Origin of the sequence: Actinomadura sediminis, from assembly GCF_042675525.1 — a bacterium.
Taxonomy (GTDB): domain Bacteria; phylum Actinomycetota; class Actinomycetes; order Streptosporangiales; family Streptosporangiaceae; genus Spirillospora; species Spirillospora sediminis.
In genome coordinates this window covers 1-56,066 of record NZ_JBHTJA010000027.1, presented here as the reverse complement: position 1 = coordinate 56,066, position 56,066 = coordinate 1, and the positions used below count along the sequence as shown (strand labels likewise).

Here is a 56,066-nt window from a genome sequence, read left to right as displayed (position 1 = left end):
TGGCCCGGTTCCTCGCCGACCGGATCGGCGCGGAGCACCTGGACCTGCGCGACCCCGCGCTGCGGCCGGGCAAGCCCGCGATCACCCTGCTGGGGGCGGCGCGCACGCCGTACTTCTGCTCGGGCTGCCCGCACAACCGGTCGACGGTCGTGCCGGACGGGTCGATCGCCGCGAGCGGCATCGGCTGCCACGTGATGACGGTGTTCACCGACCGCAGCATCGGGACGACGCAGATGGGCGGCGAGGGCGCGATGTGGGTCGGCGCCGCGCCGTTCAGCGACACCGAGCACATGTTCCAGAATCTCGGCGACGGGACGTTCTTCCACTCGGGCGGCCTCGCGATCCGGCAGGCGGTCGCGGCGGGCACCAACATCACCTACAAGATCCTCTACAACGCGGCCGTGGCGATGACCGGCGGGCAGGACGCCGACGGCGGCTCCGACCCGGCGGCGATCACCCGGATGCTGCACGCCGAGGGCGTCGCGAAGATCGTCGTGGTGGCGGACGACCCGTCCCGCTACCCGCGCGGGACGGACTGGGCCCCGGGCGTCCGCGTCCGGCACCGGGACGATCTGGACGCCGTCCAGCGGGAGCTGCGCGCGACGCCCGGCGTGACCGTGCTGCTGTACGACCAGGCGTGCGCGGCGGAGACGCGGCGCAAGCGCAAGCGGGGCCTCGCGCCCGACCCGCAGACCCGCGTGCTGATCAACGAGGCGGTCTGCGAGGGCTGCGGCGACTGCGGCGTGAAGTCGAACTGCCTGAGCGTGGCGCCCGTCGAGACGGAGTTCGGGCGCAAGACGCAGATCGACCAGACGTCCTGCAACAAGGACTACTCGTGCGTGGACGGCGACTGCCCGTCGTTCCTGACGGTCGTCCCGGGCGAGGCGAAGGCCGCGCCGCGCCGCCTGCCGGAGATCGGGGCGCTCGCCGAACCGGAGTCGCGTCCCGCGGCGGCGGACGTCCTGCTCGTCGGCATCGGCGGGACCGGTGTGGTGACCGTCAACCAGGTCCTCGCGATGGCCGCGCTGCTCGACGGGCGGCACGCCCGCGCGCTCGACCAGACCGGGCTCAGCCAGAAGGCCGGCGCGGTCGTGTCGCACCTGCGGATCGGGGACGCCGGCCGCGACCGTCCCGGCATGGTCGGCGCGGGCGGCGCGGACGCCTACCTGGTGTTCGACGCGCTGGCCGGGACGTCCGACGCGAACCTGCGCCGCTGCGCGCCGGGGCGCACCGCCGCGGTCGTGTCGACCAGCGAGGTCCCGACCGGGCGCATGGTCACCGACCCGTCGGCGGCGCTGCCGCCGAGCGCCGGGCTCGTCCGGCGGATCGCGGACCGCACGGACGCCGCCCGCCTGGTCGCGTTCGACGCCCTCGCGCTCGCCGAACGCTGGTTCGGGAGCACGACCACCGCGAACTTCGTCGTGGTCGGCGCCGCGTACCAGGCGGGACTGCTGCCGGTGTCGGCGGACGCGATCGAGCGGGCGCTCGCGCTCAACGGGGTCCAGGTGGACGCGAACGTGCAGGCGTTCCGGGCGGGACGGCGGCTCGTCCTCGAACCGGACCGGGCGGACGAGCCCGCGGCGCCGTCCCCCGCGCCGGTGCGGCGCCCGCTGGACGGCACCGCGCCCGCCGCGGCACGCCTGGTCGACGCGTCCGGGGCGGACGGCGAGTTGGCCCGCGCCCTGCGGATCCGCGTGCCGGACCTCGCCGCCTACCAGGACCTCGCGCTCGCCGAGCGGTACCTGGCCGTCGTGCTGCGCGTCGCCGCCGCCGAGCGGGCCTGCGGCGCGGACGGGCAGCGCCTCGCGGTCGCCGTCGCGCGGAACCTGCACAAGCTGATGGCCTACAAGGACGAGTACGAGGTGGCGCGCCTGCACCTGGACCCCGAGCTGGCCCGGCGGGTCGAGGAGCGGTTCGGCGAGGGCGCGGAGGTCCGGTACCTGCTGCACCCGCCGCTGCTCCGGACGATGGGGCTGGACCGGAAGATCGCGCTCGGCCGGACGGCGCGCCCGGCGTTCCGCGCGCTGCGCGCGATGCGGCGGCTGCGCGGCACCCCGCTCGACCCGTTCGGCGCCGCCGCGCAGCGCCGCGAGGAGCGCCGCCTCGTCACCGGCTACGTGGCCGTCGTCAACGAGCTGGTCGCGGGGCTCCGCGACGGCGCGTCCCCGGAACGGCACGACCTCGCGGTACAGATCGCGGAGCTGCCGGACATGGTCCGCGGCTACGAGGACGTCAAGACGGCGAACATCGCCCGCTACGAGGAGCGCCTCCGCGAGCTGCTGGCCGCGTGGCGCACCGAACGCGCACCGGTGACCCGCTGACCGGCGGCCGGACGCCCCCGCACGCACGTGCGTGCGGGGGCGTCCGGTGTCGGGCGTGCTCCCGGCTCAGCGGCCGGTGGTGCGGCCCATCTCGCGGGCCGCGTCCTTGGCCTTCTCGCCGGCCTGCTTGGCGCCGCCCGAGACGCGGTCCTTGCGGCCCTCCGCCTCCAGGTACGGATCGCGCGACGCGCGTCCCGCGCTCTCCTTCGCGCGGCCCTTGGCGCGCTGCGCCCGGTTCTTGAGCTTGCCGAGCATGCCCATGGGCCCTCCTTTCCAGGAGTCCGCCTTTCACGGCCCGTACGGGTGGACGGGGCGCGGCCGTCCTAGGCGCGGCGCCCGCCACGGCGGAACAGCTCCGCCTCATGGTGGATTCTGGCCTCGGTCTCCATGAGCCGGGCCTCCGCGCGCTCGGTCCGCATCCTCGCGTGCATCTCCCGGAAGGTCGGCACCCGGCGCTCCGCGCGGGGCCCCCGGGACCGTTTCGCCTTCCTTCGCCGTAGACCGTCCAGCAGTGCCACGTTCGTCTCCCTCCACGCCGTACGGCCGACAATGTCCCCCATGTCGGACGTTCCATGCGTGGCGGCGCTCACGTCCGGGCGGGCCCGAGGCCGGGACGGCTGCGGCGCTCAGCGCAGGATCGGGACGAGGTAGCGGCGGGCGAAGGCGCGCGCGCCCTCGTCGTCCAGGGGGATGAGCCCGGCCGTGGAGCAGCTCCGCGCAGCGGCGGACGCGTTGCATGCCGTCGCAAAACGGCTGGCGCCGTCCATGACCTCAGCCCATCCCACACAGCCGGACCAGGACCGGGAGTCGAGAGGGAAGAACGGCCCCAGCCCCCTGCGGTGACTGCACTCTTCGAGAACACAAGCGGTCGGCAGGTGACGTCGGCGACCACACCCGCACCAACCCGGACCTGCAACAACCCGAGGAAGTGACGATGCACGACTCGCTGCAGGAGTCCTCGGCGGCCGCCACCACCGCCAGGCCCCGCTACACGCAGGCCGGGCTCCCCGATCTCGACCGGGCGTTCTCCCCCGCGGGACTGGACGTCGCCTGGCGCGTCTACCACGCCGCTGCGCTCGCCTCACGCCAGGACGACCGCGGCCTGATCATCGGACGGCCGGCCACCGGAGAGGAACTCCTCGACGTGGGGTGACCGGTTGCGCTGACCACGGCGGCGCCGGCTCTTCTTACCCCTGGCGATGACGAGGCCGGCGGTGTCATCGCGCAGGCTAGAAGGCGCACCGTGCGGCCCGGTGGCAGGCTACGCCTGCTGAGTGTCCAGGAGCGGCAGGGTCAGGCGGAAGCGGGCGCCCTCGCCCAGGGTCGTCTCCAGTTCGACATCGCCGCCGTGGGCTCGGGCCAGGGAGCGGGCGATGGGCAGGCCGAGTCCGGCGTTGGCGCCGTCCGCGTGGGTTCGGGAGCGGTCGGTACGGTAGAAGCGGTCGAAGACCCGGTCGGCTTGCTCAGACGTCATTCCCGGGCCCTCGTCGGCGACCTCCAGCACGGCCCGGCCGTTCGCCGTGCCGACGCCGATACGGACGGGGGTGCCCGGCGGGGTGTGGGCGGCGGCGTTGCCGACGAGGTTGGTGACGACCTGCCGTAGCCGGGACTCGTCGGCGTGGACGGGGGCGGGGCCGGGGGTCCCGGTGCCGCCCGGCCCGGTGAGTTCGACCGGACGGGACGGGTCCAGGGCGCGAAGGTCGTGCCGGGCGTCGTTGGCCAGGGTGCGCAGGTCCATCGGGGCACGGTCGAGCTGCCCTTCCGGCGCCTCGTCCAGCCTGGCCAGGAGCAGCAGGTCCTCGGTGAGGGCGGTGAGCCTCGTGGCCTCGCGGTCGATGCGCCGCATCGCCTCGTCGACGTCGGCGCGGCCGGGCAGCCCGCCCATCCGGTAGAGGTCCGTCGAGCCCTTGATGACGAAGAGCGGGGTGCGCAGCTCGTGACTGACGTCCGAGACGAAGGCGCGCGTCCGGGCCTCGGACGCCGCCCGGTCGGCGAAGGCCTGTTCGAGCTGGCCGAGCATGGTGTTGAGGGACGCCGCGAGGTGCCCGATCTCCGTGCTCGGCGGGGCGATCACGGGCACGCGCCGGGTGAGGTCGCCACCGGCGATCGCGGCGGCCGTGTGCTCGATCCGGCGCAGCGGGCGCAGGCCCCGGCCGAGGGCGAACCAGCCGGCCGCCGTCAGCAGGACGAGCAGCGCCGCACCGCTGATCAGGCTGCTGGTCCGGAGCCTGGCGATGGTGGCGTCGGCCTCGGCGAGGGGCGCGGAGGCGATCACCGTCCCGTCCCGTCCGGTGGTCGGGCGGGCGACGGCGCGCCAGCGCACCGAGCCGTCGGCGGCCCGCAGGGTCACGGCCGTTCCGTCGGCGGGGATCGCGCGCAGCTCGCCGGGTGGCGGCAGGGCGGCGTTGCTCAGCCTGGTGGAGCGGGCGCCCCACACCACCGCGCCGTTCGGGCCCAGGTACACCAGGTAGGGGGCGCCGACCAGGTCGAGCGCGGGGTCGAGGAGGTCGGTGCGATCGCGGAGGTCTCCGGCCGGGGGCGGACCGGTGGACGGCATGCGGGCGATGATCGCGGTCAGCGAGCGCAGCCGGCCGTCGGTCCGGCCGAGCTGGTAGCGCTCCAGGTGGTCGGAGACGACCGCGCTGACGAGGGTCAGCCCGGCCAGCAGCAGGCACGCGGTGAGCAGCAGCAGCCTGGCCCGCAGCGAGAACCGGCCGAGCACATCCCTCACCTCCGGGACTCGCGGAGCACGTAGCCCACGCCGTGGACGGTATGGATGAGCTTGGGTTCCCCGGTGTCGACCTTGCGCCGCAGATACGAGATGTAGGTGTCGACGATGCTGGCGTCGCCGCCGAAGTCGTAGCGCCACACCCGATCGAGGATCTGCGCCTTGGACACCACGCGCCCGGCGTTCTCCATCAGGAAGCGCAGCAGCCGCAACTCGGTGGGAGAGACGCGGACGGGCCGCCCCGCCCGCGTCACCTGGTGCCCCTCCACGTCGAGCACGAGCTCGCCCACCCGCAACACGTCCGCCTGGTGACCGGTGGTGCGGCGGAGGATCGCGCGGATCCTCGCGATCAGTTCCTCCAGGTCGAACGGCTTGGTCACGTAGTCGTCGGCCCCCAGGGACAGCCCGGTGACCTTGTCGGCCTGCTGATCGCGTGCGGTGAGGAACAGGACCGGGACCGGCCCGCCCCGGCCCGGCAGGCTCAGCTCGCGCAGGCGCCGCACCACCTCGAAACCGTCCATGTCCGGCAGCATGACGTCGAGCAGGACCAGATCGGGAGGCTCCGCGGTGGCCGCGGCGACCGCCTCGGCGGCGTCAGCCGCGGAGGTCACCTGGAAACCCGCGAAACGCAGCGTCGCCGAGAGCAGCTCACGGACGGTGTCCTCGTCGTCCACCACCAGCAGCCGCTCGTCACCACCCCTGGATTTCATCGCCCCCCGCCCGTTCCCTTCCATGTCGGCCAGGATATGGACGCCCGGCACCCGAACCCTCGTGGGCCGTCACACGTCGCGGCGCCGGAAAACGGCGAACGCGACGGCCAGCACGGCGCCCACCCCGAGGCACATCCCGAACAGGTTCAGCCAGGGGTGCGGGTACTCGGGATCCGGGACGCCGGCGAGCACCGCGGCCCCGCCCAGGGTCGGCCAGAAGTCGAATAGTCCCTGGAGCCGGGAGGGGAAGAGCTCCGCGAGGGCCGGCACCAGCAGCACGACCCCCACCAGGGTGGCCAGCGCTCCCGCCGTGGCCCGCATGATCGTGCCGAGGCCGACCGCGAGCAGCGCGATCGCCGCGAGATAGAGCCCGCCGCCCGCCACCGCCGACAGCACGCCCGGATCGCCGAGCCTCGCGTACGGCACGTCCTGCGCCGCCAGAAGGAACTGGCCGAGGAAGAACGAGGCGAACATCAGCAACTGGCCCGCCACCCCGGCCAGCGCGGCGGCCACCACCGTCTTGGCGGCCAGCAGCCGGTGCCTGCGGGGCGTGGCGGCCAGCGACGTCCACATCAGGCCGGTCGCGAACTCGGAGGTGACGACCAGGATGCCCAGCACGCCGACGATCAGCTGGGCGACGATGAACGACCTCAGGCTGAGGCCGACCGGGTCCCACGACCGCTTTTCCGCGGCCGTCAGTGCCGGGTACTCCTCACCCGCGGAGCTCAGGGCGAGGAAGGTGATGCCGAGCCCGACCAGGAAGAGGACGGCCAGCGTGTACCAGGTGGAGCGGAGGCTGCGGAGCTTGATCCACTCCGCGCGCAGCGAGTGGACGAGGCCTGCCCTGTGCCCGGTGGCGGGCGTGCCGACGGTCGTCGTCGCGGGCGAGCTCATGCCGATGCCCCCTGGTACTCGACGCTGTCCTTGGTCAGTTCCATGAAGGCGTCCTCCAGCGAGGGCCGCTGCGGCGTGAGCTCGCTGAGCACGACGCCGTGGTAGGCGGCGAGCCTGCCGATCTCTTCACCGGTCATGCCGGAGACGACCAGCGAGGCTTCCGGCCCTTCCCGCACGGTGGCGCCGGCCGCGGTCAGCCGGACCGCGAAGGAACCCGGATCGGGCGTGCGGACGAGCACGGTGCCCTCCCCGTTGGCACGCAGGAACGCGCTCATGCCGGTGTCGGCGATGAGCCGGCCGCGGCCGATGACGACCAGGTGGTCGGCGGTCTGCGCCATCTCGGCCATGAGGTGGCTGGACACCAGCACCGCCCTTCCCTCGCGGGCGAGCGAACGCATGAAGTCCCGCACCCAGCGGATCCCCTCGGGGTCGAGCCCGTTCACCGGCTCGTCGAAGATCAGCACCCGCGGGTCGCCGAGCAGCGCCGCCGCGATGCCGAGCCGCTGCCGCATGCCGAGCGAGAAGCCCCTGGCCCGCTTCCCGGCCACACCCTCGATCCCGGCACGGGCCAGCACCTCGTCCACCCGGCGGCTGGGAAGGCCGTTGCCGGCGGCCAGCGCCAGCAGGTGGTCGTACGCCTTCCGGCCACCGTGGACGGCCCCCGCGTCCAGCAGCGCCCCCACCTCGGTCAGCGGCACGGGCAGGTCGCGGTAGCGGCGCCCGCCGATGGTGACCGAACCCCGGGTGGGAGCGGCCAGACCGATGATCATCCTCATCGTCGTCGACTTGCCGGCGCCGTTCGGCCCGAGGAATCCGGTCACCTGTCCGGGCTCGACGGTGAACGACACGTCGTCCACCACGGTGTCGGCCCCGTAGCGCTTGGTCAGCCCCCGTATCTCGATTCGTGTCATGGGCCAGATCATGGCCGGGCGAGATGACCGGTTTCTGAGTACTCCTGGGAGAACCATGTGAGCCCGGCCCCGCGACACCCGACCACCGGGAGGCACACCGCCCATCCACCCACACCGCACCGGCCCTTTTCACAGCGAACACCCAGAGACCGCGCACCACCACATCGCCAATTGCCGAGACGCTAGCGATTCGCACTCCCACCGCCACCCGAAAACGATCTCGCCACCGAGAATGTCGGCATGGAACTCCCGTCTTGACGACCAGAGGGAGGGCGGCCGGCCCATTGGCCGCAAGTCCCAGCACCGCTGCGGCAAGAGAACCCCGGGCCAAGTGCGGTGAGGACCTCTGGGATTCGTAGCGTCTCTACCTCTACATCAGCGGGGGCGTTCGCCTACCTGCCCAACTTCCACAAGGCGGACGCCTTGCACCAGTCAGCGCTCGCCTTGTCCCGCTCCGCGAACCCGAGCATCGACCCGTCCTTGGTGAAGCCGGACCAGGCGACGAGCCTGGGCCACGACGCCCGTCCCGCCGAAGCCTGTGAGCCGGCCGCCCAGACCTTCCGTCGGTCTCGCGTCGCCGGCCGCCGACTGGCACGACGGCCACCTACCGCTCGTCCAGACCACCGGACTGCGCTCGGACGGTTCGCGCCGCTGGCCGCCCGTGCACTGCGGGGGCGTCGCAGCCGGAGGCACGCCCTGCTGTGGCGCGCCGACGGCTGGGGCCGCGTCTACGCTCCGCGGAACCGGATGGGACGCGACCGGCTGCTGCGGCACGCCTGCGACGGCACCTTCCTGAACGGCTACTACGCCGGCGAAGTCACCGCCGTCGCTCACCTGCATGAGACGATCGCCACCGAAGCCATGCGGGTGTTCCTTGACGTTGCTCAGTGCTGAGAGCGCGACTATCCGGGGACGGGATATCCGGTCGCGGCGAGAGTCGGGCGCCGGGGCTCTGTCGGAGCGGAAAACGGGTCGCCGGGGTGGGAGGTCGGTGGTCTAATCGGCGCGGTGTTCATGATGGCCTTCCTCCGGGAGTTCGGCTCCTGGTACTGGAACTGCGAATTCGACGACGCCGAGCTGCAGGCCGCGTTCGACGCCACCGGAACGGCGGAGAGCGCGGACGATTTCCGGCGGGCGTTCCTGGTCCTGCTGCGCAGCGACGATGTGGCGGCTCGCGGGGTCGCGCTCGACTTCTACGACCGCGCCGGCGCCACCAGCCGGTTCGGTGAGGAGAACCCCTTCGAGCGCTTCCATGACGAGGTCATGGCGGTCGCCCGGGAGATGCTGGCGGGCCCGCCCCGACCGGAGGACGACATCGCCTTCGCGGGCGCCGACCACGCCAGCGCACTGCTCGCGATCAAGAACGATGTACGGCCCGAGGACGGGACGGCCGTCCTGGCCGTCCTGCGCCGGCGTCCCGACGGGTCGCTGCTCTCCAACGCGCTGAGCGTCGCGGGGGCGGTGCTGTCGATCTCGGACGAGCCGGGGCTGGCCGCGCTTATCGAAGAGATGGCGTTCGACTCCTCGCGCGATGTCCGAGAACGGCGGGAGGCGGTCCAGGCGCTGAGCAAGGCGCGCGGGGACGAGGTGACGGCGCTGCTGGTACGCACTGTGACCGAGGAAGAGGACCCGGGGCCAAGGCGGGACGCGGCGGCCGGGCTGGCGACCGGGCGGCGCTTCTACGCCCATCGGGAGCTGCTCGAGGACCTCGCCGCCGAGGACGACGGCGCCGGTTTCCTCCGGCACGCGCTGGATCCCGGGCCGCACAGCACGTACTGGGACGGGGTGGACCCGGGAAGCCCGAGGTTGGCGCGGGCGCTCGACGAGATGCGCAGCCCGACGAGTGAGCAGGCCCACCGGGCGGCGTTCCGGGCTCTGCTGCACAGCGGACGAGTGGCGGCGGTGGGCATCGCACTCGACCACTTCTGTAGCGGCGAGGGTCTCACCCGGTTCGGCCTGAGTACCGAGCCCTACCACGCGGACGTGCGGGTTCTCGCCCGGCATGTACTGTCGCAGCCGCTTACGTCGATCCCCGGCACCGAGGAAGGGGCCTGCCAGGCGAGCGCGCTGGACGCGCTCGCCTGCATCGCCGATCCCGGGGACGCGCGGCTGCTGGCCGACCTGCTCGCGCGGCCGGACCTCCCGCCGCTCGTCCGGTCGCGCTTGTTCCGGGCAGTGGACACCTGCCTCGGGAAGTGGGAGGAGCCGGACGAGCGGGTCGTCGCCGCGATCGAGCGGGTCTTCCTCGACCCCGCGGTGCCGATGGACGACCGGGTGGAGGCGGTCGAGGCGCTGTTCGACGCGTCCGGGCGCCGGATGGTCGAGGCGCTGCTCCGGGCGGTCGGCTGCGAGGCCGTGCCGGTCCAGATCGCGGGAGCGGAGCGGCTCTCCGAGGAGGATCTGATCGGTGAGCATCGCGAGCTGCTGCGGGACCTGGCCGCCTCGTGGCCTGAGGAGGCTCCCCACGAGGCACGGCTGGTGCGTCGGCGGCTCGCCGCGTGATCTGGCCTGGTAGCGGACGGCGAGCTTGCCGAACCTGGCGGCCAGTGCATGTGGCGTTCGAGCCGGTTGATGCCGCACTCCACCGCGTGGCCCTCGCGGTGGTCGGCCGGATCGAAGCCGGGCGGCCGCCCGACGCGGGCGCCCCGGCTCCCGGCCATCCCGGCCATGCTCCGCATGACCCCGTGCACGCGTTCGTACAGGTCGGGGGGTGACGGCCGTCCCGTCCGGCCCTGCCGCCCGGGTGCGGTTCGCCGAACGTGGCGGTGCCGAGGGCTGGGTCCCGCGCCGCCAGGGCTCCGGACGGGACGGTGGAGTCACTTCTTCGAGGTGAGCACGATCATCCGTGGTACGTCCCCGCCATTGGCCTCGACCGGGCCCAAGGCGCCTCGGTCGATGAAGACGCCTCCGCCCTTGACGATGGCGTCGGGGAGCACGGTCTGGGCGGGGAGGGTGGTGACGGCGCCGGTGGCGGCGTTCACGGAGATCGGCACGGCGGGCTCGTCCAGCGGTTCGGGGCCCGCGGTTCCGTAGGCGATGCCGTCGTCGCCGACCGCGAACAGGGTGATGTCCTTGGCGCCTTCCTCTTGGCCGAGGCAGTGGCCCTTACCCGCCTTGAGGTCGAACAGGGTGGCGGCCGAGGAGAGATATGCGCCGCTGGGCGAGAGGGCGGGCAGCCGGGTCAGCCGCCGATCGGGGTTGGGGATGTCCGCTTCGTAGTCGTGGGGCTCGGTGGCACAGGGTGCGGTGGCCCGTACTTTGCCGTTCGCCGCCTCGTGCACGGAGGTCAGCAGTTCCCGGCCGCCGAAGTGGGCGGCTTTGTCGCCCTTGGTCCAGGTCGCGATGAGGTTCGTGCCGGCAGCGCCGACGAGGAGCCCGTTCGGCTTGCGTTTCGAGCCGCTGCTGACGCTGGTCCACGTCAGGACGGGCGCGGCGCCGGGCGGGGCGACCTGCGTGCTGTGCCATCCACCGGCGGCGCCGAACCCGCCGCCCTCGTAGGGGTCGTTCTGTTCCTCGGCGTTGGTGATCAGGCCGCTGTGCCCCGCGTACGCGAAGGCCGGGTCAGGGTCGACCGCATTGTTCCCGATCCGCACTTTGGCCTGCTCGCCGAAGACGGACACCTTCCCGTCCGGCGAGACCAGGTGGGTGTCGCCGATCTCGTGCGAGACGACGATCCCGGCGCTCCCGGGGAAGACGTACCGGCGGTCGTCTTCGACATCGACGTCGGCGCTGCCGGACGGAGCGATGTTCCCGCCGGACGCGGCGACCGGATAGAAGACGACGGAAATGACGGGCCGTGCTTCGTGCAGCTCGTCCTTCGCCTTCCTGCCCGCCATCCACACCGCGAAGTACTCGCGGGCACCGCCGCTCACGAGGGTGATGACGGGAACGGCGGGAAAGGAGCCGGGCTTGCTCGCCATCTGATCCTCTGTGACCTGCGGCGACTTCCAGGGCTGGGAGGTCGCCAGCAGCTTGCCCGCGGCGTCGCGCACCTTCAGCGTGAAGTCGTCCCGTCCCTTCTCCAGGTAGGCGATCCTGCCGCTCGTCACCGACACCGCGTACGGGAAGGGCTGCTCGGGTGCCAGCCAGCGGGCCTGGATCTCCCACCCGGCGGTGGCGTCGAACGCCGCGGGCGGCTGGATCCTGCTCTTCAGCGCCGGCTTGTCGATGACGGCGCCGCCACCGTCACCGCCCCCGCTCGCGCCCGCCGCCTCTTCTCCACCGCTCGGCGAACACCCCGCCGATCCCATGGCGAGCACCCCCACGAGCGCGAGGGCGGCGACGGTCTTGCTGGCTGCCATTCTCCTTCGGTGAGAGGGACGATCCGAAACCCGCCCCCGGGACAGCGGACGAGTCGCCGCAGGCACACGGCGGCGCGACCACGGACAAGTCAGATGACCGGAAGATCGTAACGTTCGCGCTTTTCGTCACCGATCGCGACGGCGTCGCGTGGGTGGGCCACGCCGCCACGGAGACGTGACGCGCTCGTCTGCGGCGATCAGTCGGCTTTGGCGGTTTCGCCGGAGGCGGCGGCCGGGGGCTCCGCTCGCTCGGCGGCCAGTTCGGCCCGCAGCGACCGCACCTCCGCCGCGAGCTCGGCGACCTGCTGCCGCGTGGCCGCGGCGCTCTCCTGGCCCTCGTTGAACTTCTCCACGAACCACGAGGCCAGCGTCGCGGTCACCACACCCAGCAGCGCGATCCCGGCGGTGAACAGCACGCTCGCGACGAGCCGGCCGCCCATCGTGACCGGATACAGGTCCCCGTAGCCGACCGTCGTCACCGTGGTGGCCGCCCACCACAACGCGTCCGGGAAGGTCGTGATGACGGCGTCGGGCGCCCCGCGTTCGGCGTCGAGCACCGCCAGCGCCGCGCAGAACACGATCAGCACCGCGGCCACGGCCGCGTACCGGGACACGCTGGCGCGCAGGGTCGTCGACGCGTGCTTGTTGACCAGGCCCAGCACCATGATGACCTGCACCAGCCGCAGTGACCGCAGCATCGGCGCGAGCAGCACCACCAGGTCGAACCAGTTGCGGGGACGAACTCCCAGCGGCGCGGCGCCAGCCACAGCCGCACCAGGTAGTCCGCGGCGAACAGCACCCACACCACCGTCACCACGGCGCCGCAGACGCCCCGCCACAGGCCGGGCAGCCCGGGGTCGATGATCGGCCAGGCGTAGGCCGCCAGGAAGGCCACCCCGGCCACCACCATGGGCACGACCGTCCGGCTGCGCCACTCGTCCAGCCGCGCCTCGCCGCGGCGGACGATTCCCACCGGGTCTCCTCCGTTCCGCGGCGCCACGTGCTCTCCCTCCCGGTGGGAACTGCTGGACATGTCTCCTCCATGCTCGTTTGAACCGCCGGCCGTCGGTGCGGAGATCCCCGACCATGCGCACGGGCGGGCGAAGAACCGGCGACTCTACTCGCCGCGACGTCAGGTGAAACCTTCCCAGGGTGCTGGGACGGGGGCCGTGACCACGGCGGTCGCACCGAGGAGGCAGAGCATAGCCGGGCGTCCGGGCAGGGCGTCGGTGCGCGGGCGGGCCGCCCGGGCGAGGGTTTCACCAAGGGGTCGCCGGTCCTGCCGTGCGAGACTGAGCGTCGAGAAAGCCGCGAACGGGGATGGACTGGATGTTGCACGGTGTCTCGCCGCATCTCACGCGGATGTTGCTCGAGGCGGGTCGGCGGTCGGGCGTGCACCGGTCCCAGCTCGACCGTGTCCCCGGCCTGAGCGTGGTGGGCGAGGAGCACGTCCGGATCCCGACGGTGACGCTCCTGCGCGTGTGGGACACGATCTCCGGGGCGATGACGGAGGTGGGCGGCGGGGCGCGGGCGATGGAGCTGTGGCGGCCCGGCCGGCTCGGAGTGTGGGACTACCTGTTCACCGCCGCCGACACGCTCCACGACGCGCTGCACGCCGGTGCCCGCCACTTCGCGACCATCGCCGATCCCGTCGACACGCTCGGCGTCACCCGCGACGGCGAGGGCGTCACGGTCACCTGGCACGGGCCGTACCAGGAGCATCCGTCGTTCCCGCTGATCGCGGAGTTCGTTCCGGCCATGCTGCTCGGCGTGGCGGGCTCGGGCGCCGGACGCCGGTTCGCGCCCGTGCGGGTACGGCTGCCCCACCGCGCGCCGCCCCGGCACGGCCTGCTGGCCGAGGTGTACGGCACCCGGCGGATCGAGTTCGAGGCGGGTCCACCGGCGGTGACGTTCTCGGAGGCGGACGCCGAGGCGCCGTTCCCGAGGGCCGACCCGGCCCTGGCGGCGATCCTGGACGAGCACGCGCGGGCCACGGTCGTCACCGCCCGTCCGGTCCTGGACTGGCTCGGCCGGTTCCACCTCGCGCTGGAGGCGGCGGTCGGGACGGGGCCGCCCGAACTGGCCGACGTGGCGCGGCGGCTGGCGATGGGGCCGCGGACGCTGCAACGCCGCCTGAGGGACGAGGGCACGAGCTGGCGCGACGAGCTGGAACGGTTCAGGCGGCAGCGGGTGGAGCGCCTGTTGCGGGAGACGTCGATGACCCTGGAGACGATCGCTGCGCGGACCGGATACTCCGATCCGCGCGCGCTGCGCCGGGCCGTCCACCGCTGGTACGGCTGCGGTCCGGCCGCGCTCCGGGCGTCGTCGCGGGCGGCCCGAACCTGACGCGTTCGGTCCTCCGGGGGACGTCCGTGGTCCTCCCGGCGGCCTTGCCGCGCTCGTACCGTCCCGGGCATGGACGAACGACGTGACGGGCCTCCGGCCAGGGCCGGGACGCGGCAGTGGCTGGGGCTCGCGGTGCTGCTGCTGCCGACCATGCTGCTCACCGCCGACCTCGGGGTGCTGTGGCTGGCGACGCCGGACCTCACCGCCGAGCTGCGGCCGAGCGGCACCGAACTCCTCTGGATCACCGACGTGTACGGGTTCATGACCGCCGGATTCCTGGTGGTCATGGGAACCCTCGGGGACCGGGTCGGGCGCCGCCGGCTGCTGCTGGCGGGAGCCGCGCTCTACCTGCTGGTGGAGTTTCTGATGCTGACGGCCGCGGCGGTGCGCAGCCCCGCGCTGCTCATCGGATCCCGCGCCCTGCTCGGCGTCGCCGGAGCGGCGATCCTGCCCTCCACACTGTCGCTGATCAGCGCCATGTTCACCGACCCGGGGCAGCGGACCCGGGCGATCTCGTTGTGGGCCACCGCGCTGGCGCTCGGCGTCGGGCTGGGGCCGGTCTTCGGCGGGCTGCTGCTGTCGGGGCTGTGGTGGGGGTGGGTGTTCCTGCTGGGTGCACCGGTCATGGTCGTGGTGCTCGCCGCGGGACGGGCGCTGCTGCCCGAGTTCCGGGACGGCTCGGCCGGACGGCTGGACGTGCCGAGCGTGCTGCTGTTCCTGCTGGGGATCCTCCCGGTCGTCTACGCGGTCAAGCGGACCGCCGAACACGGCTGGCAGGCGCCCGTGGCCGCCGCGGGCGTCGCCGGGATCGTGTTCGGGTGGCTGTTCGTCCGGCGGCAGCGGCGGCTCGCGGCGCCGCTGCTGGATCTGCGGCTGTTCGCCGACCGCACCTTCTCCGCCGCGCTGGCGGTCCTGTTCCTGGGCATGATGGCGCTCAACAGCGTCGAATACCTGGTCCCGCCCTTCCTGCAGTTGGTCGGGGGGCTGTCGCCGATGGCGGGCGGTCTCTGGCTGCTGCCCTCGGCCGCCGCGTTCCTGCTCGGCTCCCAGCTCACCCCGCCGCTGGCCCGGCGCGCCGGCCCCGCCCGCGTCCTGGTGGCCGGGACGCTGGTCTCCCTGGTCGGCTACGTCCTGGCGGCGCAGGCGGCGGGCCCGGTCTCCGCCGCCGTCGCGATCACGGTCATCATGTTCGGCGTCGGCCCGATCAGCGTGCTCGGCACCGACCTGGCCGTCGCCGCCGCGCCCGCCGAGAAGGCGGGCTCGGCCGCGGCGGCGGGGCAGACGGCGTACGACCTGGGCCTGGCCATGGGCATCGCGATCACCGGCAGCGCCGCCACGGCCGTCTACCGGGACCGGGTCGCGTCCGGCATCCCGGACGGAACACCGGCCGGGGCGGAGGCGGCCGCCCACGACACCGTCGGCGGCGCGGTCGCGGCGGCCGAGGACCTTCCCGAACCGCTCGCCCGCCGGCTGACCGATGCGGCCCAGGACGCGTTCGTCTCCGGCTTCCACGTCGCGGCGGTGATCGCCGCCGTGCTTGCGGTCGTCGTCATCGCCGTCGCCCTGACGGCGCTGCGGCGGCCGAGCACGGTCGCCGTCGACGGTCCCCGCCGCGAAGCCCCGGACCGCGCCGATACGGCTCCGGCCGTCCGATGACGCGTTCCGTCCCCCTCACCCCCCTTGGACGAAGGAGAACAATGATGGAGAACGAACTCTTCGGCTACAGCCCGATCGTCGGACGGGAGCCGATCCGGTGGCCCGGCGACGCCCGCGTCGCGTTCTACGTGGGATTGAACGTCGAGCATTTCCTCATCGACCGGCCGTCCACGAGCCTCAACGAGGCGACGGCGGGACTGACGCCCGATCCGTTGAACTACGGCTGGCGCGACTATGGGGCCCGCGTGGGCGTCTGGCGGCTCACGGAGATCTTCGACCGGCACGGGATCAGGCCCAGTGTCCTGCTCAACTCCGACGTCGCCGACCGCTACCCGCAGATCATCGAGGCGGGACGGGAACGGGACTGGGCCTGGCTCGCGCACGGCAAGAACAACTCGATCCTGCAGACCGGCATGTCCGCCGACGAGGAACGCGCCTTCCTGACCGACGTCGTCGACACCATCGAGAACGCCACCGGCCACCGTCCCCGGGGCTGGCTCGGCCCGGCGCTCACCGAGACGTTCCAGACCCCGGCGCTCCTGGCCGAACTCGGCATGAACCACGTGCTGGACTGGACCAACGACGACCAGCCGTACCGGCTGAACGTTCCCGGCATGCTGAGCGTGCCGTACGCCCTCGAACTGAACGACCTGTGCCTGTTCACCATGAACGGCTTCACCGGGCCCGAGTTCGTCCAGGCCGTCACCGACCAGTTCGACCAGCTCTACGCCGACTCCGCCGACAGCGGACGGGTCATGGCCCTGGCCCTCCACCCGTTCGTCACCGGCCAGCCGTTCCGGGCCCGCTACCTGGACCGTGCCCTGGAGTACATCGCCGGGCACCCCGGCGTCTGGCTGACCACCAGCAACGAGATCGCCGACCACTACGCCGCGCCGGCGTGACGCTGCGGACAAGGGGGCGTCAAGACGGCGCCGCGGCGTAGCCGCCCCGGGGCGGGCCGCCCCGGGGACGGCCGCACGGTTCCGGCACGTACTTGTGCGGTGTGGCGGCCGCTGCTTGAGTTGGCCGATGCCCTCCCTCGCGCCTGAAGACCGCGCCGGGGAAAGGGCGTCGGCGTGGTCGAGGTGGCAGCCCCTCCCGATCGTCTTCGGGGTGTTCTGCCTGATCGGCCTCGGCGCCCTGATCTACGCGGTGGACGGCCTGAGGGGCGCTTCGGCGCTCGAGGAGCGCGGTCGGCACGCCACGGGGACCGTCGTGGCCGCGGAGATCGAACGGCAGGGGCGGGAGGACGTCCGCAAGATCGAGGTCGAGTTCTCCGCCGCCGACGGCGCCGGCCACCGGTTCCGCACCTCCGGTGACACCGAAGTCGGCGGGACCGTCCGCGTCCTCTACGATCCCAAGGCGCCGGAGACGACCGCCACCACCGGTTCCCTCACCGAGTACCGGTGGCGCCATTTCGCCATGCTCGCTTTCGGGGTGAGCTTCCTCCTCGTTCCTTTTCTCGTCATCGGTTTCTTCGTATGGGTGGGCCGCCTGCCCGAATCCGACGCGCCCCAGTCGTGAGGACGCCGTCAGGACGGTGCGGGGGTTCATGGGCGCGACCACTCGGCACAGGGCGTCCATGCACAGGGGCCGACCGGTGTCACAGCGGCACCCGGCCGGCGAGCACGGCATCGGCCGCCGGAAGGTCGAGGAGATCATCGCCGCCGCCCAGGCCGCTCCCCCGCCGCAGAGGGTCTCGAAGCCCGGCGTCGGTGCTCGTGACGTGCCCGAAGACTCTGGCCGGTTCCGCCGCTCCTTCGCCCCTGTGGCAAGATCGCCGGATGCTGCGGCTCACCGATTTCATCATCGACTGTCCGGACACCATGAAGCTGGCGGCCTTCTACGCCGAGGTCACGGGACGCCCGATCAAGGAAGGCAGCACCGCGGACTGGGCCGGGATCCAGTTCGGTGACATCGAGCTGGCCTTCATCCGCGTGGACGACTATCGAGCGCCGCGGTGGCCCGACAGCGAGCACCCCAAGCAGTTCCACCTCGACTTCGAAGTGGACGACATCGAGTCCGAGCAGCGCCGCGTCCTCGACCTCGGCGCGACGCTGGAGCAGGACTTCATCGGCCCCGAGGGGTACGGCTGGCGGGTCTACACGGACCCGATCGGCCACCCCTTCTGCCTGTGCCGCAACAAGGGCGTCACCTGGACCGACCAGGGCCCTGTCTTCCCCACGCGCGGCTAGTCGCTGATCCAGCGCTTCCTCACGAGAGGTCATCGGCCGGCCCGCCGGCTACGGGTGGTCCGCAGAGCGAGCGTGACGCGGAGGGCGATCGTTGCGAGTCCGGCGGCCACCGCGACGCAGAGGGCGGCGAAGGCGTCCGGCACCCAGTTCATCATCTGTCCTGGGCTCGTCCGGCTCATTGCCGGGACGGCGATGAGCAGGGGCAGTGCGCCGATGAGGGTCCATGCGGCCGTCCGGCGTCGCGAGGAGGAGGCGGCGGGGCGGCGGCGCAGGAGCAAGGCCGAGCGTCCGGCCGCCAGGACGAGTCCCAAGGCCAGGGCCGTGATGCCCCAGACGGTCAGGTAGTAGGTGGACGCGGAGGGGGTCTCGGAGGGCGTGCCGCCTGCGAGCAGCCTGGCTGCGCCGAGTCCGGCGTGCATGACCGCGTCGTTGTGGAGGAAGCCGTACAGGTTCTGCTCCAGGACGAGCGCGATGTTCTTCTCGGGCAGGAGGATCAGGAAGCTCGCGTAGCCGAACGTCGCTCCCGTATGCCAGACGGCGCGGTCGAGGGGCGCGTCCAGGGCGTTGATGCTCCAGCCCAGCCCGTAGCCGCTGCCCTCGCCTGAGCTGAGCGTGCCCTCTTCCCGCATGAGCCGTACGGACTCCGGCGTGAGGATCGCCTTGCCGTCGGCGGTCTTGCCCGACCGGAGCTGGAACGAGGCGAACGCCGCCAGGTCGTTCAGGTCGCCGCCCAGGTAGCCGTATCCGGCGCCGTGCTCGTCGTATCCGTCGGCGATGGCGGACGGAACTCCCCACAGGAGCTGGTGTCCGGGCGGCAGGTTCCGCTTCTCGGCGGACCCGATGTCGGCGATCGCTCCCTTCATCCCCGCCGGTTCGAGAACGGCCCGTCGCAGGTACTCGGCGTACGGACGTCCGGTGACGGCCTCCACGACGGCCGTGAGCAGCAGATAGTTGGCGCTGGTGTAGGCGTACTCGGTGCCGGGCGGGCCGAGGGGCTCGCCGCCGTTCAGCGCGCCGACGCGTTCGGCCGGAGTCGGGCAGCCGGACTCGAGGCAGTCGGCGACCTTGAACGTGGCGGTTTCGGGGAGGCCCGCGGTCTGGCCGAGCAGGTGCCGGATCGTGACCCGCCGCGCGTGCGCGGCGCCGCCGAACCGGAAGTCCGGCAGGTAGTCGACGACCCGGTCGGTCAGGCGGAGCCGTCCGGCCTGGACAAGGGTCATGACGGCCGTGGCGGCGACCGGCTTGGCGACCGACCCCCACAGGAACGGGGTCTGTGGCGTGACGGGCTCGCCGTTGCCGTCGCTCCCCCAGGTGCGCTGGTGGATCGGGCCGTCGGGGCCGACCACGGCGTAGGCGAGCCCGGGGGTGTCGGTGGCCTTCATCCTGTCCCGCACGAAGGCGTCGATCGCCTCGTACGGACCGGGCTGCGCGGACGCCGGTGCGACCGGCGCCAGGACGAGCAGGCAGAGCAGGAGGGCGAGGAGGCGCATCAAGGTCCTCGGAGGTCGATAACAATATGGACATACGGTTTTTACCATATGCCGATACGGTCACCAAGCGCCGAGGACGACCGACCACGACGCCGCCAGATCACCGAACTCCGATGGCCGGCGTTCACCCGACGGTCAGCACCACGTCGCAAGCGCTCGTGCCGCCGCCCGCTGCCGGACCTGGTAGGTGGCCGTGCGGCCGCCGGCCGTGGCCGGATCACCCCAGCCGGGCATGACCTGGTGCATCCCCGCAAGGATCATGGGGACGTGGCCGGGGTCGATCGGCAGGCGTTCGCCGACGGTGCGGGCGATGTCGTGTCCGTGCACGACGAACTCTCCGATGAGCGCCCAGGGGACCGGTCACTGCCAGTGGAACGTCACTGGGTGGCGGTGATCGGCCGAGCAGCCGAAGAAGCCGCCGTGGCTGTAGCGGCCGATCTCCATGCCGGTCGGTTCCCTGGCGGCCCGGTGGTCGCCGCCGTCGAGGTCGGCGTCTTCCACGGGCCGCCAGCGGGGCGGACCGCCCTCGTGGTCCGAGGCGCCGCTCCACTCGCTGCTGTCGAGCTGCAGGATCAGGTGGGCGGGGGCGCCGCACTGCGCGCACACCGGTGGCTCCCCCATGTCGGTGACGTTCCAGGACATACCGCCGCCCAGCTTGCAGCCGGACGCGACCGACAGGCCGTACTGGTAGGCCGGGTAGCCGGTCTCCCAACGCTTGATCGCCTCCCGGATCCGCTGAGGCAGCTCCTCGCTGTAGGGGTACTCGGTGACCGGTTCGGGGTCGAGCACGCAGGGGGTCGGCACCAGCCCCTCCGCCTCGACCATGTGCGGTGCCGGCGGGTCCGCGAGGATCGCCGTGACGTCGGCCGAGCGCCGCCACCGGACGCCGATCGTGGCGTCCGGCCAGTCCCCGTCGTGGTTGGGGCACCAGAGAATCTGCAGGAGGTCGCTGCCGTCCGGAAACGGGTACGCGGGGACGTCGGCCGCGTAGATCTGCGCGATCGGCACCATCGCGACCGGCGTTCCGGGCGACCGGCCGTGGTCGTGCGGACGGTCACAGAACGGCCAGGGCTCGGCGGCGGGCCACCGCAGCGGACCGCCGATGCTGCTGTCGTCCGGGCCCGGGGCGCCGCGCCGTGGGTGCAGGCGGACGGCGGTGCGGGCGTGGGCGGCGAGTCCGGGGACGGCCTCGGTGATGTCCACGATCGGGGGCCGTGTCGTGTGGGGCATGCGGGTCATCTTCGCCTTCGGCACCGACAGGATCGAGCGCGGGGACGGTCGCCCGCAGCGCGCATCGTTCTCGAACGTCCGAGCCGAGCGCTATGGTGCGTCCTCATGAACACACTGCACGTCGGCGACGAGACGATTCGGGCGTGAGCCGCTACCGCGGCTCCGCCGTCCTGATCAGCCACGACGGAGCCGAGGTCGAGGTTTACGTCGACCTGCGCGCCAAGCAGCGGGAGTGGTCCGGGACCGCGACCGTCGGCGACTTCGATGCCGACGGCCCGCACGACCGGACGCTGAGGCTTCCGGACGGACGCGAGGCGCAGGTCACGCTCGGCGGTTCGGCGGCCTGGTCCGACGTCGTCACGCTGGTCGGAACAGGGCCGCCGCCCTTCGCCTGAGCGGCTCCGCCGGCCCGCGCCGGAGAGCCGGGCGCCGGTCCGGTGCTCAGCCGCGGTACGTCTCCAGAAGCCGGAGCCAGACCTCGCCGAGGGTGGGGTACGCGGGGACGGCGTGCCACAGGCGGGAGATGGGGACCTCGGCGGTGACGGCGATCGTGGCCGAGTGGAGCAGTTCGGCGACGCCCGCTCCGACGAAGGTGACGCCGAGGAGCGTCTCGCTGTCCAGGTCCACCACCGCCCGGGCGCGGCCCCGGTAGCCGTCGGCGTAGAGGACGGCGCCGGCCACGCCGCCGAGGTCGTAGTCGACGGCCCGGACCCGGCGTCCGTCGCGGGTCGCCTCCTGCAGGGTGAGGCCGACGGACACGGCTTCGGGGTCGGTGAAGACGACCTGCGGCACGGCCCGCTCGTCCGCGGTGGCCACGCTGCGCCCCCAGTCGGCGGTGTCCAGCGGACGTCCGGCGGCGCGGTCGGCGATCACCGCGCCGAAGACGCGGCCCTGGTACTTGCCCTGGTGGGTGAGCAGCGCGCGCCCGTTGACGTCACCGGCCGCGTACAGCCACCCGTCCGGGACGCCGACCGCCAGGCCGGTGGAGTCGACCTCGATCGGCCGGCCCGGCGTCAGGCCGACCGTCTCGAGCCCGAGGTCGGTGGTGGCCGGGGCCCGGCCGGTGGCGAACAGCGCCTCGTCCGCGGTCACCGTCCCGCCGTCCTCCAACGTGAGCGTCAGCGGCCCGTCGCGGTGCACCGCGGTGACGGACGCGCCGAACCGCACGTCCACTCCCGACGCCCGCAACCGCTCGGCCACCAGTTCCCCGGCGAACGGCTCCATCCGCGGGAGCAGCCGCCACCCGCGCACCAGCAGCACCACTTCGCTGCCGAGCGCCCGCCATGCCGTGGCCATCTCGCACGCCACCACGCCGCCGCCGACGACGGCGAGCCGCGGCGGCACCTGTGCGGATGCGGTCGCCTCACGGCTGGTCCAGGGACGGGCCTCGGCCAGTCCCGGCAGCTCGGGCAGCGCCGCGCGGGTTCCCGTGCACACCGCGACGGCGTGCCGGGCGGTCAGCACCCGCCGCCCGCCCTCGGGGGTCCGCACCGCGACGCGCTTGGGCCCGTCCAGCCGGCCGTGGCCGCGCACCAGGACCAGCCCGGCGCTCTCCAGCCATGCGACCTGGCCGTCGTCCTTCCAGTGGGCGGCGAATCCGTCCCGGCGCTCGAGGACCGCCGCCGCGTCCAGCGGCCCGTCGACCGCCTCGCGGACGCCCGCGAGGCGCCGCGCGTCCGCCAGCGCGGCGGCCGGGCGCAGCAGCGCCTTGCTGGGCATGCACGCCCAGTACGAGCACTCCCCGCCGACCAGTTCGCCCTCCACGATCGCCACGCTCAGCCCACCGGCGTGCGCCCGTTCCGCGAGGTTCTCCCCCGTCGACCCGGCCCCCAGCACCACGACATCGAACTCGTCCACCATGCCTGCCTCTCCGTCGCCGTTCGTCATGCGTCTTCTCCGGGTCCCACGGCGTTCGGCCGTCCGGCGGCGCGAACCGGGCTTCTCGGCCGCCGGCTCATCGGTCGCCGCCGGGGCGGGGGCCGAAGATGGTGCGGTCGTCTTCGCTGATGGGGACGTCGTTGATGCTGGCCTCGCGGCGGGACATCAGGCCGTCGGCGTCGAACTCCCACAGTTCGTTGCCGTGGCTGCGCCACCACTGGCCGCCCGCGTCGTGCCATTCGTACTGGAAGCGGACGGCGATCCTGTTCTCGGTGAAGGCCCACAGTTGCTTGCGCAGGGCGTACTGGTTCTCCTTGGCCCACTTGCGGGTCAGGAACTCCACGATCTGGTCGCGTCCCGTGAGGAACTCGTGCCGGTTGCGCCAGACGGAGTCGGGTGTGTAGGCGAGCGAGACCCGCTGGGGATCGCGGGTGTTCCACCCGTCCTCGGCCATCCGCACCTTCTGCGCGGCGGTCTCGGCGGTGAACGGGGGAAGCGGCGGGCGTGCGGCGGACACGATGGGTGCTCCTGTCGGTTCGGGTCGCGGCCTCCGGTGCGGGCCGCACCGGAGGCGGTGGGATCGGTGGTCAGGCCGGGGCGACCCTGCGTCCGAGGAAGTCGCGGATCAGGCCGGCGATCTCGTGGCCGTGGGTGGCGAGGGCGAAGTGGCCGGCGTCGAGGAGGTGGATCTCGGCGTCGGGCAGGTCGCGGGCGAACGCCGTGGCGCCGTCCGGGCCGAAGATCTCGTCGTTCTCGCCCCAGGCGACCAGGACGGGCGGCCGGTGGGTGCGGAAGTACTCCTGGAAGGCGGGGTAGCCGTCCAGGTTGAACTGGTAGTCCCAGAAGAGCTGGAGCTGGATCTCCTTGTTGCCGGGGCGGTCCAGGTACGCCTGGTCGAGGACCCAGGCGTCCGGGCTGACGCGCTCCAGCCGTTCGGCGGGGACGCCGTGGGTGTGCTGCCAGCGCGTCGCCTCGGCGGTCAGCAGTTCCCGGACGGCGGGCTCGTGGGCGGCGCGGTCCTTGGCGTGGGCGAACAGCACCTCCCAGAACGGGGTGAACCCTTCCATGTAGGCGTTGCCGCTCTGGCTGATGATCGCGGTGACCCGGCCGGGGTGGCGGCTGGCGATGCGCAGGCCGATGGGAGCGCCGTAGTCCTGGATGTAGAGGGCGAACCGGTCCACGCCCAGCTCGTCGAGCAGCGCGAGGGTGACCTCGGTGAGCTTCTCGAAGCCGTACTCGAACTCGTCCACCGGCGGCATCGCCGACTGGCCGAAGCCGATGTGGTCGGGCGCGATCAGGTGGTGGTCGTCGGCCAGGTCGGCGATGAGGTCGCGGAACATGGCCGAGCTGCTGGGGAAGCCGTGCAGCAGGACGAGCGTGGGCGCGGCCGGGTCGCCGGCCTCCCGGTAGAACACGGGCAGGCCCTGGATCTCGACGGTGGCGTGGCGGATCGGGTGGACGGTCATGTCGTCTGCTCCTGTCGGGTGGTGGGAACGGGTTCCCGGCGGCCGGGCGAGACCAGCACCACGGCGGTGGTGCTGAGCAGCAGGGCCAGGGCGAAGAAGGGGCGGTAGTCGCCGGAGACGGCGTGCAGCGCGGTGGCGACGACGAGCCCGGCGGCGGCCGACAACTGGTGGACCAGCCATGCGGGGGCCAGCGTGCGGCCCATCCGGGAACGGTCCAGGCCGCGGGAGACCACGGCCATGGTCAGCGGGATCACCGGGAAGGACGCGACGCCGAACAGGACCGCGACCGCGACGAGCGCGGGGCCTTCGCTCACCACCGCCGCGAGGCCCAGCGACACGGCGCGCACGGCGTGCATGGTCCGCAGCAGCGTCTCGGGGCGGTGCCGGCGCAGCAGCCGGGCGCTGACCGCCGAGGAGATCCCGGCGGCGACGGCGGCGACCGCGACCAGGCGGCCCGCGTCGGCGGCCGACCAGCCCAGCTCGACGGCGTGCTTGGGCAGCAGCAGCACCATCACGTACAGCGTGGCCGAGTGCAGCCCGAAGGAGATCAGGATCCGGGTGCGTCCGCGCAGGCGTTCGCGCCCGGCCGCCGACGCCTGGAACCGGTCCCTGGGCAGCACGGCCGCCAGCACGGCCGTGACGGCCAGACCGGCCGCGCCCAGCAGAGCGTAGGTGGCGCGGACGCCGGCGGGCTCGAACAGGACGGTCGCCGCCCACGGGACGAGCAGCTGCCCCAGGTTGATCCCGGTGGAGGCGCGGGCCAGCGACGGCCCGGCCCGCTCGCCGCGGATCCGGCCGATCAGGGTGGTCAGTGCCAGGCTGGACGAGGCGGCGAAGCCGATCCCGCCCAGCACCAGGTAGACCATGACGAACTGCCAGGTCTCCTGGACGACCGCCAGCGCCAGGTAGCAGGCCGCCATGAACAGCAACCCGGCGAGCAGCACCGCGCGGGCACCGATCCGGTCCAGCAGGATGCCGATGACCGGCTGCAGCAGCCCGGTCAGGGCGGTGCTCAGCGCCGCGGCCACCGCGAGCGCGGTGACGTCCATGCCGTACGCGGCGGCGGCCGGGGCGAAGAAGACGCCCGCCGAGAAGTTCAGGCCGAACGACACCGTCATCGCCGCCAGCCCCGACCACGCCGCCCGGTCGCCGGAACGGCGGGCGCGGACGGGGCCCGGGTCCGCCTTCGGCTCGTTCATGTTCAGTTCAGTGGTCACGGTCGCTCCCGGGGGTGACCGGGTACGGCGGCTGCGCGCCGCCGTACCCGGCGGGCGGTCAGTGGCGGACGACCGGCCAGTCGATCTCGGTGTCGGCGGCCTTGTTGAAGTAGTTGGTGAAGACATTGAGCGCGACGTGGCCGACGACCTCCGCGATCTCCTCGTCGGACAGGCCCGCCTGGCGGGCCGTCTTCACATCGGCGTCCTCGATGCCGCCGCGGGTGCGCAGCACGGTGGCGGCGAAGGCCAGCGCGGCCTCGGCCTTGGGCTCGCCGGCCCGGCCGGAGCGCGCCGCTTCGGCCTCGTCCCCGCTCAGCCCGGCCAGCTTGGTGCCGATGTAGGTGTGCGCGGACAGGCAGTAGTCGCAGCCGTTCTCCTGGGCGACCAGGAGCGCGATCCGCTCGCGCACCGCGGCCGGCAGGACGCCGCCCGCCAGCGCGCCGGAGAACTCCAGGTAGGACTTCAGCACGGCGGGGCTGTTGGCCATCGCCTTGGTCATGTTCGGCGTGAGGCCCAGCGCCTTCTGGACGGCGGCCAGCAGTTCGGCGGCCTGGCCGCCGGCGGTCTCCGGCTGGATCAAGGGAAGTCGGGACATGTCAGGTCCTTTCGGAGGGACTGTGGGGTACCGGTGAGCACCGGTGATCTCAAACTAGGAGCGGTGCGACCCCCGGCACAGGGACCCAATACGTCACCGACGGGCCCGAACCCGCCATCTCGTCCCGCACCCCCGCGTCCGCCCGGGACGCCCGGGCCTCGATCGGCCCGTTTCCCGGCCGGCGTTATCCGGGCCTGGACTTCCCAGGTATACAGAGCGGGGGTAGCGTTCGCCTCCTGGCCGTCCGGCTCCTGGCCGTACGACCTGGGGATCCGTGCGGGCGCCGATGCCGGCCGGGCTCATACCGGCGACCGGCGGACGACGAAGGGGTCACCACATGACCGAGTTCAGTGACGGGCGGGCCGCCCCCGGCGGCTCGGCCTCCGGCGCCCGGAGCGGCGACGGCCCGCCGGCCGGCCTCGGTTCCGCCGCCCCGCCGCGGCTGGAGGGGACGGTCTCCACCCAGATGGCGCGGTTCCTGGCTCGGGAGGTGCGCAGGACCGGCGGCAGCCCCGGCGAGGTCGCGCGCCTGCCGGACCTGCGGACCGACGTCCTCTCCGACGACCTGTCCCGGGTGCCGACCGGATCCGCGAACGCGATGTGGAGGTACCTGGTCTCCAAGAACCCCGGGATCCGCGACGGCGCGCTGGTGGTCGACATCCCGCCGCCCGGCGGCTTCGGACTGTGGGACTACATGCTCACCTCCGGGCCGACCCTCATGGAGTCGGTCCGCTGTACTGCGCGGCACATGGGCGTCCTGCTCGATCCGGCCTTGGAGACCCTGGAGGGGGTGGAGGACGGCGAGCTGTTCACGATCAGTCATTCGACCTGCCCGTACGAGCCGGACGTGAGCGCGGCGGTGGAGGTGTTCGCGCTGGTGGTGCTGCTGCGGCGCTGCCGGGAGGCGACCGGGACACCCCTGGTCCCGGTACGCGTGGAGCTGCGGCAGAAGGCCCCGCGCTCGCGCGCGGCGCTGCTGGAGCTGTTCGGCACCTCCCACGTGGACTTCTCGGCGGCGGCCACCTCGCTGACCTTCCTGGCGCGGGACGCCCGGCGGCCGCTGCCCAAGGCCCAGCCCGGGCTGCTGGAGATGCTGTGCGAGCACGCCGCCATGACACTGGGCGCGGCGCGACCGGTCGGCGACTGGTACGACCTCTTCCGCCTGGCGCTGCACTCCTGCTTCGAGCAGGACTCGCTCTCCCTGGAGACGGTCGCGCAGCACATGACCGTCAGCCCCCGCACACTCCAGCGCCGCCTGGCCGAACGAGGCAGCACCTGGCGCGGCGAAGTGGAGACCGCACGCCAGGAGAAGGCGCTGACCCTCCTGCAAGACGGCCGGCTGCCCATGTCCTCGATCGCCCGCAGGGTCGGATACAGCGACGTGCGCGCACTGCGCCGCGCCGTCCGCCGCTGGCAGAGCCGGCCGACCGGGTCCTTCGGGAACGGCGCGGAGCGGACCTAGGCCCCGGGCCGCCGCCGATGCGGTGGCGCGTTCGGACCCCGGTGGCGTCTTCGGTCCCCCCGGTGGCGTGTTCGGTCCCCTTCGCCGGGGCGGTGCGGTCCATAGGGTGAAGCCACCTTGCCGCCCACCACCGGGGTGTGGGTGCGGCGGACGCCGGAGCCGGGAGGGGGAGTCGCGATGCGCGCGGCGTGGTACGAGCGCCCGGGCCCGGCTCACCAGGTGCTGATCGTGGGGACCATGCCGGTCCCGTGGCCCGCGCCGGGCGAGGTGCGGGTCAAGATCGCCGTTTCGGGCGTCCACCGCAGGGACGCGGTGAAGCGGCACGGCCGGCGCGGGCCGGGGATGACGTTCCCCCGGGTGATCCCGCACGACGACGGCGCCGGTGTGATCGATGCCGTGGGACGGGGCGTCGACGCGCGCCGGCTCGGCCAGCGGGTCTGGATCTACCTGGCCCAGTCGTACCGCCCCTTCGGCACCGCCGCCGAATACGCCGTGGTCCCGGCGGTGCAGGCGGTGCCCCTCCCGGCGGGTGTGCCGTTCGACCAGGCCGCCGGGATGGGCGTGCCCGGGATCATCGCGCATCGCGCGGTCTTCGAGGACGGGCCCGTCGACGGGCGGCTCGTGCTGGTGACCGGCGCGCTCTGCACGGTGGGGCGGGCCGCGGTGACCATGGCGCGGCGCGGTGGCGCCGTGGTGATCGCCACGGTGCACGGCCCGTCCCGGCTGGAGGCTGCATTGGCGGCCGGCGCCCACTACGCCGTCGATGTCTCCCGGGGAGGGGCGGCGGCCCGGATCGGAGCGATCGCGCCGTACGGGGTGGACCGGGTGGTCGAAGGCGCGTTCGGCGCGGACCTCGCCGCCGATCCGGAGATCGTGGCCCACGGCGGCACCATCGCCGTACACTCCAGCGACCGGGCCGACCCGGCCGTGCCCTACCGCCGCCTCGCGGACAAGAACATCACGGTTCACTTCCTCGGCCACGACGACTTCCCCGACGAGGCCAACCGGCAGGCGACCGCCGACCTGACGGCCGCGCTGCGCGACGGCGACCTGTGGTACCCGGTCGCGGCCCGCTTCCCCCTCGAGCGGATCGCCGAGGCCCACGCCGCCGCGGAGAACGGCTCGCCCGCCGGGCACATCGTGCTGGAGCTCGACCCTGCCGGCGCGCGTCCGGATCCCGCCTGACCGTGGGCACTCTCGCGAAAGCCGACCTGACTTTCGTGTAGCGTTTCCTGCATGCCAGGATCAAAGGCCGAGCGGGCGAGCGGGTACCGCGAACGCAACTCCACTGCCGACCGCGCGTTGGACATCCTGCTGCTGTTCGGCGACTCACGGCTCGTGGTCGGGGGCCAGGAGGTGGCCGACCATCTGGGTGTGGCTCGCTCCACCGCCTATCGCTACCTGCAGAGCCTGGCCTCCTCCGGTTTCATCGAGGAGCAGCGGCCCGCCGGGTACCGGCTCGGGCCGCGGGTGTTCGAGCTGGCGCGGCTGGCCCGCAAGGGCCTCGGGCTGTCGGAGGTCTCCCGGCCGGTGATGCGGGCCCTGGCCGACCGGGTCGGTGAGGCCGCTCTGCTGACCCGCCGGACGGGCGCCACGGTGGTGTGCCTGGAACGGGAGGAGACCGACCATCCCGTCCGGCTGTCGTACGAGCGGGGCCATGTGCTGCCGATCAACGCGGGCGCGTCGGCGCTGGTGCTGCTGGCCTGGGCGCCGGAGCAGGAGATCGAAGAGGTCATCGCGCGAAGCGGGCTGCCGAGGTTCACCGGGGCGACGGTGACCGACGCGGGAGTGCTGCGCGAGCGGCTGGCGGCGATCCGGGCGCGCGGCACGGCGGTGTCCCGGGGCGAGCTGGACGAGGACGTGCTCGGTGTCGCCGCCCCGATCCGCGACGCCGGCGGTGACGTCGTCGCCGCCGTGAGCGTCGCGGCGCTGTCGCATCGGGTGCCGGAGGAGCGGGTGCCGGAAGTGGAGACGGCGGTCGAGGAGGCCGCCGCGGAGATCAGCGAACGGTTGCGGGTCATCGACGCGTGAGGCGGCGCGACGGCGCGGCGCCGGTCGCGGAAGCGGGTCGCACGGGCCCCACGACTCCCTGTTTCATTATTCGATACTCCTGTCCTGATTAGCGCACCACCTGCGGCGACGGCTGTCAAGGGGAGCCGCCGGAGCGACCGTCCGGTCATCGGCCCGAAGCGATCCACGCGCGCAGTGCCAGGTGGAACTCCAGGCGCTGGGCGGGGTCATGGAGGTCCTCACCGAACAGGGCCTCGAGCTGGCGGAGACGGTGGCGGACGGTCTGGGCGTGCACGTCCATGCGGGCGGCGACCTGGTTCGCGTTGAAGTTGCTCTCGATGCAGGCCAGGAACGTTTCGGCGAGCTTGTGACGGGCGTGCCGCCGCGGCGAGCGCAGGAGCGGGCGCAGCTTGCGCTCCACCAGCAGGGACGCCAGCTCCGGGGACTGCCCGAGCAGCGTCATCGGGATGTGGTCGACGACCGCGATCGGCCGTCGCGCCGCGATGACGCCGTCGTGCGCGAGCAGCAGGGCCTGGCGCGCCAGCCGGAGCGAGAGCGCACAGCGGGCCACCGGCACGGTCGGGCCGATCGCCGCGTCCCAGCCGGCCATCGCGGTTTCCAGGGCGCGGCGACGCCCCGGGCCGTCCGGATCCGGCACCACGAGACACGGATCGTCCAGGTGAAGGCCGACGAGGACGTCCGGTGGCAGGGCGGGCCGCGGCGCGCGCCCGCCGGGCGGCGCGGACAGCGCGACGGCCGCCACCGTCCGCGGCACCGGCCACTCGCAGTCGGCGGCGAGGAGCCGGACGTCCTCGGGCCCGGTGCCCGGCTCGAGCAGGCCTTCCAGCAACGCGCGCCGCCGCGCCCGGACCCCTCCGGTCTGCCGGGCGGCGCGTTCGGCGTGGCCCTCGGCCGCCGCGGCGGCGAGCCGGTCGATGTGGCCGAGCACCGCCTGCGTCACGCGCGCGACGGCCGTCGAGGTGACGGAGACGTCCTGGCGTTGCGCCTCCTCGGTGAGCCGGCGGATCGCGACACCGGCGCCGATCCGGAACGCGGCTTGGAGCGCCTCCAGGCCGCGCCCCTCGCCGGCCTCGCCCGCCCCGATGCGGCGGAAGTGCTCGGTGACGGCGTCCGACGGCAGGTCCGGATCACCGAGCAGGTCGACGAAATGGCCGATGGCCCGCTCGACCGAGATGGTCAGCACCTGGACGTACCGGGCGTCGTGGGGACGCACGTAGACCGGCAGCTCCCGTTCGATCGCCCGGACCGCGTCCCTCGCGGCGTCCGGGACGCCCTTGCGCAGCCCGCCGAGCAGCCTGTCCCGGCTTCCGGCGTCCACGCCCGCGGCGAGGAGGGACACGTCGGGGAGGGACACGTCGAGGACGGACGGCCGGGCCGAAGGCGGCATACGGTCTCCAATCCGGAAGATCGGTCAGCGGCGTCCGGGCTGCGTGAAGGGGAACTCGCCGACGGGTCGGGTTCCCATCGAAGCGGCGGCCGAGGAAGCCCCGGGGTGGTGAATGCACAAGTTGTCAGTTCCGAGAGCGCTTGTCTGTGCGCATCAGGGCCAATTCTGGCGTGGAACAATTGGGCAATGTCCCGAACCGAGGACCGCATGATGGCGCGGCTTTCCGAGATCACCCGCGTGGCCGTCGACCGCTGCGCCGCCGAGATCCCGTTCTACCGGGGCCTGCCCGGCGGAGTGCTCCACGGTGAGGTGCACCGTGCGTTCACCGAGGTCACCCGGATGATCGCCAAGACCCTCCGGGAGGAGCGGACCCCGAACGCGGCCGAGCTGACGGAGATCATCGACTGGTCGGCGCGGCGCGCGGCGGACGGGGTGCCGCTGGACGCGGCCATCGCCGCGTACCTCATCGCCTCGGTGACCGAATTCGAACTGCTCTCCGAGGAGGCCGACGCCCCCGAACTGCGCCGGTACGCCCTCCACACCCTGCGCTACCTGTCGAGCGTTCTCCCGGCGGTCGCGCTGGCGCATCTCCACGAGCACCAGCAGATCGAGGGCCAGCGCCGCGACCTGCGCCGCGACCTGGTCTCCGCGCTGCTGACCGGCGGGCCCGCGGACGAACTGGCCGAGCAGTCGGGGGTGGTGCTCGCGAGCGGCTACCTCGTCGTGCTGCTGCGGCTGGAACCCGGCGAGGCCGGCGCCCGCCGCACGATCCGCCGCGTCCAGTCCGCGCTCGACGCCCACCAGCAAGCCGACGTGCTGACCGCGCTCACCACCGACGGCGGGACGGTGCTGCTGCCGGACGCGCCGGACGCGTTCGCGCGGCTGCCCGCGATGCTCGACCGGATCGGCGAGGCGACCGCCAGTCCCGTCATCGCCGCGGCCGCGGCGGCGGACACCGTCGACGCCGTACCCGACGCGCACGCCGAGGCGGAGGACGTCGCCGACCTCGCCGACCGCCTCGACCTGCCGCCCGGCCTCTACCGGCTGGACGACGTCCTGCTCGAATACCAGCTCACCAGGCCGGGACGGGCGCTCCCCCGGCTCGCCGCCAAGCTCGAACCGCTCGCCGGGCATCCCGTGCTGCTGGAGACGGCCCGCTCCTTCGTCCGGCACGGCCACAACCGCAGCCGGACATCGGCCGAACTGCGGATCCACCGCAACACCCTCGACTACCGGCTCGGCAAGATCACGAAACTCACCGGCCTCGACCTGTCCGACCCCCGCGGCGTCCGCCTCCTCGACGCCGCCGTCACCGCCCGCGCCCTGCTCTAGAGAACCCGCTGCGCCGGAGGCGGGTCATCGGCGGGAGCGCCGTGCACCTGGAACGGGCGTGGAGCCCCGGTGGAAGGCGAGATGTCGGGATCTCGCGTTCACCGGGGCTCCTCCTGATCCCCCGTCGTGCCGGGCCGCCCGGACGGCTCAGCCGCCGAGGGGCCGGTAGGTGAGGAGGACGACTCCGCTCGGGAAGGTCACGGAGTCGACCAGTTCGAGGGTTCCGGCGCTGGCCGGGCGGAACAGCGGCTCGCCGGAGCCCTTGACGACGGGGCAGAGCCAGATCTTGTACTCGTCGAGCAGGCCGGTCGCGGCCAGGCCGTCGGTCAGGCGGCCGGTGCCCCAGACGAGGATGTCGCCGCCCTCCTGCTTCTTGAGGTCGGTCACCGCCCCGGCGAGGTCGTTTCCGTCGATGACCGTGGTGGGGTTCCAGGCGGACGTGTCCACCGGCTCGGACGCGACGACGTACTTCGCCATGGAGTTGACGTGGTCCGCGTAGGGGTTGCCGCCCATGTTCGGCCAGGCCTGCGCCATGCCCTCGTAGGTGACGCGGCCGAGCAGGAGGGCGTCGGCGGCCGTGGTCATGGCGAACGCGTGGCCCTGGGCCTTCTCCTCGGAGTACTGCAGCGACCATTCGTGGGGGTTGTCGATGAAGCCGTCGAGGGTGGCGTACGTCGAAGCGACGATCTTGCGCATGGTTCCTCCGCTTTTCGGGCCGTTCTCCGGTGTGGACGCGATTAGACTCGCAATCCGAAGAATCCGCCGGTAGTGGCCGGGATCAGCAGTTCCATGTGAAGGAATCACATGATCCGTGTGATGGTCGCCGAGGACGTTCGCATCCTGCGGGAGACGCTGACCACCGTCCTCGGGCTGGAGGACGACATCGAGGTGGTGGCCATGGTCGAGCGCGGCGACCAGATCGTCGCCATGGCGGAGAAGACCCGCCCCGACGTGGCGGTGCTCGACATCGACCTGCCCGGCATGGACGGCCTGGACGCCGCCGCCGAACTCCGCGCGACGCTCCCGGGCTGCCGGACGGTCGTCCTGACCGGTCTCGGCAAACCCGGATATCTGCGCCGCGGGCTGGCCGCCGGGGTCTCGGGGTTCCTGCTCAAGCACGCGCCGACCGACGACCTCATCGACGCGATCCGCAAGGCCGTCGCGGGAGAAAGGGTGGTCGACCCCCAGCTCGCGCTCGCCGAACTCGAACGGGCGGACAGTCCGCTCACCGCACGTGAGGCCGACGTGCTCCGGTTGTCGGCGACCGGCGCGGAGGCCGGCGACATCGCCCGGTCCCTCTCACTGAGCCGGGGCACCGTCCGCAACTACCTGTCGTCGGCCGTCATGAAGCTGAACGCCAGAAATCGCATCGACGCGATCCGCATCGCGACCGACCAGGGCTGGCTTTAGCGGCACCGTCACCGCCAGCCGGAAGCCGTCCCCCTCCCTGCCGGCGGTCAGCGTCCCGCCCAGCTCCCGCGCCCTTCGTTCCAGGTTCGTCAGCCCCACGCCGGGGGCGGCGGCCCGCCCGGAGACACCGTCGTTGACCAGGCGCAACCGGACGTTCCGCCCGACCGCCTCGACGGTCAGCTCGCAGCGATCGGCCCGACTGTGCCGCAGCACGTTGGTGACCCCTTCGCGCAGCACGGTGGCGAGAAGCATGTCGGTCTCCGCGGGCAGCGGCACCGGCCGGACCGACCCGGACACCTCGATGCCGGCGGCCGACAGCGCCGCGCGGGTGGACTCGACCTCCGCCGCCAGCGCGATCTCGCCCCGCGCGCTCACGACGGCCTCCATGTCCGCCAGGGCCCGGCGGGCCGCCGCCAGTCCCTCGGCCAGTTCGACGCGGGCCCGGTCGGGGTCCCGGTCGAGCAGCCGCAGGGCCAGCTCGTTCTTGAGCACGACGACCGACAGGCCCAGGCCGAGCAGATCGTGCAGATCGGTCGCGAACCGGAGCCGCTCGCGGGCGACCGCCGTCCGGGCCAGTTCCGCCCGCGCCTCCCTGACCTGCAGCGCCAGCTCCCCCATCCGGACCAGCCCGTACACCACCAGGGCCCGCTCGCCGGACCACACGACCTCGTAGACCATCCCCAGCACGGTCGGATCGCCGAGCTGCGCGTCCCAGATCACGAGCAGCGGATCCAGGCAGATCAGCGGGATCGCCAGGACCCACCGCGCCCACCCGCGCACCACGACCAGCACGACGCCCGGCAGGAAGAACACCACGTGCCACAGCGCCAGGTCGAAGAAGAGCAGCGGGACCAGGGCGGGCACGAAGACGCCCAGCGTCCACAACGGACGGCCCGAAGGGGCGCAGGCACGAAGGAACAGCAGGACGAACGCGGCGAGCGCCACGAAGAACACCGCCGTCTCCGGCGCGCCCAGATCGGCGCGCAGGAACCACCGCACCTCCGTCGGAACGATCATGAGGCAGATCGTCGCGGCCCCGAGAACCGCCACGGCCCGGGAGGTCAGATCATCGGCCACCGGCGCGGCCGCGGGGCGCTCGCGCCCGTACCCGTGCGCCACCGACCGCGTCTCGTTCAGCGCCGCCCGCGCCACGTCCAGCCGCCGACCGACCGCCGCCGGGTCCCCCGCGTCCCCGTCCCGGACGACGCGCTCGAGGCTCACGCCCACCCGTTCGTTCAGCTGCTGCGCGAACACCAGACGCTCGCGCGCCACCTCGGCCGCCGCGAGCCCGTCCCTGGTCCGCCGCATGTCGCTGACCAGGTCGGCCAGCCGGGCGACCCCGTACAGCGCGATCCCGACGAACGCCGCGTGGCCGACGGCCAGGTAGGCCGCCTCCACGGCCGTCGGCCGAACCGGCGACGCGGCGGCGAACTGCGCCGCGATCACCAGCGCGAACCCGCCCCACGCCGCCCACCGCCGGCGGACGAGCAGCAGGATCGCCGCCGCCAGGAAGCCGGAGTTCCCGTACCAGGTGCTCGCGTACCAGACCATGCCCACGGCCGTGAGGACCGCCTGCGCCCCCAGCGTCCACGGCCAGCCCCGCACCCGCCCGTCCTCCGACCAGCGGATGCAGTTGCGCAGGTGAAGGAGCAGCAGCACGGTCAGCAGGACGAACGCCGCCGGCTTGCCCCCCGGCTCCGCGTTGACGATCCCGACGTACCCGCCGAACGCGAACCCGCAGCTCACGCCCACCGCGATCACACGAGCCCAGCGAACGGCCGCCACCGGAGACGCGGTTTCCATACAGGCCTCCCAAGAAGGGGATCACGCGAAGCGTATAGAACCGGGGCCGCCTCGACCGGGCGCCCGCACAAGCGCGCTTACGTAGTTCTGCGGATGGTGCGGAGCGGCCGGCCGCGACGACTCTTGCGGGGTATCGGCGACGCGACGAGCAGGAGGCAGTGTGGAGATCACCCAGCAGGGCGCCGCGCTCGACGAGCGGCTCCGCTCCCACGTCCCGGAAGTGGCGGCCGAGGTCACCGTCAGGATCCGCCGGGACGTGCCGGCGCTCGGCCGCGCGCGGTACCTGGACTCGTTCGTGGAAAGCCTGATCGAGGACTTCCTCGGCCTGCTGGCCGGCTCCGGACCGCCGTCCGACGAGATCCTCGCCCGAGCCCGGGACGCGGGCGCCCGCGAGGCCGCGGCGGGCCGCGGCCCGGACGTCCTGCCCGCCGCGGCCCGGCTCGGCGCGGGGATCGCGATCGCCAGGCTGACCGAGCACGCCGGCAGGCTGGGCGTGCGCGTCGAGATCGGTGCGGTCGGGAGGACGGCGCAGCAGGTGTTCGCGTACGTCGACCGCATCACGGCGGCCGTCGCCGAGGGGCACGGCGGCTCCCCGGGGCGCGCCGTCGGCGAAGCCGAGGAACGCCGGCGAGAGCTGCTCGACCTCCTGCTGAGCACGGACCCCGGAACCCCGGAGATCAGGACGGCCGCGCTGAGCGCGGGTTGGCGGCTGCCGCGGACGGTCGCGGTCATCGCCCTGTCCGCGGCGGGTCCCCGGCCGATGCTCCCGCCGGACGTCCTGCTCGGCCTGCATCGGGACGAGCCGTGCCTGGTCCTGCCGGACCCCGAGGGGCTCACGCGGCGGCGGCAGGTCGCGGCGGGGCTGCGCGGCCGGACGGCGGCGGTCGGGCCCACCGTGGAGGTGCCGGACGCGGCGAGGTCCCTGCGGTGGGCGCGCCGCACGCTGTCGCTCGTGAAGGACGGCGGGATCGCGGCGGCCGGGGGCCGTCCCGTTCGCGCCGTGGACCATCTGCCCCGGCTCATGACGTCCTGGGGCGCCGAACTCGTCGATCTCGTGGCCGCCGACCGGCTCGCGCCGCTCGACTCCGTCCGGCCGTCGCTCCGGCGGGAACTCGAGGTGACGCTGCTGGCGCTGCTGGAGTGCCATTTCCGGGCGGTCGCGGCCGCCGCACGGCTGCATGTGCACCCGCAGACCGTCCGTTATCGCCTCCGCAAGCTCGAGGCCCTCTTCGGCGAAGCGCTCTACGAGCCGCGGAACCAGCTCGACATGCACCTGCTGCTGCATGCCAGGACGGCGGGCCGTCCCGACCCGGGGAAGGCGGGCTGACCTGCCCTTCTCCTCCCTGGCGGGCGGTCGTGGCTTTCGGCTAGCGTGATGGCGCCATGGACCTGCCGCGCATCGACACCAGCTACGTCGGCCGGCGACGCGAGGCCACCGAGGTGCGTGCGGCGCTGGCCGCCGGGCGGCTCGTGACGCTGACGGGTCCCGGCGGCGTGGGCAAGACCCGGCTCGCCACCGCGGTGGCGGCGCGGCTCGCCCCGGGCTTCGGCGACGGCGCCGTCTTCGTCGACCTCACCGAACTCCGCGACGGCGCGCTGCTGCCGGACCTCGTCGCCACCCGGCTGGGCCTGCACAACCGGTCGGGCCGGCCCGCGCTCCGGCTCGTACTGGACCACCTGCGCGGACGCGCGCTCCTGCTCGTCCTGGACAACTGCGAGCACGTGGTGGACGAGGCGGCCGCGTTCGCCGCCGCCGTCCTGGCCGAGTGCGACGGCGTGACCATGCTCGGGACCAGCAGGCAGTCGCTCGGGGTCGCGGGGGAACGGCTGCTGCGGGTGCCCTCCCTGGCGGTGCCCGCGGAGGACGTCGCGTCCTCGCCCGCGGAATCGGCCCGGTACGACGCCGTGCGCCTGTTCGTGGACCGTGCCGCGGCGATCGTGCCGGGCTTCGAGCTCACGGCCGGGAACGCCCCGGCCGTCGTCCGCATCTGCCGGCATCTGGACGGGCTCCCGCTCGCGATCGAGCTCGCGGCCGCCAGGCTCCGGTCGCTGTCGCCGCGGCAGGTCGCGGACCGGCTCACCCGGCACCTGCCGCTGCTCACCGCCGGCCCGCGCACCGCCCCGGAACGCCAGCGGACGTTGCGCGCCACCATCGACTGGAGCTTCTCTCTCTGCTCGCCCGCCGAGCAGGCCGTCTGGCTGCGGGCCTCGGTCTTCGCCGGCACCTTCGACCTGGCCGCGGCGGAACATGTGTGCGCGGGCCCCGGCGTCGCGCCGGAGGGCGTCCTGGACGCCGTGGACGGCCTGCTGGACAAGTCCGTCCTGGTCCGGGAGGACCACGGGGACGGCGTCCGCTACCGGATGCTGGAGACCCTCCGCGAGCGCGGCCAGGAACTCCTGGAAGGGACGGGCGAACGCCGCCTGGTCTCCGCCCGGCACCGGGACTGGATCGACCGGTTGACGGCGTCCGCCGACGCGAACTGGGTGGGGCCGGAGCAACTGTCGTGGATCGACCGGCTGAGGGTCGAGCAGGCGAACGTGCGCGCCGCGCTGGAATGGTCGCTCACCGAGCCCGGGGAGGCCGGGGCGGTGCTCAGGATCGCCTCGCGGCTGGACGAGTACTGGACGTTCTTCGGCCACAGCCTGGAGTGCCGCCAGTGGCTCGACCGGGCGCTCGCCGCGACCTCGTCCGACCATCCGGACCGGCCGCGGGCGCTCGCGATGTGCGCGCTCCACGCGGTGTGGCATCTCGACCTCGACGCGGCCATGCGCCGGCTGGCCGAAGCGGCGGAACTGGCGGAGCCCCGGGACGAGCTGCTCCACGCGCTGACGAGTTACGTGCGGGCCCTCGCCGCGCAGATCAGCACCGACGCGGGCGCCGCCGACCTCGCCGCCGAGGCGGCCGCCGTGTTCCGGGCGCACGGGGACGTGCGCCGGGAGCTGCATCCGTTGTGGATCTTCGGGGTCTCCACCGGCTACCGGAAGGGCGACATCGCGGAGGGCAGGCGGGCGCTGCGCCGGATGCTCGAACTGTGCGAGGCCCGCGGCGAGACCCGGTATCGCGCCATGGCCCAGTTCGGGCTGGCCTACCTGGAGGTCGAGCGGGGCGACGTGGAGCTCTCCGAGAGACTCGCCCGCGAGTCCCTGCGGAACCTCATGCAGATCGGCGCGGGATCCGGCACCGCCTACCTTCTCGACAGTCTCGCCTGGATCGCGGACCGGAAGGGCGAGCACGTCAGGGCCGCCACCCTGTTCGGCGCCGCCGCCACGCTCTGGCGGGCGATCGGGTCGGCTCCGGAGATCGCCGTCTCCGGCCCGCACCGGGCGCACCGGACGAGCACGCTGGCCGTCCTGGGCGAGGAGCGCTTCGGCCGCGCGTTCGCCGCGGGGCGCGCCATGTCCGGTGCGGAGGCGGCGCGGTTCGCGCTGGGCGAGGCGGCCCCCGCCGCCGGCGCCCGGCCGGGGTCGCTGACCGGGCGCCAGTGGCAGGTCGCCGGGCTGGTCGCCGAGGGGCTGTCCAACCGGGACATCGCGGACAAGCTCGTGATCTCCCAGCGCACCGTCGACACCCACGTCCAGCACATCCTGGACAAGCTCGGCTTCCGTAAGCGCGCTCAGATCGCCACCTGGTTCACCGAGCGGCGCTGAGGCCCGCCGGGACACGGGCCGTCACCGCAGCGCGGACCACAGTCAGCGCAGCGCGGCCCACAGTCAGCGCAGCGCGGCCCACAGTCAGCGCAGCGCGGCCCACAGGTCGCATTCGTGGTCGGCGGCGAAGTCCCGGACGATCCCGGGCCCGGACGGCGTGTAGGAGATCATTCGCGGGGCCGCGTCCGAGTACGCGGGCCAGACCCGGTGGCTCGCGGGCTTCCCCGTCTTGGCGAAGCGCGTCCAGTGGCCGCGCATCGTGGCGGCCAGGGCCCGCTGGTCCGGTGCGAGCGGCGCGGGATGGACGGCGTTGCGGACGTCGAAGAGGTACTGCAGCTCGGAGGCGTGCGAGGCCCCGTACGGGAAGGACACCGGCGGGAGGTAGAGCTGGGGCGCGTCGCGGTCGCTGAACTCGTAAGCGTAGGTCGGGACTCGCCGGGACAGCCAGCCGTCCAGGCGCAGGGCGGGGCAGGGGAAGTCCGCGTCGGTCGCGGCCGCCGCGAGAGCGGACGCGGGGGCGGGATACTCGTCGAGCGGGTAGCGCGCCGCGACCCGCTCGGCGGCGTCCCGCGGAACGCCGGTCATGGCCTGGATCTCCGTGAGGTAGTTGTCCGGAGTGACCCGCCGTCCGGCCAGGTCGTAGCCGGTCGCGACGAAGTAGGTGGACTCGTCGCGCGTGGTCCCGTTGACGACCGGGACGCGGTTGAACCTCCCCGTCCGGAAAGCGTCGTCCAGGGATCTGGGCAGGACGGCGCCGTCGGTCTGGAGGAACAGGACCGGCTTCTGCCGCGCCAGCAGCGCCGACGGCGGCAGGCCGCGCAGGCACGCGGCCGTCTGGCCGGGGCAGCCCGCCGCGGCGGCGAGCTCGGTGCCCTCGGCCTGGGCGTCGGCCCGGGACCGGAGGGCGAGGTTGTAGGCGCCGCTCTGGCTGATCGCGGCGGAGAACAGCCCGGCGGAACCGGGAGAGGCCAGGTGGGCCAGGACGCTGAGGCCGCCGGCCGACTCGCCGAAGACGGTCACCTTGCCGCGGTGGCCGCCGAACCCGCCGATGTTGCGCTGGACCCAGCGCAGCGCCGCCTGCTGGTCCATGAGGCCGTAGTTCCCGGACGAACCGTCGGCCGCCGCGAGCGCCGGGTGGGCGAGGAAGCCCAGGGCGCCCAGCCGGTAGTTGATCGTGACGACGACGGTGCCGCGTTCGACCAGCCGGGTGGGATCGTAGTTGCCGCCCATGCCGGATACGAACGCGCCGCCGTGGACGTACACCATCACCGGGTAGCGGCGCCCGTTCCGGGAGGCGCCCTTCGGGGTGTGGACGTTGAGGTAGAGGCAGTCCTCCGACGTGACCGCGGTGCTGTTCTGGACGCACCGGGGCGGCGTCTCCGTCGCCGCGCGGACGCCGTCCCAGCGGGCCGCGGGCCGCGGCGGTCTCCACCGCAGCTCACCGGTCGGGGGCGCGGCGTAGGGGACGCCGAGGAACCGGTCGGTCGTCCCGGCCGTCTCACCGCGCAACGTTCCGGCGTCGGTGACGACGGTCGGCGGGCCGCCCGCTCCGGCCGGCGCGCCCGGGGCGGCCGCCGCCGGGGCCTGCGCCAGAGCGGCAAGCAGGACGGCCGCGAACCCGGCCCTGATCGCGATGCGCGTCATCGGCCCGCCTTCCGGGTGTCGATGGCCTCGCCGAACAGGTTCCAGCGCTCGCCCTCGAACCGCTGGAGCTGCAACGTCTCGATCGGGTAGCCGTCACGCGGCCCGGTGTTCATGGTGACGCCCGGCAGGAGCAGGTCCGAGCGGACGTCCTCGAAGTCGCGGACCGCCTCCATCAGGCCCTCGCGGGTCGGGCACTTCATCGCCCCGAGGGCCTTCTCCATCGCGCTCGCCGAGGCCCAGCCCAGGCTGTAGAAGGCGTTCGTCGGGTCGAGGCCGGGCGCGTACTTCGCGAGTTTCTCCTCGTACAGCTTCATTTCGGGGTCGTCGGCCCACTGCGGGTCGGACGGGTCCTTGAGGAAGGCCGCGGAGACGATGCCCTGCACCCTGTCGAATCCGACCGGCTCGAGGACGGTCATCGAGGAGGCCACGTTGTTGATGATGTGCAGGGGGTTCCACGCGGTGTTCTGGGCGTCGGCGGCGAGCGCCTGAGAGCCGAACTTGGGCGTGGTGATGTCGAGGAACACGTCGGCCCCCGACTCGGCCAGGTTGCGCATCTGCGGGTCGATGCTGGGGTCGGTGACCTCGTAGCTCTGTTCGGCCACCACCTTGACGCCGCTGCCCTCGATCGCGGTGAGGAAACCCTCGCGGAGGTCCTTCCCGTAGTCGTCGTTCTGGTACAGGATCGCCACCTCGGCGTCCGGCTCGTCGTCCTTGAGGTACTGCCCGTAGAGCCGCCCCTCGGACGCGTAGCTGGGCTGCCAGCCGATCGTCCACGGGTACTTCACGGGGTCGGCGCCCCACTTCGACGCGCCGCTCGACACGAAGACCTGCGGCACCTTCCGCTGGTTCGCGTACTCCATCACGGCGGAGGACGTCGGCGTCCCCAGCGTCTGGAACAGGGCGAAGACCCGGTCCTGCTCGACGAGGCGGCGGGCCTCCTCGACCGACTTCGGCGGCTGGTAGCCGTCGTCCCGGACGATGAACTCGATCTTCCGGCCGCCGACCCCGCCCTTCTCGGTGTTGAGGTGGTCGAAGTACGCCTTGATCCCCTTGGGGATCTCGCCGTAGGCGGAGGTGGGGCCCGACAGCGGGTAGATGCCGCCGAGCTTGACGCTCTCGCCGGTGATGCCGGTGGTCTGCTGGCCCTTGCACTCGCCCTGCGCGGCGGTGCTCCCGCCCGCCTCGCCCCGGCCGCCGCACGCCGAGGCGGCGAGCAGGACCGCGACGGTGGCCGCGGTCAGGCGCGTCTTCTTGTCGCGCGTCTTCTTGTCGCGCGTCTTCTTGTCACACGTCTTCTTGTCACGCATGGAGGCTCACTTCTTCCGTTGGACTCGTGCGAGGAGGCGGCCCGCGCGGCCCGCCAGCCCGGCGAGCCCGGTGGGGGCGACGTACATGATCAAGATGATGAGGACGCCGAAGACGACGCCGGGCGCGGCGTCGTTCACGCCCTGGGAGAAGGCCGGGACGAACATCACGAACGCCCCGCCCAGCAGCGGCCCGAACGTCGAGCCCAGCCCTCCGACGACGATGCCGGCGAGCAGCATGATGGACAGGTTGACGGTGAACGAGTCGGGCGAGACGAACGCGATCACCCAGGTGTTCACGGCGCCCGCGGCCCCGGCGAACATGGCGCTCCACGCGAACGCGAGCGTCTTGTAGCGGGCCAGTTCGACGCCCATCGTCTCGGCGGCGGTCTCGTTGTCCCGCAGGGCGTGCAGCGCGCGCCCGACCCGCGACCGCAGCAGGGACCACACGACGAGACCGCAGCCGGCCGCGACGGCGAGCGCCACGAAGTACAGCCACTGGTCCTCGGCCAGCCCGGTCCACGCCGGGGGCGCCGGGCGGGACAGGGTGAGCCCCATCGAGCCGCCGGTGACCGACTCGAACCGCTTGAGCAGCGGCACCAGGAAGATGGCGATGGTCATGGTGACGAGCGCCAGGTACAGGCCGCGCAGCCGCAGCGCCGGGACGCCGAGCGCGAGACCGAGCACGAACGTCACCGCCATCGCGGCGGGCAGCGTCAGCAGGTAGGGCACGTCCCAGCGGTCGAGCATGACGGCGGACGTGTAGGACCCGAGGGCGAGGAAGCCGCCGTGGCCGAGGGAGATCTGCCCGGCGTGCCCGACCAGGAGGTTCAGGCCGAGCAGGGCGATCGCGTAGACGAGGACCATCGTGAGCTGGAAGACCCGGAAGGGGACGAGCTGGAACGGCGCGGCGACCGCCGCCGCGACCAGCAGCGCGACCGCCGCCCACCGCCAGTGGCGGGCGAGCCCGCCGGACGCCGGGCGGGCCGGCAGGGAGAAGGACGTGCCGCTCATGCGCGCTCCACCGCCGATCGTCCGAAGAGCCCCTGCGGCCGGAACAGCAGGACGCCGATGATCACGGCCAGGGGCACCCCGACCTTCAGGTCGGAGCCGACGGCCCCGACGTAGGCTCCGGCGAGCGTCTCGGCGACGCCGACGATGAGACCGCCGAGCACCGCGCCCGCCGGGCTGTCGAACCCGCCCAGCGTCGCCGCGGCGAACGCGTAGATCAGGACGCCGCCCATCATGTTCGGCTCCAGGAAGAGCATCGGCGCGACCAGCACGCCGGACACCGCGCCGACCAGCGCGGCCAGCCCCCAGCCGAGCGCCAGCACCCGGCTCGCCCGCACCCCGACCAGCCTGGCCGACTCGGGGTTGCTCGCGACCGCGCGCATCCCCAGCCCGATCTTGGTGTAGCGGAACAGCACATAGAGCAGGCCCATGACCAGCGCCACGACCCCCAGCACACCGAGCGTGGAGTAGCCGAGCCCGACGCCTCCGGCCCGGAGCGCCCCGCCGGGGAACGGGCTCGGGAAGTCCTTGATGAGGAACGACCAGATCCACCCGGCGGCGGCGTTCACCAGGATGAACAACCCGAGCGTGACGATGACGAGGGTCAGCTCCGGCGCGCCTTCGACCGGCCTGATGACGACGCGCTCGATGAGCATCCCGCCCGCGAACGAGATCCCCAGCGTGAGCACGAGCGCGAGCCAGAACGGCACGCCGGCGTGCACGAACTGCCAGGCGATGAAGGTGGAGAACATGGCCAGCTCGCCCTGCGCGAAGTTCACGATGCCGGTGAACCGGTAGATGAGGACGAGGGCGAGGGCGAGGCTCGCGTAGATCGCGCCCGCGCCGAGCCCCTCGACGAGCTGCTGTACGAAACCCGCCATCGCTATCCCACCTCAATCCCGAGGTAGGAGCGGGCGATCTGCTCGTCGGAGCGGATGTCGCCCGCCGTTCCGGACAGCACGATCCGTCCGGTCTCCAGCACGTGCGCCCGGTGGGCGAACTCCAGAGTGAGATGCGCGTTCTGCTCGACCAGGATCACGGTCGTGCGCTCCTTCTCGTTGACGGTCCTGACGATCTGGAACAGCTCGCGCGTGACCAGTGGGGCGAGGCCGAGCGAGGGCTCGTCCAGCAGGATCAGCCGGGGCCGCGACATGAGCGCGCGGCCGATGGCGACCATCTGCTGCTCGCCGCCGCTGAGGCTGCCCGCGGCCTGCGCGCGCCGTTCCTTCAGGACGGGGAAGTAGCCGTAGACGCGTTCGATGTCGTCGAGGACACCGGCGCGGTCACGGCGGACATAGGCGCCGAGGCGCAGGTTCTCCTCGACGGTCAGCGGGGCGAACGTGCCGCGCCCCTCGGGGACGTGCGCCACGCCCAGCCGGGCGACGGCTTCGGGCCTGCGGCGCGGCAGCGCGGTGCCGGCCAGGCGCAGCGACCCTTCGGTGCGGACCATGCCGCACAGCGCCCGGAGCAGGGTGGTCTTCCCCGCGCCGTTGGTGCCGAGGATCGCGCAGATCTCCCCCTCGGCCACGTCGAAGCCGATGCCGTGCAGGACCCGGCCCGCGCCGTAGCCGGCGCGAAGGTCCGCGACGGCGAGGAACGTTCCAGCGTCCGGGGATCCGCTCGTGCCGCTCATGCCGCGGTCCCCAGGTACGCGTCGCGGACGGCCCGGTCGTTCTGTACCTCGGCCGGCGTGCCCTCGGCGATCTTCCGGCCGAACTCCAGGCAGGCGACCCGGTCACAGGTCCCCATCACGAAACCCATGTGGTGCTCGACGACGATGACCGTGAGGTCTCGCTCTTCCCGGAGGTCGCGCAGGAGCGCCGCGAACTCGTCCACCTCCCCGTGGCTGAGCCCGTTGCAGGGTTCGTCGAGCAGCAGCAGGCGGGGCTCCGCGGCGAGCGCGCGTGCCATCTCGATGCGCTTGAGCGTCCCGAACGGCAGTCCGGCGGCCGGGTGGTCGGCGACGTCGTCGAGGTCGAGGCGCCGCAGCAGCCCATCGACCTCGGCGCGGAGCCTCGCCTCCTCTCTGCGCACCGACGGCAGCCGGAACCCCGCGGACAAGAACCCGGCGCGGGTCCGGCCGTGGGCGCCCACGAGGACGTTGTCGCGGACGGACATCCCGGGGAACAGGCCGAGGTTCTGGAAGGTCCGGGCGATGCCCAGTTTCACGATGGCGTACGGCGCGACCGACATGAGGTCGGTGCCCGCGTACCGGATCGTCCCTTCGTCGGCCCGGTAACGCCGGGTCAGGCAGTTGAACAGCGTGGTCTTGCCGGCCCCGTTCGGGCCGATCAGCCCGACCATCTGGCCGGCGTCCACGGTGAACCCGACGCCGTCGAGCGCCGTGATGCCTCCGAACCGTACGGTGAGGCCGGACACCTCTAGCATTCCGCCTCCAGACGGGATCGCATTCAGGGCTCTCCTTTCGGCCGGTCTCGTTCCGGCCGGCTTCTCTCAGCCGGTCACCCGCTCGATCCAGGCGACGAGGTCGGCCGTGACCTCGTCGCCGTTGAGTTCGTTGAGCAGGTGGTGCCGGGCATCGGGATACGTGCGGTAGGTGATGTCGGTCAGGCCCGCGTTCCGGTACCGCCGGACGAGCAGGTCGGACAGCACGAGCCCGGCGTTGAGCGGGTCGCGTTCGCCGACCATCACGTGCAGGGGCAGGCGGGACGGGACCGTCGCGGGCACGGCCAGCCGGGGCGCGGCGGCGTACATGTTCCGCAGGCCGTCGCCGTCGAGCGGGAACGCGCACAGCGGATCGGTGGTGAAGGCGTCGATGAACGTCTCGTCGCGGGTGATCCAGTCGTAGGGGGTGCGGGCCGGCTGGAAACCGGCGTTGTAGAAGCCGATGCGGTCGGGCGCCCGCTCCAGCCGCGCGATCAGGCCGTCCAGGGCGGTGGTGCCGATGAGCGCCGCGGCGGCCGGCAGGTCGCCGTCGTCGAGCAGGAACTGCTGGACGGCGTACGAGCCCATGCTGTGCCCGACCAGGACGATCGGGACGTGCGGGTGGCGGGTGCGCAGGTGCTCGGCGAGCAGGCGCAGGTCGGCGACCAGGAGGTTCCAGCCGTCGCGCCCGAGGTGACCCGGGCCGCCCTTCATGGACCTGCCGTGGCCGCGGTGGTCGGGTGCGTACACGAGGTAGCCGTGCCGGATGAGCGTCACCGCGAGCCCGGCGTACAGGCCGCCGTGCTCGCCCATGCCGTGCGAGAGCAGGACGACGCCGCGCGGTTCCTTCTCGTGCCCCCATTCATGGACGTGGAGCCACAGGCCGTCGGCGCCGGCGAAAGTGAACATGGGTCAGCGGTTCCTCAGCACGTCGGCGACTCGGGAGCGGATCTCGGGGGTGGCTAGGCCGCGCAGGGCGAGAGTGGTGCGGCGGCGCAGCACGTCGTCGACCGTCTCGGCCCACTCGTGGTCGCGGGCGTAGACGACCTGGGCCCAGATGTCGGGACCGTCGGGGTGGACGGGGGCGCCCAGCCCCGGGTCGCGGCGGATGAGGTCGGCGAGGTCGAAGGCGAGCGTCCCGTAGTGGGTGGCCAGGTGGGCGGCGGCGGCCGGCTCCGTGGCCTCCCCGGTGGAGCGGTCCGCCACCAGCCGGCGGGCGACGGCGCCGGGCACCGCGGCCCCGGGCAGCGGCAACGTCCGGAGGACCGCGGAGCCGACGCCGAGCCGGTCGAGGACGACCCTGCCGATGTGGCGGTAGGTGGTCCATTTGCCGCCCGCGATGGACAGCATGCCGCCGCGGCCCTCGGTGATCACGGTCTCCCGCCTGGCGGTCTCCACGCCCCCCGGCCCTCCGGGCAGGACGCGCAATCCCGCGAACGCGAACGTGACGTCGGCGCGGTCGAGCCCGTCGAGCGCGCCGCCCGCCTCGTCGAGGATGCGCGCGACGTCGTCCTCGGTCGCGCGGACGTCCGCGGGCTCGTCGGTGTAGGCGTCGTCGGTGGTGCCGAGGAGGAGATGGTCCTCCCACGGGATCGCGAAGGAGACGCGGTACTTGTCGATGGGGATGGTGACGGCCGCCCGCCACGGCTCGTGCCGCTTGAGCACGAGGTGCGCGCCCTTGGAGAGCCGGACGGTCGGTGCCGCCGCGGGATCCTCGAGGGCGCGGACCCGGTCGACCCAGGGGCCGGTGGCGTTGAGGACGAGCCTGGCCGCGACGCCGAACCCGGTGCCGTCGAGGCGGTCGGTGAGCTCGGCTCCGGCGACCCGTCCGGCGAAGGTGCGCAGGGCGTCGACGGAGGCGTGGTTGAGGACGACGGCGCCCGCCGCGGCCGCGGCGCGGACGGTCATGATGGCGACACGGCTGTCGTTCATCTGGTGGTCGGTGTAGACGGCGGCGGCGCGCAGGCCCTCGCCCCGCAGCGCGGGAACCTGCCGGAGGGCCTGGTTCCGGCCGATGAGGCGGCCGGGGCCGTCGCCGAACGCCGACAGCGCCGAGTACAGCAGGACGCCCGCGCCGAGCTTGGCGGCGCCGTGCGGGCCGTCCTGGTAGACGGGGACGAGGAACTTGCGCGGGCTGACCAGGTGGGGCGCCACGTCGCCGGCGAGGCTGCGCCGCTCGCGGTGGTTCTCCGTGACGAGCCGGACGTTGCCGGTCTGCAGGTAGCGCAGTCCGCCGTGGACGAGCTTGGTGGACGCGCTGGACGTCGCGCCCGCGAAGTCCCCGGCGTCCACGAGCGCGACCCGCAGCCCCGCCTGCGCGGCGGTCCACGCGGCGGCGATGCCCACGATCCCGCCCCCGATGACGAGGAGATCGAAGGTGCCCCGCCCCAGTTCGTCGCGGGTCGCGGCTCGCCTGGCGACTCCGTGCGCGGCTGACGTGTCCAACACCGGCTAGGCCCCCTCGATGACGTCGTCCGCGTCGAGCCAGCCCTTCGCCAGCTCGACGGCCTTGCGGTACTTGCGGTACTTGCGGTCGCGGAACCCGCCGTCCGCGCCGGACGGCGTCCACGCGGCGTCGCGCCGCCATCGGGCGCGCAGCGCGTCCAGATCGGGCCAGACCCCCGCGACCAGCCCGGCCGCGCTCGCCGCGCCCAGGCAGGTCGTCTCGATCACCGACGGCCGGACGACCTCCAGGTCGAGCACGTCCGCGAGCGTCTGCATGAGCAGGCCGTTCGCGGTCATGCCGCCGTCGACCCTGAGCGAGTCGAGGCGGAGCCCGGAGTCGAGCGCCATCGCGTCCAGGACCTCGCGGGTCTGGTACGCCGTCGCCTCCAGGGCGGCCCGCGCCAGATGGCCGCGGCCCGCGAAGCCGGTCAGGCCCGCGAGGACGCCCCGGGCGTCGGGGCTCCAGTGCGGGGCGAACAGGCCCGAGAAGGCGGGCACGAGGTAGAGCCCGCCGTTGTCCGGGACGGACGCCGCGAGCGCCTCGATCTCGTCCGCGTCCCCGATCAGGCCGAGGCCGTCCCGCATCCACCGGGTCAGCGAGCCGGTGTTGGCGATCGACCCCTCCAGCGCGTAGACGGGCGGCTCGCCGCCGAGCCGGAACCCGACGGTCGTCAGCAGCCCGTGCCGGGACGGCACGGGCTCCCGGCCGGTGTTGAGCAGCAGGAACGCGCCCGTCCCGTAGGTGGCCTTGGCGTCGCCGGGCGCGAAGCAGTGCTGCCCGAACAGCGCCGCATGCTGGTCGCCGAGGACGGCGGTGATCGGCACGCCCTCGAGGACGCCGCGCGCCCTGCCGTACACCTCGGCCGACGAGCGGATCTCCGGCAGGAGAGACCGGGGGATCTCCATCGCGGCGAGGATCTCCTCGTCCCAGTCGAGCGTCCGGAGGTTCATCAGGAGCGTGCGGGCGGCGTTCGTCACGTCGGTGACGTGCAGCGCGCCGCCGGTCAGGTTCCAGAGCAGCCAGGTGTCGAGCGTCCCGAACAGCAGCTCGCCGCGCTCGGCGCGGTCTCGGACCCCGGGCACGTGGTCGAGGAGCCACCGGATCTTCGGACCCGAGAAGTAGGAGGCCAGCGGCAGCCCGGTCGCGGCCGCGAACCGGTCGCGCCCGTGCCCGCCCGCCAGTTCGGCGCACAGCGACTCGGTGCGGGTGTCCTGCCAGACGAGCGCGCGGTGCACCGGACGTCCGGTCGCGCGGTCCCACACGACCGTGGTCTCGCGCTGGTTCGTGATCCCGACCGCCGCGAGGTCCGCGGCGCGCACCCCCGCCGCGCGCAGTGCGCCGGCGACGGCCTCCTGGGCCCGTGCCCATATCTCGGCGGCGTCGTGCTCGACCGAGCCGGGCCGCGGGAGGATCTGCCGGTGCTCCCGCCGGGCGGCGCCGAGCACCGAGCCGGACGCGTCGAAGACCATGCAGCGGGTCGACGTCGTCCCCTGATCGATGGCCGCCACGAGGCGCTGCGTCATTCCGCGTTCCCCTCCTACTCGATCGGCCTGACAAGACCGCAAACAGTAGGAATCCCGGGGAAGGCGAACAATGGCATGCCGGATAACGTCCGTACGGACGTTGTCATGGAGAGATAACCGTCTCGGTGGAGAAATGCTTAGGGTGGCGACGAATCCGCCCCATAAAGGCCTCGCCGGCGCGGCGGCACGGATTCCGCGGGGCGCTCACGAGCGGGCGCCGACACGTTCGGGCCGAGACGACGGGAGGTGGCCTCCCTGCCCGGCGGCCGCAACGGGGGTGCCGAGTGATCTGGCTCACATGGTGTCACGTACGGCGGGTGTGCGGTGTCTTCTGGGCGAGTCCCGATGGAAGGAGACGCCATGGACGTCATCGTGATCGGCGGCGGGTATTCGGGTGTCATGGCCGCCAACCGGCTGACGCAGCGGGCGGACGTCACGTTGATCAACCCGCGGGCGGAGTTCGTCGAGCGGGTCCGGCTGCACCAGCTCGTGGGCGGGTCCGACGACGCGGTGGTCGACTACGGGGAGATCCTCGCGGAGGGCGTCCGGCTGGTGGTCGGCACCGTGACGCGGATCGACGCGGACGGACGCCGCGTGCTGCTGGAGAACGGCGACCTGCTGGGGTACGACTACCTGGTCTACGCGGTCGGCAGCGGCGCGGACCCGCGCGTGCCCGGGGCGGCCGAGTTCGCCTACCCGATCGCCACCCTGGAGGAGGCGCGGCGGCTGCGGGCCGCCGTCGAGGGCGCGGACTCGGTGACGGTCGTGGGCGGCGGGCCGCTCGGCATCGAGACGGCCGCCGAGCTGGCGGAGGCGGGGCGCGGCGTGACGCTCGTCTGCGGCGGGCGGCTCGGGCCGTACCTGCATCCGCGGGCGCGGCGGGCGGTGGCCAGGGGGCTGGCGAAGCTGGGCGTGACCGTGCTGGAGGCCGCGACGGCGACGGCCGTGGCGCGGGACGCGGTGCGGCTGGCGGACGGCCGGGAGCTCGCGGGCACGGTGCCGGTCTGGGCCGCCGGGTTCGGCGTGCCGGACCTGGCCGCGCGCAGCGGGCTGAGCACCGACGCCGTGGGCCGGCTGCTGACCGACGAGACGCTGACCTGCGTGGACGATCCGCGCATCGTCGCGACCGGGGACGCCGCGGCCCCGTCGGGCGCGCCGTTGCGGATGAGCTGCCAGGCGGCGCTGCCGCTGGGCTCGCACGCCGCGGACACGGTGCTCGCCCGGATCGCGGGGGAAGCGCCGGCGGACTTCGGCAAGGGGATCGCCGCGATGTGCGTCAGCTTGGGGCGGCGGGCCGGGGTGTTCCAGCTGGCCCACCGCGACGACACCGCGACGTGGATCCACGTGGGCGGCCGGCTCGGCGCGAAGCTCAAGGAGTCCGCGTGCGAGAGCCCGATCAAGCAGCTCGCGAAGGAGGCCCGCGAGCCCGGGTCGCACACGTGGCCGGTCAAGGACGCCAAGCGCCGGCGGCTGACGGCCGAGGGCGCCCGCTGAGGGGACGTCATGAGGGCGGGTTCGACGGACACGTTCGTCGCCCACCGGAACCTGCTGTTCGGCGTCGCCTCCGAGCTGCTCGGGCCGGCCGCGGGCCTCTGCTGCGTCCGCGACCCGGCGGAGCCGGGGCACGTCGAGAGCGGGGCCCCGCTCACCCGCGGTCGGCGTAGCCGCCGCGGGTGAGCGGGGCCGCCGGGTCAGTGCGTGTACGGCCGCTTGCCGCGGGCGTCGCGGAGGGCGTGGGCCCACCAGGCGAGCCGGTCGAGGAAGGTCGCGGCGGCCTTCTCCGCGCCCGCGGCGTCCACCGGCCGCCCGGCGTCGTCGAACAGGTCCCAGTAGTTCGCGAAGCCGAGGGATTCGCGGATGGTCGTCGCGTGGACCTCGCAGAACACCTGGCGCAACTGCTCGACGGCGTGCAGGCCGCCGCCCGCGCCGCCGTAGGAGACGAAGCCGACGGGCTTGGCGCTCCACTCGTCGAAGAACCAGTCGACGGCGTTCTTCAGGGAGGCGGGGTAGCCGTGGTTGTAGACGGGCGTGACGATCACGAACGCGTCGGCGGACGCGAGCCGGGGCGCGAGGGCGCGGACGGGCGCGGGCGGCGGGACGTCCGGGTCGTCGCCGTTGAGGACGTCCGGCAGCCGCTCGTCGGCCAGGTCGATCACGTCGACCTCGTAGCCGCCGTGCTCGCGGGCCCGGTCGGCCACCCAGGCGGCCGGGACTGGGCAGAAGCGGTCCTTGCGGGTGCTGCCGACGATGACGGCGAGGCGCAGGGGGGTCAGGTCAGACATGGGCGTTCTCCTTCCGGTGCCGGATCGTGCGGGACGAGCCGGCGGTTCGGGTCGTGCGTACGGTGAACAGGGCGAGGAGGAGGGCGATGCCGGCGCTGACGTAGGCGACGACGGCGAGGCCGGAGACGAACGCGGCGCGGGCGGCCTCCAGGAGTTCGGCGGACGGCCCGCCGGCGACGGCGGCGGCGAGGCCGTCGCGGGCGGCGGCGGGCCCGTCCGCCATGCGGGCGCGGTAGACGAACGCGGCGAGCGAGCCGAGCACCGCGACGCCCAGTGCGGCCCCGGCCTCCAGGCACGTCTCCGCCAGTGCGGCGGCGGAGGCGCTGCGCTCTCTGGGGGCGACGCCGACGACCAGGTTGTTGACCAGGACGAGCAGCGGGCTCATGCCGAGGCCGACGACGGCGGCCGCGGCGACGGCCGCCGCGGCCGGCCGGTCCGCCGAGACCTGGGCGAGGAGGACGAACCCGGCCGCGGCGATCGCGAGCGCGGTGACGGTCGCGGCGCGGTCGCCGATCCGCGCCGCGACCCTGGGGGTCGCGAGCATCGCGACGATCGAGACGAGGGCGATCGGCACCAGCCACGCGCCGGCCCGGCCGGGCGTCAGCCCCTTGACGAGCTGGAGGTACTGGGCGAGCAGCAGGGAGAACGCGCCCATCGTCATGGAGGCGGCCAGGACGGTCACGAGGGCCGGGGCGAACGCGGGGAGCCGCAGCAGCCGGAGGTCGACCAGCGGGTCGTCGAGCCGGGACTGGCGCCGGACGAACAGCACGCCCGAGGCGGCGCCGGCGAGGAGGGCCGCCGCCGCCCAGAGCCCGGGACCGTGCCGCGCGGTCTCCTTGACCGCGAACACCAGCGGCAGGATCGCGGCCAGGGACAGCGCGACGCTGAGCAGGTCGATGCGGCCGGGGGCGGGGTCGCGGTGTTCGGGGAGCAGCGGCGCGGCGGCCAGGACCAGCACCATCACCGGGACGGCCATCAGGAAGACCGCGCCCCACCAGAACCGGTCCAGCAGCAGGCCGCCCACCGCCGGGCCGAGCGCCATGCCGCCCATCGTCCCGGCGGTCCACAGGGCGACGGCGAGCCGCCGCTGCCGGTCGTCGGCGAACAGGTGCCGGATCAGCGACAGCGTCGCCGGCATGATCGTCGCCCCGGCGACGCCGAGCAGCGCGCGGAGCGCGATGAGCATGCCGGGCCCGGTCGACCAGGCCGCGAGGGCGGACAGGACGGCGAAGGCGGCGGCGCCCGCCAGCAGCAGCCGGCGGCGGCCGATCCGGTCGCCGAGGGTCCCCATGGTGACCAGGAACCCGGCGATCAGGAAGCCGTAGGCGTCCATGATCCACAGTTGCGCGGTGGTGTCGGCGCCCAGCTCCGCGCCGAGCACGGGCAGCGCCAGGAACAGCACGGTGACGTCCATCGACAGCAGCAGCGTCGGCAGGACGAGGGCGGCGAGTCCCGCCCAGTCGCGCGCGGTGGCGCGCATCGCGGCACCTCCTCTCGTTGGTGCGGTGTCGTGGTTCGAGCGTCGCGGAGGGGGGTTCCGGGGAGGCTCCGGCCGGGTTCCGGCGGCATACGGTGATCACCATGAGGTTCGGAACGCTGGGGACGCCGGAGGTGTGGGACGCCTCCGGGACGCCGGTGCGCGTCCCGGAGGCCCGGGTGCGGGCGCTGCTGGTCGCGCTGCTGCTGCGGGAGGGGCGTCCCGTCCCGGCGGACCGGCTGGTGGACGAGCTGTGGGGCGACCGGGCGCCCGCCGAGCCGCGGCGGGTGCTGCGCTCGAAGCTGTCGCTGCTGCGCGGCGTCCTGGACCGGGCCGAGCCGGACGGCCGCGCCCGGCTCGCGCACGGGCCGGGCGGATACCGGCTGGCCGTCGCGGACGGCGAGGTGGACGCGGACCGGTTCCGCGCGCTGCTGGAGCGGGCGCGGCGGACGCGCGACGCGGCGGGGCGCGCGGCGCTGTGCGACGAGGCGCTGGCGCTGTGGCGGGGGCCCGCGTTCGCGGGGTTCGCGGAGGGGTTCGCCGCCCCGGCGGCGGCGCGGCTGGAGGAGGAGCGGCTGACCGTCCTGGAGCTGCGCGCCGAGGCGCGGCTGGAGCTGGGCGAGCACCGGCTGCTCGCCGCGGAGCTGGGCGAGCTGGTGCGGCGGCACCCGCTGCGGGAGCGCCTGCAGGCGGCGTGGCTGCGGGCGCTGTACGGGTCGGGGCGGCAGACCGAGGCGCTGCGCTCGTACGAGCGGCTGCGGCGGCGGCTGGCGGAGGAGCTGGGCGCCGATCCCGGCCCGGAGCTGGCGGCGGCGTACCGGCAGATCCTGCGGCAGCCGGGGCCCGCGGCGGAGACGGTCACGAACCTGCCCGCGATCGTGGACGTGCTGGTGGGCCGCGACCGGGAGGTCGCGGCGGTCCGGGAGCTGCTGGTCGCGGACGGGCCGGGGCGGCTGGTCACCCTGACCGGGCCGGGCGGGGTCGGCAAGACGCGGCTCGCGCTGGAGGCGGCGGGCGGGGTCGTCGAGGCGTTCCCGGACGGGGTGTGGCTGGTGGAGCTGGCGCCGCTGCCGCCGTCGGGCGGCGGGACGTCCGGGGTGGCCGCGGCGGTCGCGGACGTGCTGGGGGTGCGGGACGCCGACGCCGGCGAGGGGACGCCGGCCGGGCGGGTGGCGGCGGCGCTGCAGGGAAGCCGCTGCCTGCTGGTGCTGGACAACTGCGAGCACGTGCTCGCGGAGACGGGCGCGCTGGCCGTCCGGCTGCTGCGCGGCGCCGCCGGGCTGCGGATGCTGGTGACGGGCCGGGAACCGCTGGGCGTCGCGGGCGAACGGGTCGTGGAGGTGCCGCCGCTGGCCGTCCCGCCCGCGGGCGGCGGGGCGGACGCGGCGTCGTTCGGCGCGGTGGAACTGTTCGCGGCGCGGGCGGCGGCGTCGGCGCCGGGGTTCGCGCTGGACGAGCGGACCGCGCCGCGGGTGGCGGCGATCTGCCGGCGGCTGGACGGCCTGCCGCTCGCGCTGGAGCTGGCGGCCCGGCGGGTGCGGGCGCTGGGCGTGGACGGGATCGCCGCCCGGCTCGACGACCGGTTCCGGCTGCTGGGCGGCGCGGGGGGCGACCGCCCGGACCGGCACCGGACGCTGCGCGCGGCGATCGACTGGAGCTGGCACCTGCTGGACGACCGCGAGCGGGAGGTGCTGCGGGGGCTGGTGGTGCACGCGGACGGCTGCACGCTGGAGGCGGCCGAGGCGACCGGCGGCGACGTGCTGGAGCCGCTGGCGCGGCTGGTCGACCGGTCCCTCGTCGGGTCCGTGGACACCCCGGAGGGCAAGCGGTACCGGCTGCTGGAGTCCGTGGCCGCGTACGCGCGGGAACGGCTGGAGGAGGCCGGTGAGCGGGAGGCCGCCGAGGAACGCCACATGCGCTACCACGCCGGTCTCGCCGCGGACGCCGACGCGGGGCTGCGCGGTCCGGGGCAGCGCGCGTGGATGCGGCGGCTGGGCCGCGAGCACGCCAACCTGCACGCCGCGTCGTCCACCGCCGTCCGGCGCGGGGACGCCGGGACGGCGCTGCGGCTGGCCGTGCACCTGTTCTGGTACCGGTGGCTGCGCGGGCGGCACCGCGAGGCGCACCGGATGCTCGCGAGCGCGTTGGAGCTGGACGGCGGCCCGCGCCGGCTGCGGGCCAGGGCGGGTGCGTTCCTCGCCTACCTGGACCTGGTGGCGCGGGAGGCCGACGCCCCGCTCGTCCGGGTGGAGCAGGCGCTCGCCGCGTTCGACGGCGCGGACGACGAGGAGGGGCGCACGTTCGTCCAGTGGCTGTTCGGCCCGGCCCTGGTCGAGTGCGGCGAGCTCGCCGCCGCGGAGACGCAGACGGGGCTCGCCCTGTCGGCGTTCCGCTCCCGGGGGGACCGGTGGGGCATCGCGGCCGCCCTGGCGAACCGCGCCTACCTGGCCTACATCCGCGGCGGGCTGCCCCGCTTCGAGACCGACGGGGCCGAGGCGCTGCGGGCGTTCACCGAACTCGGCGACGACTGGGGGCGGCTGGAGGCGATGGCGGTGCTGTGGCGGCACGCCGACACCGTCGGCGACCACGCGGAGGCCGAGCGGATCGCCGCCGAGGCGCTGGAACTGGCCGAAGGCGTGGGCATCCGGCTGAACACCTCGTTCTGGACGTGCTGCCTCGGACGGGCCGCGCTGGTGCGGGGCGACACGGCCGGGGCCGTCGAGCGGTTCCGCCGCGCCCTGGAGATCTCCACCGCGCACGGCGAGGCGTACGGGGCGCGGCTGGCCGAACTGGGGCTGGGCATGGCGCTGCGCCGGGCGGGCGACCCGGGGCGGGCCGCGCCGCACCTGCGCACGTGGCTCGGCGCCGACCCGGGCGACCACCGGTCGGTGGACGTCGTGCTGGCCTTCGCCGAGCTGGGCTTCCTCGCAGGGCAGCGCGGCGACGACGGCACCGCGCTGCGCGAGCACCGCCGCGCGCTGGC

At 73.7% G+C, this 56,066-nt stretch carries 50 protein-coding genes (1 of these 50 running past the window's edge); 20 read left to right on the top strand and 30 right to left on the bottom strand.

From position 1 onward, the window contains the following. Positions 1-2,321, top strand: partial view of an indolepyruvate ferredoxin oxidoreductase family protein gene (locus ACFQ11_RS16055; RefSeq protein WP_378299180.1) — the 3' portion only. The gene continues 1,216 nt to the left of window position 1, outside the view; 2,321 of the gene's 3,537 nt are visible here — the last part of the coding sequence; its start codon lies beyond the left edge, outside the window; the stop codon is at positions 2,319-2,321. A gap of 66 nt (positions 2,322-2,387) precedes the next feature. On the opposite strand, the gene ACFQ11_RS16050 is transcribed toward ACFQ11_RS16055, so the two are convergent. Beyond that, on the bottom strand, positions 2,388-2,582 hold the full coding sequence (locus ACFQ11_RS16050) for a CsbD family protein (RefSeq protein ID WP_378299178.1): 195 nt from the start codon (positions 2,580-2,582) through the stop codon (positions 2,388-2,390). 365 nt (positions 2,583-2,947) lie between these two features. Then, on the bottom strand, positions 2,948-3,088 hold the full coding sequence (locus ACFQ11_RS16045; protein WP_378299176.1) for a hypothetical protein: 141 nt from the start codon (positions 3,086-3,088) through the stop codon (positions 2,948-2,950). Positions 3,089-3,255: 167 nt separating this feature from the next. On the opposite strand from ACFQ11_RS16045, the gene ACFQ11_RS16040 reads away from it, so the two are divergent. After that, positions 3,256-3,474 carry a hypothetical protein gene (locus ACFQ11_RS16040; RefSeq protein WP_378299174.1) on the top strand — a complete coding sequence of 73 codons (219 nt, stop codon included), beginning with the start codon at positions 3,256-3,258 and terminating at the stop codon, positions 3,472-3,474. Between the two features lie 108 nt (positions 3,475-3,582). On the opposite strand, the gene ACFQ11_RS16035 is transcribed toward ACFQ11_RS16040, so the two are convergent. Genes ACFQ11_RS16035 through ACFQ11_RS16020 form a run of 4 tightly spaced genes read right to left on the bottom strand, consistent with a single transcriptional unit; the run spans position 3,583 to position 7,564 of the window. Then, positions 3,583-5,052, bottom strand: a complete 1,470-nt coding sequence (locus ACFQ11_RS16035; RefSeq protein ID WP_378299172.1) for a sensor histidine kinase — start codon at positions 5,050-5,052, stop codon at positions 3,583-3,585. Continuing rightward, positions 5,049-5,783: a response regulator transcription factor gene (locus ACFQ11_RS16030; RefSeq protein ID WP_378299170.1), complete on the bottom strand. Its 735-nt coding sequence runs from the start codon at positions 5,781-5,783 to the stop codon at positions 5,049-5,051. Before ACFQ11_RS16030 ends, ACFQ11_RS16035 begins: the two co-directional genes overlap by 4 nt. A gap of 45 nt (positions 5,784-5,828) precedes the next feature. Further along, on the bottom strand, positions 5,829-6,653 hold the full coding sequence (locus tag ACFQ11_RS16025) for a hypothetical protein (RefSeq protein ID WP_378299168.1): 825 nt from the start codon (positions 6,651-6,653) through the stop codon (positions 5,829-5,831). Continuing rightward, the gene (locus ACFQ11_RS16020) at positions 6,650-7,564 is read right to left on the bottom strand and encodes an ABC transporter ATP-binding protein (protein WP_378299166.1); all 915 of its coding nucleotides are present in this window, start codon (positions 7,562-7,564) and stop codon (positions 6,650-6,652) included. Before ACFQ11_RS16020 ends, ACFQ11_RS16025 begins: the two co-directional genes overlap by 4 nt. 747 nt (positions 7,565-8,311) lie before the next feature. On the opposite strand from ACFQ11_RS16020, the gene ACFQ11_RS16015 reads away from it, so the two are divergent. Continuing rightward, on the top strand, positions 8,312-8,458 hold the full coding sequence (locus ACFQ11_RS16015; RefSeq protein ID WP_378299164.1) for a hypothetical protein: 147 nt from the start codon (positions 8,312-8,314) through the stop codon (positions 8,456-8,458). Positions 8,459-8,572: 114 nt separating this feature from the next. Further along, the gene (locus ACFQ11_RS16010; RefSeq protein ID WP_378299162.1) at positions 8,573-10,066 is read left to right on the top strand and encodes a hypothetical protein; all 1,494 of its coding nucleotides are present in this window, start codon (positions 8,573-8,575) and stop codon (positions 10,064-10,066) included. 314 nt (positions 10,067-10,380) lie between these two features. Here ACFQ11_RS16010 and ACFQ11_RS16005 read toward each other — a convergent pair whose 3' ends face one another. Together ACFQ11_RS16005 and ACFQ11_RS16000 are read right to left on the bottom strand one after the other, a co-directional pair. After that, positions 10,381-11,865, bottom strand: a complete 1,485-nt coding sequence (locus ACFQ11_RS16005; RefSeq protein ID WP_378299159.1) for a hypothetical protein — start codon at positions 11,863-11,865, stop codon at positions 10,381-10,383. 197 nt (positions 11,866-12,062) lie between these two features. Next, positions 12,063-12,632 carry a potassium channel family protein gene (locus ACFQ11_RS16000; RefSeq protein WP_378299157.1) on the bottom strand — a complete coding sequence of 190 codons (570 nt, stop codon included), beginning with the start codon at positions 12,630-12,632 and terminating at the stop codon, positions 12,063-12,065. 595 nt (positions 12,633-13,227) lie between these two features. On the opposite strand from ACFQ11_RS16000, the gene ACFQ11_RS15995 reads away from it, so the two are divergent. The 5 genes from ACFQ11_RS15995 to ACFQ11_RS15975 all read left to right on the top strand — a co-directional run bounded on the left by ACFQ11_RS15995 (position 13,228) and on the right by ACFQ11_RS15975 (position 18,062). After that, positions 13,228-14,211, top strand: a complete 984-nt coding sequence (locus ACFQ11_RS15995) for a helix-turn-helix transcriptional regulator (RefSeq protein ID WP_378299155.1) — start codon at positions 13,228-13,230, stop codon at positions 14,209-14,211. Between the two features lie 69 nt (positions 14,212-14,280). Continuing rightward, positions 14,281-15,867, top strand: coding sequence for an MFS transporter (locus tag ACFQ11_RS15990; protein ID WP_378299153.1), 1,587 nt, complete (start codon positions 14,281-14,283; stop codon positions 15,865-15,867). A gap of 44 nt (positions 15,868-15,911) precedes the next feature. Beyond that, positions 15,912-16,769 (top strand): polysaccharide deacetylase family protein, encoded by an 858-nt coding sequence (locus ACFQ11_RS15985; protein ID WP_378299151.1) that lies wholly within the window; start codon positions 15,912-15,914, stop codon positions 16,767-16,769. A 211-nt stretch (positions 16,770-16,980) separates the two neighbouring features. After that, entirely contained in the window at positions 16,981-17,391 is a 411-nt protein-coding gene (locus ACFQ11_RS15980) for a DUF3592 domain-containing protein (RefSeq protein ID WP_449193564.1), read from the top strand. A gap of 260 nt (positions 17,392-17,651) precedes the next feature. Next, entirely contained in the window at positions 17,652-18,062 is a 411-nt protein-coding gene (locus ACFQ11_RS15975) for a VOC family protein (RefSeq protein WP_378299147.1), read from the top strand. Positions 18,063-18,091: 29 nt separating this feature from the next. Here the strand turns inward: ACFQ11_RS15975 and ACFQ11_RS15970 are convergent, their stop codons facing one another. The 3 genes from ACFQ11_RS15970 to ACFQ11_RS15960 form a co-directional block, all read right to left on the bottom strand. After that, complete coding sequence (locus tag ACFQ11_RS15970; protein WP_378299145.1) at positions 18,092-19,552, bottom strand: serine hydrolase domain-containing protein; 1,461 nt, start codon at positions 19,550-19,552, stop codon at positions 18,092-18,094. A 135-nt stretch (positions 19,553-19,687) separates the two neighbouring features. Continuing rightward, entirely contained in the window at positions 19,688-19,879 is a 192-nt protein-coding gene (locus tag ACFQ11_RS15965) for a hypothetical protein (protein ID WP_378299143.1), read from the bottom strand. 33 nt (positions 19,880-19,912) lie between these two features. Then, positions 19,913-20,782, bottom strand: coding sequence for a YwqG family protein (locus ACFQ11_RS15960; protein ID WP_378299141.1), 870 nt, complete (start codon positions 20,780-20,782; stop codon positions 19,913-19,915). A 143-nt stretch (positions 20,783-20,925) separates the two neighbouring features. Between ACFQ11_RS15960 and ACFQ11_RS15955 the strand changes: the two genes are divergently transcribed. Further along, positions 20,926-21,177 carry a DUF4873 domain-containing protein gene (locus tag ACFQ11_RS15955; protein ID WP_378299139.1) on the top strand — a complete coding sequence of 84 codons (252 nt, stop codon included), beginning with the start codon at positions 20,926-20,928 and terminating at the stop codon, positions 21,175-21,177. A gap of 46 nt (positions 21,178-21,223) precedes the next feature. Here ACFQ11_RS15955 and ACFQ11_RS15950 read toward each other — a convergent pair whose 3' ends face one another. The 5 genes from ACFQ11_RS15950 to ACFQ11_RS15930 form a co-directional block, all read right to left on the bottom strand. Beyond that, a complete protein-coding gene (locus ACFQ11_RS15950; RefSeq protein ID WP_378299137.1) occupies positions 21,224-22,669 on the bottom strand; it encodes a dihydrolipoyl dehydrogenase family protein in 1,446 nt (481 codons plus the stop codon). A gap of 67 nt (positions 22,670-22,736) precedes the next feature. After that, positions 22,737-23,177, bottom strand: a complete 441-nt coding sequence (locus tag ACFQ11_RS15945) for a nuclear transport factor 2 family protein (RefSeq protein ID WP_378299135.1) — start codon at positions 23,175-23,177, stop codon at positions 22,737-22,739. Positions 23,178-23,247: 70 nt separating this feature from the next. Then, on the bottom strand, positions 23,248-24,126 hold the full coding sequence (locus tag ACFQ11_RS15940) for an alpha/beta fold hydrolase (RefSeq protein ID WP_378299133.1): 879 nt from the start codon (positions 24,124-24,126) through the stop codon (positions 23,248-23,250). Beyond that, a complete protein-coding gene (locus ACFQ11_RS15935) occupies positions 24,123-25,343 on the bottom strand; it encodes an MFS transporter (RefSeq protein WP_378299131.1) in 1,221 nt (406 codons plus the stop codon). The genes ACFQ11_RS15940 and ACFQ11_RS15935 overlap by 4 nt, the downstream gene beginning before the upstream one ends. Positions 25,344-25,401: 58 nt before the next feature. Beyond that, positions 25,402-25,938, bottom strand: coding sequence for a carboxymuconolactone decarboxylase family protein (locus ACFQ11_RS15930; protein WP_378299129.1), 537 nt, complete (start codon positions 25,936-25,938; stop codon positions 25,402-25,404). Between the two features lie 337 nt (positions 25,939-26,275). Here ACFQ11_RS15930 and ACFQ11_RS15925 point away from each other — a divergent pair, with 337 nt between their 5' ends. The 3 genes from ACFQ11_RS15925 to ACFQ11_RS15915 all read left to right on the top strand — a co-directional run bounded on the left by ACFQ11_RS15925 (position 26,276) and on the right by ACFQ11_RS15915 (position 29,431). Beyond that, a complete protein-coding gene (locus tag ACFQ11_RS15925) occupies positions 26,276-27,400 on the top strand; it encodes an AraC family transcriptional regulator (RefSeq protein ID WP_378299127.1) in 1,125 nt (374 codons plus the stop codon). Between the two features lie 117 nt (positions 27,401-27,517). Continuing rightward, a complete protein-coding gene (locus ACFQ11_RS15920; RefSeq protein ID WP_378299125.1) occupies positions 27,518-28,585 on the top strand; it encodes an NADPH:quinone reductase in 1,068 nt (355 codons plus the stop codon). 51 nt (positions 28,586-28,636) lie between these two features. After that, positions 28,637-29,431 (top strand): IclR family transcriptional regulator, encoded by a 795-nt coding sequence (locus ACFQ11_RS15915; protein WP_378299123.1) that lies wholly within the window; start codon positions 28,637-28,639, stop codon positions 29,429-29,431. A gap of 145 nt (positions 29,432-29,576) precedes the next feature. Here ACFQ11_RS15915 and ACFQ11_RS15910 read toward each other — a convergent pair whose 3' ends face one another. Continuing rightward, the gene (locus tag ACFQ11_RS15910; protein WP_378299121.1) at positions 29,577-30,818 is read right to left on the bottom strand and encodes a PucR family transcriptional regulator; all 1,242 of its coding nucleotides are present in this window, start codon (positions 30,816-30,818) and stop codon (positions 29,577-29,579) included. Between the two features lie 186 nt (positions 30,819-31,004). On the opposite strand from ACFQ11_RS15910, the gene ACFQ11_RS15905 reads away from it, so the two are divergent. After that, positions 31,005-32,150 carry a PucR family transcriptional regulator gene (locus ACFQ11_RS15905; RefSeq protein WP_378299119.1) on the top strand — a complete coding sequence of 382 codons (1,146 nt, stop codon included), beginning with the start codon at positions 31,005-31,007 and terminating at the stop codon, positions 32,148-32,150. A 147-nt stretch (positions 32,151-32,297) separates the two neighbouring features. Here ACFQ11_RS15905 and ACFQ11_RS15900 read toward each other — a convergent pair whose 3' ends face one another. After that, positions 32,298-32,846, bottom strand: a complete 549-nt coding sequence (locus tag ACFQ11_RS15900; protein ID WP_378299117.1) for a dihydrofolate reductase family protein — start codon at positions 32,844-32,846, stop codon at positions 32,298-32,300. Positions 32,847-32,954: 108 nt separating this feature from the next. On the opposite strand from ACFQ11_RS15900, the gene ACFQ11_RS15895 reads away from it, so the two are divergent. Next, entirely contained in the window at positions 32,955-33,560 is a 606-nt protein-coding gene (locus ACFQ11_RS15895; RefSeq protein ID WP_378299115.1) for a response regulator transcription factor, read from the top strand. Here ACFQ11_RS15895 and ACFQ11_RS15890 read toward each other — a convergent pair. Further along, positions 33,450-35,306, bottom strand: a complete 1,857-nt coding sequence (locus tag ACFQ11_RS15890) for a sensor histidine kinase (RefSeq protein ID WP_378299113.1) — start codon at positions 35,304-35,306, stop codon at positions 33,450-33,452. The genes ACFQ11_RS15895 and ACFQ11_RS15890 overlap by 111 nt on opposite strands. A gap of 217 nt (positions 35,307-35,523) precedes the next feature. Here ACFQ11_RS15890 and ACFQ11_RS15885 point away from each other — a divergent pair, with 217 nt between their 5' ends. Together ACFQ11_RS15885 and ACFQ11_RS15880 are read left to right on the top strand one after the other, a co-directional pair. Next, positions 35,524-36,690 carry a PucR family transcriptional regulator gene (locus ACFQ11_RS15885; RefSeq protein WP_378299111.1) on the top strand — a complete coding sequence of 389 codons (1,167 nt, stop codon included), beginning with the start codon at positions 35,524-35,526 and terminating at the stop codon, positions 36,688-36,690. Positions 36,691-36,746: 56 nt separating this feature from the next. Continuing rightward, positions 36,747-39,011: a LuxR C-terminal-related transcriptional regulator gene (locus ACFQ11_RS15880; RefSeq protein ID WP_378299109.1), complete on the top strand. Its 2,265-nt coding sequence runs from the start codon at positions 36,747-36,749 to the stop codon at positions 39,009-39,011. A gap of 84 nt (positions 39,012-39,095) precedes the next feature. Here the strand turns inward: ACFQ11_RS15880 and ACFQ11_RS15875 are convergent, their stop codons facing one another. The 9 genes from ACFQ11_RS15875 to glpK form a co-directional block, all read right to left on the bottom strand. Further along, a complete protein-coding gene (locus ACFQ11_RS15875; protein WP_378299107.1) occupies positions 39,096-40,655 on the bottom strand; it encodes a carboxylesterase/lipase family protein in 1,560 nt (519 codons plus the stop codon). Beyond that, positions 40,652-41,962: an ABC transporter substrate-binding protein gene (locus tag ACFQ11_RS15870; protein WP_378299105.1), complete on the bottom strand. Its 1,311-nt coding sequence runs from the start codon at positions 41,960-41,962 to the stop codon at positions 40,652-40,654. The genes ACFQ11_RS15875 and ACFQ11_RS15870 overlap by 4 nt, the downstream gene beginning before the upstream one ends. A 6-nt stretch (positions 41,963-41,968) precedes the next feature. After that, positions 41,969-42,973 carry a branched-chain amino acid ABC transporter permease gene (locus tag ACFQ11_RS15865; protein WP_378299103.1) on the bottom strand — a complete coding sequence of 335 codons (1,005 nt, stop codon included), beginning with the start codon at positions 42,971-42,973 and terminating at the stop codon, positions 41,969-41,971. Further along, positions 42,970-43,851, bottom strand: a complete 882-nt coding sequence (locus ACFQ11_RS15860) for a branched-chain amino acid ABC transporter permease (protein WP_378299101.1) — start codon at positions 43,849-43,851, stop codon at positions 42,970-42,972. Before ACFQ11_RS15860 ends, ACFQ11_RS15865 begins: the two co-directional genes overlap by 4 nt. Positions 43,852-43,853: 2 nt before the next feature. After that, positions 43,854-44,603, bottom strand: a complete 750-nt coding sequence (locus ACFQ11_RS15855) for an ABC transporter ATP-binding protein (protein ID WP_378299099.1) — start codon at positions 44,601-44,603, stop codon at positions 43,854-43,856. After that, on the bottom strand, positions 44,600-45,358 hold the full coding sequence (locus ACFQ11_RS15850; protein ID WP_378299097.1) for an ABC transporter ATP-binding protein: 759 nt from the start codon (positions 45,356-45,358) through the stop codon (positions 44,600-44,602). Before ACFQ11_RS15850 ends, ACFQ11_RS15855 begins: the two co-directional genes overlap by 4 nt. 66 nt (positions 45,359-45,424) lie before the next feature. Then, positions 45,425-46,264 (bottom strand): alpha/beta fold hydrolase, encoded by an 840-nt coding sequence (locus ACFQ11_RS15845; RefSeq protein ID WP_378299095.1) that lies wholly within the window; start codon positions 46,262-46,264, stop codon positions 45,425-45,427. 3 nt (positions 46,265-46,267) lie between these two features. After that, positions 46,268-47,803 (bottom strand): glycerol-3-phosphate dehydrogenase/oxidase, encoded by a 1,536-nt coding sequence (locus ACFQ11_RS15840; protein WP_378299093.1) that lies wholly within the window; start codon positions 47,801-47,803, stop codon positions 46,268-46,270. 3 nt (positions 47,804-47,806) lie between these two features. Further along, on the bottom strand, positions 47,807-49,324 hold the full coding sequence (gene glpK, locus ACFQ11_RS15835) for a glycerol kinase GlpK (RefSeq protein ID WP_378299091.1): 1,518 nt from the start codon (positions 49,322-49,324) through the stop codon (positions 47,807-47,809). 360 nt (positions 49,325-49,684) lie between these two features. Between glpK and ACFQ11_RS15830 the strand changes: the two genes are divergently transcribed. Both ACFQ11_RS15830 and ACFQ11_RS15825 read left to right on the top strand, forming a co-directional pair. Continuing rightward, positions 49,685-50,818 (top strand): NAD(P)/FAD-dependent oxidoreductase, encoded by a 1,134-nt coding sequence (locus ACFQ11_RS15830; RefSeq protein ID WP_378299089.1) that lies wholly within the window; start codon positions 49,685-49,687, stop codon positions 50,816-50,818. A 9-nt stretch (positions 50,819-50,827) separates the two neighbouring features. After that, the gene (locus ACFQ11_RS15825) at positions 50,828-51,001 is read left to right on the top strand and encodes a hypothetical protein (protein WP_378299087.1); all 174 of its coding nucleotides are present in this window, start codon (positions 50,828-50,830) and stop codon (positions 50,999-51,001) included. A 14-nt stretch (positions 51,002-51,015) separates the two neighbouring features. Here ACFQ11_RS15825 and ACFQ11_RS15820 read toward each other — a convergent pair whose 3' ends face one another. Next, positions 51,016-51,606 (bottom strand): NADPH-dependent FMN reductase, encoded by a 591-nt coding sequence (locus ACFQ11_RS15820; protein WP_378299085.1) that lies wholly within the window; start codon positions 51,604-51,606, stop codon positions 51,016-51,018. Then, positions 51,599-53,086, bottom strand: coding sequence for an MFS transporter (locus tag ACFQ11_RS15815; protein WP_378299083.1), 1,488 nt, complete (start codon positions 53,084-53,086; stop codon positions 51,599-51,601). The genes ACFQ11_RS15820 and ACFQ11_RS15815 overlap by 8 nt, the downstream gene beginning before the upstream one ends. 101 nt (positions 53,087-53,187) lie before the next feature. On the opposite strand from ACFQ11_RS15815, the gene ACFQ11_RS15810 reads away from it, so the two are divergent. Further along, a partial coding sequence (locus ACFQ11_RS15810; protein WP_378299081.1) for an ATP-binding protein occupies positions 53,188-56,066 on the top strand: 2,879 nt, incomplete at its 3' end.

What these genes read in the sequence shown, in the direction of transcription:
- ACFQ11_RS15940 (WP_378299133.1), bottom strand. Translation starts at nt 24,126, where the DNA reads ATGACCGTCCACCCGATCCGCCACGCCACCGTCGAGATCCAGGGCCTG.
- ACFQ11_RS15990 (WP_378299153.1), top strand. Translation starts at nt 14,281, where the DNA reads ATGGACGAACGACGTGACGGGCCTCCGGCCAGGGCCGGGACGCGGCAG.
- ACFQ11_RS15970 (WP_378299145.1), bottom strand. Translation starts at nt 19,552, where the DNA reads ATGCGCCTCCTCGCCCTCCTGCTCTGCCTGCTCGTCCTGGCGCCGGTC.
- ACFQ11_RS15995 (WP_378299155.1), top strand. Translation starts at nt 13,228, where the DNA reads ATGTTGCTCGAGGCGGGTCGGCGGTCGGGCGTGCACCGGTCCCAGCTC.
- ACFQ11_RS16025 (WP_378299168.1), bottom strand. Translation starts at nt 6,653, where the DNA reads ATGAGCTCGCCCGCGACGACGACCGTCGGCACGCCCGCCACCGGGCAC.
- ACFQ11_RS15950 (WP_378299137.1), bottom strand. Translation starts at nt 22,669, where the DNA reads ATGACGAACGGCGACGGAGAGGCAGGCATGGTGGACGAGTTCGATGTC.
- ACFQ11_RS16045 (WP_378299176.1), bottom strand. Translation starts at nt 3,088, where the DNA reads ATGGACGGCGCCAGCCGTTTTGCGACGGCATGCAACGCGTCCGCCGCT.
- ACFQ11_RS16015 (WP_378299164.1), top strand. Translation starts at nt 8,312, where the DNA reads ATGGGACGCGACCGGCTGCTGCGGCACGCCTGCGACGGCACCTTCCTG.
- ACFQ11_RS15975 (WP_378299147.1), top strand. Translation starts at nt 17,652, where the DNA reads ATGCTGCGGCTCACCGATTTCATCATCGACTGTCCGGACACCATGAAG.
- ACFQ11_RS15910 (WP_378299121.1), bottom strand. Translation starts at nt 30,818, where the DNA reads ATGCCGCCTTCGGCCCGGCCGTCCGTCCTCGACGTGTCCCTCCCCGAC.
- ACFQ11_RS15830 (WP_378299089.1), top strand. Translation starts at nt 49,685, where the DNA reads ATGGACGTCATCGTGATCGGCGGCGGGTATTCGGGTGTCATGGCCGCC.
- ACFQ11_RS15815 (WP_378299083.1), bottom strand. Translation starts at nt 53,086, where the DNA reads ATGCGCGCCACCGCGCGCGACTGGGCGGGACTCGCCGCCCTCGTCCTG.
- glpK (WP_378299091.1), bottom strand. Translation starts at nt 49,324, where the DNA reads ATGACGCAGCGCCTCGTGGCGGCCATCGATCAGGGGACGACGTCGACC.
- ACFQ11_RS15905 (WP_378299119.1), top strand. Translation starts at nt 31,005, where the DNA reads ATGTCCCGAACCGAGGACCGCATGATGGCGCGGCTTTCCGAGATCACC.
- ACFQ11_RS16040 (WP_378299174.1), top strand. Translation starts at nt 3,256, where the DNA reads ATGCACGACTCGCTGCAGGAGTCCTCGGCGGCCGCCACCACCGCCAGG.
- ACFQ11_RS15875 (WP_378299107.1), bottom strand. Translation starts at nt 40,655, where the DNA reads ATGACGCGCATCGCGATCAGGGCCGGGTTCGCGGCCGTCCTGCTTGCC.
- ACFQ11_RS15850 (WP_378299097.1), bottom strand. Translation starts at nt 45,358, where the DNA reads ATGCTAGAGGTGTCCGGCCTCACCGTACGGTTCGGAGGCATCACGGCG.
- ACFQ11_RS16005 (WP_378299159.1), bottom strand. Translation starts at nt 11,865, where the DNA reads ATGGCAGCCAGCAAGACCGTCGCCGCCCTCGCGCTCGTGGGGGTGCTC.
- ACFQ11_RS15925 (WP_378299127.1), top strand. Translation starts at nt 26,276, where the DNA reads ATGACCGAGTTCAGTGACGGGCGGGCCGCCCCCGGCGGCTCGGCCTCC.
- ACFQ11_RS15895 (WP_378299115.1), top strand. Translation starts at nt 32,955, where the DNA reads ATGATCCGTGTGATGGTCGCCGAGGACGTTCGCATCCTGCGGGAGACG.
- ACFQ11_RS15865 (WP_378299103.1), bottom strand. Translation starts at nt 42,973, where the DNA reads ATGAGCGGCACGTCCTTCTCCCTGCCGGCCCGCCCGGCGTCCGGCGGG.
- ACFQ11_RS15855 (WP_378299099.1), bottom strand. Translation starts at nt 44,603, where the DNA reads ATGAGCGGCACGAGCGGATCCCCGGACGCTGGAACGTTCCTCGCCGTC.
- ACFQ11_RS15880 (WP_378299109.1), top strand. Translation starts at nt 36,747, where the DNA reads ATGGACCTGCCGCGCATCGACACCAGCTACGTCGGCCGGCGACGCGAG.
- ACFQ11_RS15960 (WP_378299141.1), bottom strand. Translation starts at nt 20,782, where the DNA reads ATGCCCCACACGACACGGCCCCCGATCGTGGACATCACCGAGGCCGTC.
- ACFQ11_RS15915 (WP_378299123.1), top strand. Translation starts at nt 28,637, where the DNA reads ATGCCAGGATCAAAGGCCGAGCGGGCGAGCGGGTACCGCGAACGCAAC.
- ACFQ11_RS15870 (WP_378299105.1), bottom strand. Translation starts at nt 41,962, where the DNA reads ATGCGTGACAAGAAGACGTGTGACAAGAAGACGCGCGACAAGAAGACG.
- ACFQ11_RS16050 (WP_378299178.1), bottom strand. Translation starts at nt 2,582, where the DNA reads ATGGGCATGCTCGGCAAGCTCAAGAACCGGGCGCAGCGCGCCAAGGGC.
- ACFQ11_RS15985 (WP_378299151.1), top strand. Translation starts at nt 15,912, where the DNA reads ATGGAGAACGAACTCTTCGGCTACAGCCCGATCGTCGGACGGGAGCCG.
- ACFQ11_RS15845 (WP_378299095.1), bottom strand. Translation starts at nt 46,264, where the DNA reads ATGTTCACTTTCGCCGGCGCCGACGGCCTGTGGCTCCACGTCCATGAA.
- ACFQ11_RS15860 (WP_378299101.1), bottom strand. Translation starts at nt 43,851, where the DNA reads ATGGCGGGTTTCGTACAGCAGCTCGTCGAGGGGCTCGGCGCGGGCGCG.
- ACFQ11_RS15820 (WP_378299085.1), bottom strand. Translation starts at nt 51,606, where the DNA reads ATGTCTGACCTGACCCCCCTGCGCCTCGCCGTCATCGTCGGCAGCACC.
- ACFQ11_RS15930 (WP_378299129.1), bottom strand. Translation starts at nt 25,938, where the DNA reads ATGTCCCGACTTCCCTTGATCCAGCCGGAGACCGCCGGCGGCCAGGCC.
- ACFQ11_RS15900 (WP_378299117.1), bottom strand. Translation starts at nt 32,846, where the DNA reads ATGCGCAAGATCGTCGCTTCGACGTACGCCACCCTCGACGGCTTCATC.
- ACFQ11_RS16030 (WP_378299170.1), bottom strand. Translation starts at nt 5,783, where the DNA reads ATGGAAGGGAACGGGCGGGGGGCGATGAAATCCAGGGGTGGTGACGAG.
- ACFQ11_RS15825 (WP_378299087.1), top strand. Translation starts at nt 50,828, where the DNA reads ATGAGGGCGGGTTCGACGGACACGTTCGTCGCCCACCGGAACCTGCTG.
- ACFQ11_RS16020 (WP_378299166.1), bottom strand. Translation starts at nt 7,564, where the DNA reads ATGACACGAATCGAGATACGGGGGCTGACCAAGCGCTACGGGGCCGAC.